At 53.6% G+C, this 57,671-nt stretch carries 55 protein-coding genes, 3 pseudogenes and 1 riboswitch (1 of these 59 running past the window's edge); of the genes and pseudogenes, 19 read left to right on the plus strand and 39 right to left on the minus strand.

The features are described from left to right. Window positions 1-346: 346 nt before the first annotated feature. Window positions 347-1,219, plus strand: coding sequence for a hypothetical protein (locus QMF38_RS01190; protein WP_058094611.1), 873 nt, complete (start codon window positions 347-349; stop codon window positions 1,217-1,219). A 1,384-nt stretch (window positions 1,220-2,603) separates the two neighbouring features. On the opposite strand, the gene QMF38_RS01195 is transcribed toward QMF38_RS01190, so the two are convergent. After that, a complete protein-coding gene (locus tag QMF38_RS01195; RefSeq protein ID WP_058094612.1) occupies window positions 2,604-3,659 on the minus strand; it encodes an LLM class flavin-dependent oxidoreductase in 1,056 nt (351 codons plus the stop codon). Continuing rightward, window positions 3,656-4,627, minus strand: coding sequence for an ATP-grasp domain-containing protein (locus QMF38_RS01200; protein WP_058094613.1), 972 nt, complete (start codon window positions 4,625-4,627; stop codon window positions 3,656-3,658). Before QMF38_RS01200 ends, QMF38_RS01195 begins: the two co-directional genes overlap by 4 nt. 412 nt (window positions 4,628-5,039) lie before the next feature. Between QMF38_RS01200 and pstB the strand changes: the two genes are divergently transcribed. The 3 genes from pstB (at window position 5,040) to QMF38_RS01215 (ending at window position 6,777) form a co-directional block, all read left to right on the plus strand. Then, a complete protein-coding gene (gene pstB / locus QMF38_RS01205) occupies window positions 5,040-5,792 on the plus strand; it encodes a phosphate ABC transporter ATP-binding protein PstB (RefSeq protein ID WP_058094614.1) in 753 nt (250 codons plus the stop codon). A 19-nt stretch (window positions 5,793-5,811) separates the two neighbouring features. Next, a complete protein-coding gene (gene phoU / locus QMF38_RS01210; RefSeq protein ID WP_058094615.1) occupies window positions 5,812-6,468 on the plus strand; it encodes a phosphate signaling complex protein PhoU in 657 nt (218 codons plus the stop codon). Window positions 6,469-6,636: 168 nt separating this feature from the next. Continuing rightward, window positions 6,637-6,777: a hypothetical protein gene (locus QMF38_RS01215; RefSeq protein ID WP_157057210.1), complete on the plus strand. Its 141-nt coding sequence runs from the start codon at window positions 6,637-6,639 to the stop codon at window positions 6,775-6,777. 109 nt (window positions 6,778-6,886) lie between these two features. Here the strand turns inward: QMF38_RS01215 and QMF38_RS01220 are convergent, their stop codons facing one another. Further along, window positions 6,887-7,747 carry a C40 family peptidase gene (locus QMF38_RS01220; protein ID WP_157057211.1) on the minus strand — a complete coding sequence of 287 codons (861 nt, stop codon included), beginning with the start codon at window positions 7,745-7,747 and terminating at the stop codon, window positions 6,887-6,889. Window positions 7,748-7,969: 222 nt separating this feature from the next. Here QMF38_RS01220 and QMF38_RS01225 point away from each other — a divergent pair, with 222 nt between their 5' ends. Beyond that, window positions 7,970-8,455, plus strand: coding sequence for a flavin reductase family protein (locus QMF38_RS01225; RefSeq protein WP_040290575.1), 486 nt, complete (start codon window positions 7,970-7,972; stop codon window positions 8,453-8,455). 22 nt (window positions 8,456-8,477) lie between these two features. Here the strand turns inward: QMF38_RS01225 and QMF38_RS01230 are convergent, their stop codons facing one another. The 13 genes from QMF38_RS01230 to menB all read right to left on the minus strand — a co-directional run bounded on the left by QMF38_RS01230 (window position 8,478) and on the right by menB (window position 22,983). Then, window positions 8,478-9,584: an MGDG synthase family glycosyltransferase gene (locus QMF38_RS01230; protein WP_058094616.1), complete on the minus strand. Its 1,107-nt coding sequence runs from the start codon at window positions 9,582-9,584 to the stop codon at window positions 8,478-8,480. Continuing rightward, window positions 9,581-10,210 (minus strand): YkoP family protein, encoded by a 630-nt coding sequence (locus tag QMF38_RS01235; RefSeq protein ID WP_058094617.1) that lies wholly within the window; start codon window positions 10,208-10,210, stop codon window positions 9,581-9,583. The genes QMF38_RS01230 and QMF38_RS01235 overlap by 4 nt, the downstream gene beginning before the upstream one ends. 12 nt (window positions 10,211-10,222) lie before the next feature. Beyond that, the gene (locus tag QMF38_RS01240) at window positions 10,223-10,924 is read right to left on the minus strand and encodes a polysaccharide deacetylase family protein (RefSeq protein WP_040290573.1); all 702 of its coding nucleotides are present in this window, start codon (window positions 10,922-10,924) and stop codon (window positions 10,223-10,225) included. Between the two features lie 13 nt (window positions 10,925-10,937). Further along, complete coding sequence (locus tag QMF38_RS01245; protein WP_058094618.1) at window positions 10,938-12,110, minus strand: MGDG synthase family glycosyltransferase; 1,173 nt, start codon at window positions 12,108-12,110, stop codon at window positions 10,938-10,940. A 186-nt stretch (window positions 12,111-12,296) separates the two neighbouring features. Further along, complete coding sequence (gene pstA / locus QMF38_RS01250) at window positions 12,297-13,151, minus strand: phosphate ABC transporter permease PstA (RefSeq protein ID WP_058094619.1); 855 nt, start codon at window positions 13,149-13,151, stop codon at window positions 12,297-12,299. Continuing rightward, window positions 13,148-14,152 carry a phosphate ABC transporter permease subunit PstC gene (pstC, locus tag QMF38_RS01255; protein ID WP_058094620.1) on the minus strand — a complete coding sequence of 335 codons (1,005 nt, stop codon included), beginning with the start codon at window positions 14,150-14,152 and terminating at the stop codon, window positions 13,148-13,150. The genes pstA and pstC overlap by 4 nt, the downstream gene beginning before the upstream one ends. 23 nt (window positions 14,153-14,175) lie before the next feature. Next, a complete protein-coding gene (gene pstS, locus QMF38_RS01260) occupies window positions 14,176-15,318 on the minus strand; it encodes a phosphate ABC transporter substrate-binding protein PstS (RefSeq protein ID WP_232302239.1) in 1,143 nt (380 codons plus the stop codon). Between the two features lie 133 nt (window positions 15,319-15,451). Next, a complete protein-coding gene (locus tag QMF38_RS01265) occupies window positions 15,452-16,705 on the minus strand; it encodes a cation:proton antiporter (RefSeq protein WP_281758399.1) in 1,254 nt (417 codons plus the stop codon). Window positions 16,706-16,727: 22 nt separating this feature from the next. Beyond that, the gene (gene menH, locus QMF38_RS01270; protein WP_281758401.1) at window positions 16,728-17,537 is read right to left on the minus strand and encodes a 2-succinyl-6-hydroxy-2,4-cyclohexadiene-1-carboxylate synthase; all 810 of its coding nucleotides are present in this window, start codon (window positions 17,535-17,537) and stop codon (window positions 16,728-16,730) included. Further along, the gene (gene menD / locus QMF38_RS01275; RefSeq protein WP_281758545.1) at window positions 17,534-19,231 is read right to left on the minus strand and encodes a 2-succinyl-5-enolpyruvyl-6-hydroxy-3-cyclohexene-1-carboxylic-acid synthase; all 1,698 of its coding nucleotides are present in this window, start codon (window positions 19,229-19,231) and stop codon (window positions 17,534-17,536) included. The genes menH and menD overlap by 4 nt, the downstream gene beginning before the upstream one ends. Window positions 19,232-19,233: 2 nt before the next feature. Continuing rightward, the gene (locus QMF38_RS01280) at window positions 19,234-20,622 is read right to left on the minus strand and encodes an isochorismate synthase (RefSeq protein WP_281758403.1); all 1,389 of its coding nucleotides are present in this window, start codon (window positions 20,620-20,622) and stop codon (window positions 19,234-19,236) included. Further along, complete coding sequence (gene menE, locus QMF38_RS01285; protein WP_281758405.1) at window positions 20,601-22,124, minus strand: o-succinylbenzoate--CoA ligase; 1,524 nt, start codon at window positions 22,122-22,124, stop codon at window positions 20,601-20,603. Before menE ends, QMF38_RS01280 begins: the two co-directional genes overlap by 22 nt. A gap of 40 nt (window positions 22,125-22,164) precedes the next feature. Next, on the minus strand, window positions 22,165-22,983 hold the full coding sequence (gene menB / locus QMF38_RS01290; RefSeq protein WP_281758407.1) for a 1,4-dihydroxy-2-naphthoyl-CoA synthase: 819 nt from the start codon (window positions 22,981-22,983) through the stop codon (window positions 22,165-22,167). A 232-nt stretch (window positions 22,984-23,215) separates the two neighbouring features. On the opposite strand from menB, the gene QMF38_RS01295 reads away from it, so the two are divergent. Continuing rightward, on the plus strand, window positions 23,216-24,121 hold the full coding sequence (locus QMF38_RS01295) for a 1,4-dihydroxy-2-naphthoate polyprenyltransferase (RefSeq protein WP_281758409.1): 906 nt from the start codon (window positions 23,216-23,218) through the stop codon (window positions 24,119-24,121). A 78-nt stretch (window positions 24,122-24,199) separates the two neighbouring features. On the opposite strand, the gene fdhD is transcribed toward QMF38_RS01295, so the two are convergent. From fdhD to QMF38_RS01340, 9 genes and pseudogenes are all read right to left on the minus strand, one after another. Then, window positions 24,200-25,015, minus strand: a complete 816-nt coding sequence (gene fdhD, locus QMF38_RS01300; RefSeq protein ID WP_281758546.1) for a formate dehydrogenase accessory sulfurtransferase FdhD — start codon at window positions 25,013-25,015, stop codon at window positions 24,200-24,202. Between the two features lie 20 nt (window positions 25,016-25,035). Then, the gene (locus QMF38_RS01305; protein WP_006447942.1) at window positions 25,036-25,551 is read right to left on the minus strand and encodes a DUF1641 domain-containing protein; all 516 of its coding nucleotides are present in this window, start codon (window positions 25,549-25,551) and stop codon (window positions 25,036-25,038) included. A 6-nt stretch (window positions 25,552-25,557) separates the two neighbouring features. Next, on the minus strand, window positions 25,558-28,563 hold the full coding sequence (fdhF, locus tag QMF38_RS01310; RefSeq protein WP_006447941.1) for a formate dehydrogenase subunit alpha: 3,006 nt from the start codon (window positions 28,561-28,563) through the stop codon (window positions 25,558-25,560). A gap of 32 nt (window positions 28,564-28,595) precedes the next feature. After that, the gene (locus tag QMF38_RS01315) at window positions 28,596-30,482 is read right to left on the minus strand and encodes a thioredoxin domain-containing protein (RefSeq protein ID WP_006447940.1); all 1,887 of its coding nucleotides are present in this window, start codon (window positions 30,480-30,482) and stop codon (window positions 28,596-28,598) included. A gap of 77 nt (window positions 30,483-30,559) precedes the next feature. After that, window positions 30,560-30,724 (minus strand): annotated as a pseudogene (locus tag QMF38_RS01320) (DUF255 domain-containing protein); the annotation flags it as partial. 119 nt (window positions 30,725-30,843) lie between these two features. Beyond that, window positions 30,844-32,079, minus strand: coding sequence for an N-acetylglucosamine-6-phosphate deacetylase (nagA, locus tag QMF38_RS01325; protein ID WP_157785432.1), 1,236 nt, complete (start codon window positions 32,077-32,079; stop codon window positions 30,844-30,846). Between the two features lie 436 nt (window positions 32,080-32,515). Continuing rightward, window positions 32,516-32,926, minus strand: coding sequence for a hypothetical protein (locus QMF38_RS01330; protein ID WP_157057238.1), 411 nt, complete (start codon window positions 32,924-32,926; stop codon window positions 32,516-32,518). A gap of 231 nt (window positions 32,927-33,157) precedes the next feature. Next, entirely contained in the window at window positions 33,158-33,457 is a 300-nt protein-coding gene (locus tag QMF38_RS01335; protein WP_040288355.1) for a hypothetical protein, read from the minus strand. A gap of 155 nt (window positions 33,458-33,612) precedes the next feature. Beyond that, window positions 33,613-33,813: pseudogene (locus QMF38_RS01340) on the minus strand (transposase); the annotation flags it as partial. A gap of 54 nt (window positions 33,814-33,867) precedes the next feature. Between QMF38_RS01340 and tnpA the strand changes: the two are divergent. Beyond that, the gene (gene tnpA / locus QMF38_RS14755) at window positions 33,868-34,179 is read left to right on the plus strand and encodes an IS66 family insertion sequence element accessory protein TnpA (RefSeq protein WP_390853767.1); all 312 of its coding nucleotides are present in this window, start codon (window positions 33,868-33,870) and stop codon (window positions 34,177-34,179) included. A 1-nt stretch (window position 34,180) separates the two neighbouring features. Here the strand turns inward: tnpA and QMF38_RS01345 are convergent. Both QMF38_RS01345 and QMF38_RS01350 read right to left on the minus strand, forming a co-directional pair. Further along, window positions 34,181-34,795, minus strand: a pseudogene (locus QMF38_RS01345) (IS3 family transposase); the annotation flags it as partial. 24 nt (window positions 34,796-34,819) lie between these two features. Then, complete coding sequence (locus QMF38_RS01350) at window positions 34,820-35,125, minus strand: transposase (RefSeq protein WP_006445622.1); 306 nt, start codon at window positions 35,123-35,125, stop codon at window positions 34,820-34,822. Between the two features lie 429 nt (window positions 35,126-35,554). Here QMF38_RS01350 and QMF38_RS01355 point away from each other — a divergent pair, with 429 nt between their 5' ends. Continuing rightward, the gene (locus QMF38_RS01355; protein WP_040288353.1) at window positions 35,555-35,869 is read left to right on the plus strand and encodes a hypothetical protein; all 315 of its coding nucleotides are present in this window, start codon (window positions 35,555-35,557) and stop codon (window positions 35,867-35,869) included. Window positions 35,870-37,591: 1,722 nt separating this feature from the next. On the opposite strand, the gene QMF38_RS01360 is transcribed toward QMF38_RS01355, so the two are convergent. Beyond that, complete coding sequence (locus QMF38_RS01360) at window positions 37,592-37,924, minus strand: hypothetical protein (protein WP_281758418.1); 333 nt, start codon at window positions 37,922-37,924, stop codon at window positions 37,592-37,594. Between the two features lie 1,153 nt (window positions 37,925-39,077). Between QMF38_RS01360 and QMF38_RS01365 the strand changes: the two genes are divergently transcribed. Genes QMF38_RS01365 through QMF38_RS01375 form a run of 3 tightly spaced genes read left to right on the plus strand, consistent with a single transcriptional unit; the run spans window position 39,078 to window position 40,550 of the window. Then, a complete protein-coding gene (locus tag QMF38_RS01365; RefSeq protein ID WP_052012166.1) occupies window positions 39,078-39,761 on the plus strand; it encodes an SGNH/GDSL hydrolase family protein in 684 nt (227 codons plus the stop codon). A gap of 48 nt (window positions 39,762-39,809) precedes the next feature. After that, window positions 39,810-40,160 carry an SGNH/GDSL hydrolase family protein gene (locus QMF38_RS01370; protein WP_281758421.1) on the plus strand — a complete coding sequence of 117 codons (351 nt, stop codon included), beginning with the start codon at window positions 39,810-39,812 and terminating at the stop codon, window positions 40,158-40,160. Window positions 40,161-40,196: 36 nt separating this feature from the next. Next, the gene (locus QMF38_RS01375) at window positions 40,197-40,550 is read left to right on the plus strand and encodes a hypothetical protein (RefSeq protein WP_281758423.1); all 354 of its coding nucleotides are present in this window, start codon (window positions 40,197-40,199) and stop codon (window positions 40,548-40,550) included. A gap of 455 nt (window positions 40,551-41,005) precedes the next feature. On the opposite strand, the gene QMF38_RS01380 is transcribed toward QMF38_RS01375, so the two are convergent. From QMF38_RS01380 to QMF38_RS01390, 3 genes are all read right to left on the minus strand, one after another. After that, window positions 41,006-41,344 (minus strand): hypothetical protein, encoded by a 339-nt coding sequence (locus tag QMF38_RS01380; protein WP_040288346.1) that lies wholly within the window; start codon window positions 41,342-41,344, stop codon window positions 41,006-41,008. Window positions 41,345-41,868: 524 nt separating this feature from the next. After that, window positions 41,869-43,362 (minus strand): malate dehydrogenase (quinone), encoded by a 1,494-nt coding sequence (mqo, locus tag QMF38_RS01385; RefSeq protein WP_390853768.1) that lies wholly within the window; start codon window positions 43,360-43,362, stop codon window positions 41,869-41,871. A 200-nt stretch (window positions 43,363-43,562) separates the two neighbouring features. Next, window positions 43,563-44,510: a DMT family transporter gene (locus tag QMF38_RS01390; RefSeq protein ID WP_232302275.1), complete on the minus strand. Its 948-nt coding sequence runs from the start codon at window positions 44,508-44,510 to the stop codon at window positions 43,563-43,565. Window positions 44,511-44,635: 125 nt separating this feature from the next. Here QMF38_RS01390 and QMF38_RS01395 point away from each other — a divergent pair, with 125 nt between their 5' ends. Beyond that, window positions 44,636-45,070 (plus strand): hemerythrin domain-containing protein, encoded by a 435-nt coding sequence (locus QMF38_RS01395; protein ID WP_040288343.1) that lies wholly within the window; start codon window positions 44,636-44,638, stop codon window positions 45,068-45,070. A 12-nt stretch (window positions 45,071-45,082) separates the two neighbouring features. Here the strand turns inward: QMF38_RS01395 and QMF38_RS01400 are convergent, their stop codons facing one another. Next, a complete protein-coding gene (locus QMF38_RS01400; protein ID WP_006445611.1) occupies window positions 45,083-45,892 on the minus strand; it encodes a Nif3-like dinuclear metal center hexameric protein in 810 nt (269 codons plus the stop codon). Between the two features lie 287 nt (window positions 45,893-46,179). Then, window positions 46,180-47,385: a type I methionyl aminopeptidase gene (gene map, locus QMF38_RS01405; RefSeq protein ID WP_052012165.1), complete on the minus strand. Its 1,206-nt coding sequence runs from the start codon at window positions 47,383-47,385 to the stop codon at window positions 46,180-46,182. Between the two features lie 142 nt (window positions 47,386-47,527). Between map and def the strand changes: the two genes are divergently transcribed. From def to thiE, 5 genes are all read left to right on the plus strand, one after another. Next, window positions 47,528-48,307 carry a peptide deformylase gene (gene def / locus QMF38_RS01410; RefSeq protein ID WP_052012164.1) on the plus strand — a complete coding sequence of 260 codons (780 nt, stop codon included), beginning with the start codon at window positions 47,528-47,530 and terminating at the stop codon, window positions 48,305-48,307. Between the two features lie 60 nt (window positions 48,308-48,367). After that, window positions 48,368-48,467: riboswitch (TPP riboswitch) on the plus strand. A 62-nt stretch (window positions 48,468-48,529) separates the two neighbouring features. Continuing rightward, window positions 48,530-49,243 (plus strand): thiaminase II, encoded by a 714-nt coding sequence (gene tenA / locus QMF38_RS01415; RefSeq protein WP_281758431.1) that lies wholly within the window; start codon window positions 48,530-48,532, stop codon window positions 49,241-49,243. Then, entirely contained in the window at window positions 49,236-50,141 is a 906-nt protein-coding gene (gene thiD / locus QMF38_RS01420) for a bifunctional hydroxymethylpyrimidine kinase/phosphomethylpyrimidine kinase (RefSeq protein ID WP_006445606.1), read from the plus strand. The genes tenA and thiD overlap by 8 nt, the downstream gene beginning before the upstream one ends. 36 nt (window positions 50,142-50,177) lie before the next feature. After that, a complete protein-coding gene (gene thiM / locus QMF38_RS01425) occupies window positions 50,178-50,984 on the plus strand; it encodes a hydroxyethylthiazole kinase (protein ID WP_281758433.1) in 807 nt (268 codons plus the stop codon). A gap of 11 nt (window positions 50,985-50,995) precedes the next feature. Further along, window positions 50,996-51,646 carry a thiamine phosphate synthase gene (gene thiE, locus QMF38_RS01430; RefSeq protein ID WP_281758434.1) on the plus strand — a complete coding sequence of 217 codons (651 nt, stop codon included), beginning with the start codon at window positions 50,996-50,998 and terminating at the stop codon, window positions 51,644-51,646. 155 nt (window positions 51,647-51,801) lie between these two features. Here the strand turns inward: thiE and QMF38_RS01435 are convergent, their stop codons facing one another. Next, window positions 51,802-53,424, minus strand: a complete 1,623-nt coding sequence (locus tag QMF38_RS01435; protein WP_006445603.1) for an MDR family MFS transporter — start codon at window positions 53,422-53,424, stop codon at window positions 51,802-51,804. Window positions 53,425-53,427: 3 nt separating this feature from the next. Continuing rightward, a complete protein-coding gene (locus QMF38_RS01440; protein ID WP_281758436.1) occupies window positions 53,428-53,904 on the minus strand; it encodes a MarR family winged helix-turn-helix transcriptional regulator in 477 nt (158 codons plus the stop codon). A gap of 209 nt (window positions 53,905-54,113) precedes the next feature. Between QMF38_RS01440 and QMF38_RS01445 the strand changes: the two genes are divergently transcribed. Next, entirely contained in the window at window positions 54,114-54,794 is a 681-nt protein-coding gene (locus QMF38_RS01445) for a TIGR00266 family protein (protein ID WP_281758437.1), read from the plus strand. Continuing rightward, window positions 54,794-55,438 carry a histidine phosphatase family protein gene (locus QMF38_RS01450; protein WP_281758439.1) on the plus strand — a complete coding sequence of 215 codons (645 nt, stop codon included), beginning with the start codon at window positions 54,794-54,796 and terminating at the stop codon, window positions 55,436-55,438. Before QMF38_RS01445 ends, QMF38_RS01450 begins: the two co-directional genes overlap by 1 nt. A gap of 11 nt (window positions 55,439-55,449) precedes the next feature. Here the strand turns inward: QMF38_RS01450 and cobS are convergent, their stop codons facing one another. The 4 genes in view from cobS to QMF38_RS01470 are tightly spaced (at most 14 nt apart) and all read right to left on the minus strand, a layout consistent with a single transcriptional unit that may run on beyond the window. Further along, window positions 55,450-56,235 (minus strand): adenosylcobinamide-GDP ribazoletransferase, encoded by a 786-nt coding sequence (cobS, locus tag QMF38_RS01455; RefSeq protein WP_281758440.1) that lies wholly within the window; start codon window positions 56,233-56,235, stop codon window positions 55,450-55,452. Between the two features lie 14 nt (window positions 56,236-56,249). Next, a complete protein-coding gene (gene cobU / locus QMF38_RS01460; protein WP_281758441.1) occupies window positions 56,250-56,795 on the minus strand; it encodes a bifunctional adenosylcobinamide kinase/adenosylcobinamide-phosphate guanylyltransferase in 546 nt (181 codons plus the stop codon). Then, a complete protein-coding gene (locus tag QMF38_RS01465) occupies window positions 56,792-57,589 on the minus strand; it encodes an ABC transporter ATP-binding protein (RefSeq protein WP_281758442.1) in 798 nt (265 codons plus the stop codon). Before QMF38_RS01465 ends, cobU begins: the two co-directional genes overlap by 4 nt. Before the next feature lie 5 nt (window positions 57,590-57,594). After that, on the minus strand, window positions 57,595-57,671 hold the end of the coding sequence (locus QMF38_RS01470) for a FecCD family ABC transporter permease (protein ID WP_281758444.1). It continues 937 nt past the right edge of the window; the window shows 77 of its 1,014 coding nt (coding positions 938-1,014); the start codon falls outside the window, past its right edge; it ends in the stop codon at window positions 57,595-57,597.

Consider the following 57,671-nt stretch of genomic DNA (forward strand, 5'->3'; position numbering starts at 1 on the left):
TACACCACGCATTTGTATTTACGTTTTCAGGAGACAGCTACCGAATGAAAGGAGGCACCGCGAGTCTCTAATCTCCCACGCCAAGTGATGATTTTAGTTGGCCATTTTAGACGAAAACAAATTGGCCATTGACAACTGTTTTAACCTAACACCGATTGACTACACAAAAGAGGCTGTTCCAAGCACTTGAGGGGGGGCAGCCTCTTTCATACGTTCAAAATCGGTTGCGGCACGAATGCAATGTACGATTGATTTGACGTTTACATAGACAGAAATTTGGTTTATGGTCATTTATATCTAACCGTGTTGATTTAACTGACAATCTTGTTGAAAGGAGAAACCATCTTTGTCCAACTTCGAAAGAGAGATGCTTCATCAGGCCGTTAGAAAACAAATTGAACTTCGCGACAAGTGGGGAGACGAAATTTTGGACAGAACTCCTCCCGTGCTCTGGTTTGGAAACACCCACTCATCCAAAAAGAAGATAGTCACAATCGGGGCGAATCCGTCTCGGGAAGAATTTCTTGCGATGAATAAAGAAGAGGCTCTGAAAGTGTTAGCAGACACCCATGACCAGACCCAGCTCAAATACCTAGAACCACCTAGGAATCGTTTCAGAGTACTAGATAAGACAGAATCCCTGCAAGACATTCTTCAGAACCAAAGGCTTTCGACAGAAATCTTGGACAGCTACAACAAGTACTTTCAGAAAAATCCTTACGAAGAGTGGTTTGGAAAAAAGGCCGATCCATACCGCGTGGAACGGTTAATACGGAGCCTAAACGGATCCTACTACGAGATCGCAGATGTGCAATATACAAGCATCCATCTAGATTTGTTCCCATTCGTCACGGTGAGTGACTATAACACGGTTAAAGATTTACCACAACGAGATCTGTTTCAAAATCAATGGGCACAGAACTTTCTTAGTGCTTTGATAGAGTACGTATCACCCGAACTCATCATCGTATTCGGCAGTGGTAACTTTACCGAATTTAAAAAGCTGTTTTTCGCACATCTTCGAAAACTATCCTCCGAACTTAAGTTCGAGTATCAAAAGGAGAACGGTCAATCCGTAAGCGCGAGGTACGAAATCATGTCCTATCAAGGGAAAACCAACTTGGTTGGGATTTCCACGAACCTGGGCAATCCGACGGGATTCACCAAGCAAGCGTTGGATGCGCTAGGTAACCAAATCCTTCGAGATTTGCACAGATGACGATGCGTAGACCAACCGAATTGGAAAAGTTCCATTAGACCAAATAAGCAATCGATAGACCCTATGACGGCATGTTCGGCTTTGTCCCTTGCAGGCGGAAAGGCATGTTCCGTACTTTCGAAACCCGACTACCCGTTCCATCCTGGCGTACATATTTATGAAACGTAGATGACAGAGAAAATGAGTTGTAAGGTCAGCTAGATTTTTCAAAAATCAGCAGATCCAATGAGAGCATGGCAAGGATGAAGCACAAAATGGTATTTGCTGTGGTGATCTTTCATCGCTACGTTAAAGGAGTGAGGCAGAATGTGTCTGGTACGAAAAATAGGGCTCGATTGCTTCTATCCAATCACATATTTCACAAGAAGACTGATGAACAGCACCCACTTTCACTAAATGAACTTAAGGATCGGCTATGATTTTTGGACTCCCATACAATCGACGAGATCGCAGGAACAGCTCATGAAAGCGACGAATCCGTCGCTTTCTGCGCTTGGAGCAAAGACTCTTTCCGGCCGTTCGCGCCACGCGTAATAGCCGCTCCGAGATACACAGAGGACTTTGCACATTTTCTAAACCGGAAATTCGGAGCGGTGCTCGTGGATCCAGGCATACACTACTTGCGGACGTTGGTGAAGATGCGCATGCCCTTTTTGGGATTTCATTCTCCTCTCGCAATTGGCGATTCTCTCGCTCCAGATCGCGCATCGCTTTCGCTTCCGGTCTCAGGTTCGCGCTTCCGACGAATGGGGTCTCAGGATTTTCGCGATGCTTCGCGATCCACCCATACTAACTCTTCACGAATATCTCGAGATCGCGTGCGATCTCACTTGGCTTCTGGCCTTCCAAAGCGAGTTGAACAGCAGTAGCTTAAAGTCGTTGTCGTACTTTTGTGTCACGTGGCTCACCTCAAATCGACTTATTCTTACATTCTCGATTCGCTGTGTCCGCTGTTTTAACCTAACACCACATTTCCTAATGCGTTCCGGCATCTCCATTGCCTTCGCCCATGCACACGGGGCTCGGCTCCCCCCTGTTCCCTCTTGCAAGGCGTTCTTGACGACACGGCAGGATTCACTTCAGGTTGCAGCCTGGTATCTTGCTCGCTCTTTCTCTGACAGGTACTTTCGTCGATCCCGCTTCCACGCACAGATTTCGCTGTACGCTGGCATCCTAGCTACTCAGATGTCTTGATACTTTCCGACGTCAGACTTTCACCGCCTAGCTAGCGCCCATGCCGGGTGCGCCAAAAAAATTGCCGTCGCAATCCGCAACGGCAACGATTTGGGGTGATCTTGCATGAAACGCCGGGATTGGCTCCCTGCTCAACCATACGATACAGAGTCTGTGTAAAAAAGCCGTGATTGTATTGTAAATCTATTGTTTACGCTGTGATATCAGCAGTCCTCCTCAATTCGGCAACCCGAGGCATGACTTGCTCCGCAAACCGTCTCATTTCTTCCAACTGTGGTGAACATTGAAGCAGTAACAGATCCAATCCAACCCGTTCATACTCGACAATGCGGTGGGCGATCATGTCTGGCGTACCAATGAGCTGTGGCCGCAAACCACGGTTGGACACCGAATAATCGTAGAGACGAATCTGTTGCTCAAGTTGCGACATTTGAACAAAGTCTTCCATGCTGGCATACGCATCACCTGGACGCAGAGTGGTGATCCTCTCCAACTCGGCTTGTGCTTCTTCGAGTGTATCTCGACAAATGACATAGGCAGCCATACCAAACGACGCAAGCGGTGGCAACCCTTTGCGCTCACGACGTTCCCGCATGTCTGAAATTTTTTGCGCAACTTCCTCAACCGTACCACCATGCATGACATAGGCGTCACATAAAGAGGCAATCATATCCTTGCCTGCTTCACTTTCGCCTCCCGCATAGAGACGAGGATAGGGTTGTTGCAAGGGCTTCGGCTGCAAACGCGCATTTTGGATTCGATAGCGCTCACCTTCATACGTAAACGAATCCTGCGTCCACATGCCTTTCATGACCTCGAGAAATTCCCGCGTGCGGGCGTAGCGATCGTCATGTTCGGTGAAAATGCCACCGTATTGGCGAGCCTCCTCCGCCCACCACGCCGACACGACGTTTAAAGTAAAGCGTCCCTTGCTGAGTTGATCGATATTTGCAGCCATCTTCGCAGCTACCGCAGGATTGTGATACGCGGGGCGAATCGCCGTCATGATCTCAAGTTTCTCTGTGACGGCCGCGATCGCGCTGGCTGTCGTCCACGCCTCTAGACTTGGCTCCTGCGGGCCTTTGATGTCATTGAGATAAAGTTCCGCAATCAAGGTCACGTCATAACCCATGCGCTCAGCCTGGACTGCAACATGCTTGGCATATTCAAAGGTCGGCGGCATCGACTCGTCGTCGACATTACGTAGCCACCCCCCAAAAATCGGCAACCAAAATCCATATCTCACCTCATTGGAACCTCCTCGTGTGGCATCGGCATGCCTTTTAAGTTGTCTAGCTCCGACTTTAAGAATGTGGCGACTTCAAGCATACCGAAGATACCTGCCCGCGCTTCTGCGTCGCTGTTGTAATTGGTATTGGTGTTAATGTCATAGGTGTAAACACGCCCATTGCGGTCGCGGATCGACTCAATGCCGGCGACAAGAATCCCGTTTTCCGCCAGCATGCGCTCGTACGATTCGATCCACTCGTGTGGATGCCCCTCAACAATCTCAAATTTCGGGCGCGTACCGCCTTCCCCAACAGGGCAGAACATGTCCCCAATTTGACATGCGTCAGCAGGGCACAGTTCAAAGCCTTCCGATGTGTCCACGCGCACGGCATATAAAAATTTGCCACCGACAAATTCGCACCGCGTGATGGTTGCATCAGGAGATTCAATGTACTCCTGAACAATCCAAACGCCGTCGACTGGCGCGTCATACTCTCCCTTCGCGAGCATGGATGCAAGGCTTGCGGTATCGCGAAACAGTTGCACCCCTAGCCCCTTGCCGGCGCGATTGTGCTTTACAATGAACGGAATCCCAGCAAACGCCTGTGCTGCCGCCATTAATTGCTCTTCTCCCACGGCAATGCTGGTCCGAGGTGAGGGTATGCCGGCGCGCCAGAGCGCCATTGCCTGGTGGGCTTTGCTCACCTCAATTTGAAGTGCCTGACTGCCATTAATTACGCGTCGGCCATGACTCTCTAACCAAGCTAGAACACTCGACGTATACTCAACCGCATAACGGTGATCACGCGTATGTGAAGACGCACTCATGCGACTATAGAACACGCCTTCCGGCGGAACACTCGACAAGTCCAAGTGTCCCTGTGCCAAATCCCATGTTTCATACGGAACCGATAGTTCGTCGAGGCGCCGCGTCAAATGAATGGTCCACTCTGGGTTCTCATGTAAAATATATACTTTTCTCAAATAAGCGCACCTCCACAAAGACCAATGAAACTAGTATAGCAAAATCGTTTTTGACAAACATGCGATTTGCTTATATGAGTGGATTCGGAAGTGCCCCCCATGTCTTCCAACGACGCCCCGACATCGTCACACTTTCGACAAAAAGCGAGGCACGATGTCCGTGCCATAATGCCCGTCCATACGCTACTCTATAGTCAACGGTATGATCTTTTCAGATATGCCCCACGCAAGAGCCACGCTGCATAAGCCGTGGCTCTTGTGTTTTTTCATCCCCTTCACAAAGGCTCCTTGTTCATTTCAGCAAAATTCAATGAAAACCTCACACACCTTTAACAATCCCCATGTATCGTAGGGACGACAGATAGAACCAATATGGAAACACAATGGATTGCGCGATTGGGGAGGATTTTGCATGGGAAAATCCATGTCTGTTCGCAACTTGAACGCATGGTATGGGACACAACACGCATTAAAGAACATCAATATAGAGTTGGCAGCTAAAATGGCGACGGCGATTATTGGTCCATCCGGTTGTGGCAAATCGACCTTCATCCGATGCCTAAACCGGATGCATGAAACATCTCCGTACGCTAAGGTCGAGGGAGATATCCTGCTTGGTGGAGACGACTTGTGTGATCTCGATCCTGTAGATGTCCGACGCGTGGTTGGTATGGTATTTCAAAAACCCAACCCCTTTCCGACCATGTCCATCTTCGACAACATCGCAATCGGCTTGCGCCTGGGCGGAATCCGTAAGCCAACGGAACTGCGCGAACGCGTGGAACGCTCTTTGCGTATGGCCGCGCTCTGGGATGAGGTCAAGGATCGGCTTAACAAACCGGCAACAGCTCTTTCCGGAGGTCAGCAGCAGCGCCTGTGCATTGCACGTGCGCTCGCTGTCGAACCGGATGTACTCCTTATGGACGAACCGGCATCTGCGCTCGATCCGATCTCTACCATGCGCATTGAAGAGTTGGTCGAACAACTAAAGGCCGACTATACCGTCGTGATCGTCACCCATAACATGCAACAGGCTGCGCGCATTGCCGATCGGACCGCTTTCTTTCTGAATGGCGAACTGATCGAGTTCGGCGAAACGTCGACCCTTTTTACAAAACCGCACGACAAGCGAACCGAAGATTACATCACTGGTCGTTTTGGATGATGGACAAAGGAGAATGATGATGCAGCAGAGACAAGCGTTCGATATCGCGTTAAAAGAATTGAAATGGAAGCTTCTGCGCATGGGTGGCGACATCCAGGAAGCCATTCGGCGAGCGATTGCCGCCTTGGAAACACAGGATGTAGCCATGGCACAAGCGGTGGTCAATGGCGATCGCAACATCAATGCGCAGGACCACGAAATCGAGGATCTGTGTATTCGCCTGATCGCGACACAACAGCCTGTCGCGGGTGACCTCAGGCGGATTGTCGCCGGCATGCGCCTCGCGATGGATCTCGAGCGTATGGGCGATCTCGCTGTTGATATCGCCAAATCGGTACTGCGCATGGGTATCGCACCCTCTGCCCAAGCGTGGAAAGACATTGGAGCGATGGCAAAGATGGTGGATGCGATGATCGCCGAAGCCTTGAACGCCTATGTAAACAGTGACGTCGAGGCTGCCAAGCGGTTAGCTCAGATGGACGACGAGATCGACCACCACTACCGTCGTTTGGTGGAACAGCTGTTTAACCGTCCTGATGGCGAAAGCACAACAGCTCCACAGGCTATGGCTACTGCGTTCTGTGGTCGTTATCTAGAGCGAATTGGGGATCATATAACCAACATCGGAGAGAGCGTGATTTACATCATTTCTGGGGAGCGCTCGGATTTAAACTGACCTTCACGATGCAGGGTGACGCTTGTTCGACACCGAGTATGCTCGTTCGTCAGGATTCGCGAATATTGTGACATAAGCTTCACAAAACTTTTTCGAAAGCAACGGTTGAACAGTCCTGTTCGGTGTTACACTGATGCTATCGGATGCCTGACAGGAGGAGCGTGTGCTGTGAAGCCAGACAAGATGAGCAAAGATCCGATTCAAACGCTGTACCGTGTGGTTCATTACGTAGAGCGGACCGCTTTAGCGCTCTCTGTTCTACTGTTGACGGGTACAGCCGGTTACTTAACCATTCACGCTTGGGCATAGTCCTAAACTTCGAATCATTTTATACGACAAGCCGCAGGGATTCCCCAGCGGCTTGTCTTGTCATGGCACTCTTTCCATAACTGCCGTCATCCGTAATAGCTTCACAGTATCACATCCGACGGGCTCCAATATAATGTCCACCCCAATATGGGTCTGCCAAGCTATCGATTTGAACCGCGGAACCTGCTGCATTCACGAACTGATTGTTTCCGATGTATACGCCATCGTGCGAAGCACCGCTTCCGTATGTATCGAAAAATACGACATCACCTGGTTGTAAGTTACTTTGCGTAACCGGTGTACCTGCGTCGAATTGTCCATAACTGGTCCGAGGAAGCGAGATACCGAAGTGGGCAAATACGTACTGAACGAGCCCCGAGCAGTCAAACCCGGCTGGCGACGTACCACCCCACGCATACGGCGCACCCAGAAGCGTTTTCGCATAGTCTGCGATGGTAAAACCGAGGGCACTTTCCGCAAGCGATAAATCTGAGCCATCCGGATTGCTCGAACGGCTGCTTAAAACGGAAATCTTAGCGGTCGATTTCGAAACCGTCAAATGCTCGCCAGGATGGATGACGCTTGTACTCCGCAGGCCATTCCATGCTTCCAGGCTTTGCACCGTAACGTGAAACTTTTGACTGATACTCCAGAGCGAATCGCCCGATTGCACCGTATAGGTGCTAGCGGATGAAGGCTTCGCGGCAGCAACTGAATCCGCTTTCACCTCGCTACCCCTGCCAACGCTTTGAGAACTCCCAATCCATAGTACTTGACCAGGATGAATAAGGTCGGAACTCAAATGGTTTGCAGATTTCAGAGCACTGACAGTCGTGTGATACTTCTGCGCGATACTGTAGAGGCTATCGCCATTGTGCACGGTGTATCGAGTGGTTTCGGCAAACACTGTTGTCAGGGTAATCCCCATCGTCGCAGCGGTCGAAAGACCCATCAGGAACGAAAAACGCACCAGGCAAAGCCCCTTTTCAATATTTTTTGTTGTTCACTAGCTTCATTATAAACTGGAATTCTTGTCGAGTTCAATCATAAGCTCGTAGATTTGGACTGACTGTGGCGAATTAGGCAATTTTCAAGCAAAGTTTTTCCTGTTCCCCAGCGATTTTACGCAGCGAGAACCATCATATACAATGATAGCGAGGACAGTATTGGAGCCAATGAAAGGGGCTTTGGCATGACCATCGATGCTGCAGATTTTCGCAAAGCTTTAGCACGTTTCGCCAGCGGCGTCACCGTCATTACCATGGCGGTTGATGGCGAGATGTCAGGCATTACCGTTTCCGCGTTTTCGTCACTTTCTTTGCATCCCCCGCTAATCTTAGCGTGCATTGATAAAACGGCCAATGCCCTTCCCTTTGCTCGCAAAAGTAAAGCGTTTGCGGTCAATATTCTCGCAAGTGATCAGAGTCATCTTTCCAATCAATTTGCCAGTAAAATGTCGGATAAGTTTCAAGGAGTGGACTATTTCATTGGTGAGCTCGGGCAGCCGATTCTTGAAGGGGTTCAGGCATATTTGGTATGCCAATTGCGCGAGGAATTGGATGGGGGAGATCACGTTATTTTAATTGGTGAGGTCGAGGCTGCATCGGTTGACTCGAGCCGTCAGCCGCTGCTCTATTACAGCAGCCATTACGGCTCTTTTCATCCATTTGAATCGTGATAAGCCCGTGCACGCCCGGCCTTCACTTCACTACAGTTCCGGTTTCATCTCCACAGAAAGACTTCCACGCATCAACAATGCGATATGCCGCCGTCCAGGCGGCGGCTGGTCGCCCGTTTTCCCGAGCTCGTCGGGCCAATTGAGCAATCACCTCATCGGACAGGATGGCCAACGTTGCTTCAAGCTCTCGCAAGCTGTGCACAATCAAACCTGCCCCCATGCGAGCCACACAATTCGCATTTTCGCGCTCTTGACCAGGAAGTGGCCTGAAGAAGACCATTGGCACTCCGCATGCCAAGCATTCGGCAACGGTCACACCACCGGCCTTCGTCATGACAAAATCCGCTTGCTGCAGATAGGCAGCCAATTGTTCCGTGAAGCCAACTGGCACAATCCGCTCAGCTACACACCGGGCCTCTGCAAACGATCTGACCTGTGCAAACATCCTTTGGTTGCGGCCGCACAAGACATAGATAGTGTGGCTCGGAAAGCGCCCTACAAGTCGATCCAAAACATCCTGAAACTGCGGGAAAACGCCACGACCGCCCGTCAATACTACGATACTTCGCCCACTTTGCTTCATCAACGCACATGCCGAAAACTGCCGTCTGATGGGTATCCCCGCGACCACCACAGCCTTGTCCTGGGTAAAACGAGCACTTTCGTCAACTGCGCGCTCCGCGGGCAAGATATACAGATCGACACCCTTGTGAAACCAACGGCTGTGCACGGAAAAATCAGTCAGCACCACGGCAACAAAAGGTCGAATCCCTTTTGGCATGCGAGCCAACGCGTGATCGGGAAACAACTGTACGACAATATCAGGACGATGTTCTTGGAGGGCCCGCCAAGCTGCCTTTCGCGAGAAACGCGCAAGTAGCGACCACAATGGATTGGTGGTCGCCAAATTGCGCGTCCAGTCATAGCTCACACCATACAACCCAGGAAAATACCTGGTACTCCATTCGAACACCCGTTCATTGAACCATGCCACAAAACGATTCGTTGTCCGAAACGTATCGATCATCTCGACGTCTGCTCCGAATTCTTGGGCAAGTACCTCGCTGATCGCCTTCCCAACCTGAACGTGTCCGTCTCCAAATGAGCCATACAATAATATACACTTCATGATTCCAGCGGTACGGCCTGCTCGTTATCCACGGACAGTTCGGCGGTCTTGGCGTGCGACACTGCGTTCCCTTCGCCAAACATCTCGATAATCTTTGCCTTGGATGCGACGACTAATTTCGGTTGCAAGACATCGTGATGCGTTTCGATGATATGGTTTGCATCGGGATTCAACATCTTCAAGACATTCGTCAAATGCCATGTGGTCAACGACTTGGCAATGCCGTTCGGCAGCGGATAGGTGTGAAAGCCGAATCGCTCGATCCCGCGATGAATCATGGTCACCCCGTAGAGTACCTGGGCGTCGGCAAACCGCTCGCGTTGCACGGCACGGGCAAGAGCCGGCATGGAAATACGCGCCTGGCGAAGCAGTTGTACCATGGCACGAACGACATTCCCATCTTCGCGCAACGCGCGTTCTACCATGTCGTTGTTGACATGGAGTTCTACGACGCGGTCCCCCGGATTCACGCGAATGCCATCGACTTCAAAGCCACGTCCAAGATATCGGCGTTTGGCAACGAAGAACAGATGCTCCGTTCCTGGCTCCAAATCTTCCAGGCGAAACGCACGATGAAATAGCGACTCCCACACATCAAACACCGCTCGCAGCGCCCGACTCGGCATAGCTCTCCCTCCCTACACACATTCCGAGGCCAGTGCAAAATCGCACCCGCGCTCGCGGACCGCTTGAACGATCTCGGGAATCGCCGCAATCACTTGCAACGGAGCCCCTCGCTCTGCACCGTACGACCAATCGCTGTCGTGCAGCACGATGACCGCTCGGTCCGATAACTTGTCACTCACCCTTCGCACCAACTCCCCTGGTTCTGTGCGGCGCCAATCGCCAACCATCACGGACCATAGCAACATATGCATGTCGTGGCGCGGCAAAAAGAACAATGTCGCCAAATTGCAAGCACCCCACGTCGGCCGGTAGACGTTTGCCAGTACGCCAAAACGCTGTTGCAAGATACGACTGGCGCCAATGGACTGGCGATACGTCAAAACCGGGTGCAAAAACGGAACGAACAGATGCCGCTCGCCGTGTACCTGCACTTCGTGTCCTTCCGCCTTCATCCGTTCGACGATTTCAGGATATTTCAGCGCGTGATCGACAATCACAAAAAACGTTGCCCGCACACCACACGACTTCAATACGTCGAGCAGTTGCGGCGTGTACTCGGGATGCGGCCCATCGTCAAACGTCAAGGCCACTTTACCCGGTTTGTTCGTGTACCGCCTGCTGCTTAAATGAAACACGCGCGTCCAAAGTACAGGCACCCCACAGTACGCGACGAGGATGCAAAATACAATGAGACCAATCAGCCAGCCAATCACACGCGGTCTCCTCTCACGTCGGCAGCAATTCCGGCGGGTACGCTGCCCTCATGGCTGGCGACGTTTGCCGTCCCGTTGCAAACAGCATAATCTTCTCAGCGATCCGCGCGGCCGCGCCGCAGGTCGGCATGTGTTCCGACGCCATACGCATCCGTTCCAGGATTTCAGGGTGCTGCTTTACTTCCAGTAAGAATTGCTGAGCTTCACGCGCCGTGCGAACACAAACTGCAACTCCCGCCTTTTCAGCGAAGCGAGCGTTCGCCTCTTCCTGTCCCGGTATCGGCCTGAATAGCAACATCGGCAACCGCATGGTGATGGCCTCTGTCAACGTTAAGCCACCGGGCTTTGAGACAATCAAATCGGCCGCCGCCATGAAGCGGTCGATCTCGCTCGTGAAACCGTAGACATGCACCCGATCGCTCGCCAGTGCCGAGAAGCGTTTCTCCATACGACGGTTCTGACCGCAGATAATAATGTACTGCATGCCCGATTCTGGGATAAACGATTCCCAGAGCGGCGGATCGGCCAAGATACCGCTACCGCCTCCCATTAAGAGCACAATCGGCAGGTCTTCGCGAAATCCCATTTCGCGGACCAACTGGGATCGGTGTGACAACAGCCGCATCACGTTCTCAGCTTGAAACTTGCGACGCAACGGGATCCCCACAACGTCGATCGCGCTGTCTGGCACGCCATACGATACAAGATCCCGCTTGACCTCGTCCGTAGCGACGAAGAAGTGATCTGCGTGATCGTGATACCACTGGCGATGGGCTGTGTAGTCCGTGACAATCGCGATATTAGGTATGCCAATTTGCCCGGTGCGGCGCAATTCACCGACGACTCCCATCGGCGTTGGAAACGTGCTGGCTATCGCGTCCGGTTGGTAGTACTGGATATACTCCTGCATCCGCTCAATGCCTAAATGATTCACGTAGCGCTGGAGGGCCGAGTCCGGATCAATCCGAGACATCGACTTGTAGAACAAGCCGTACAAACTTGGCGCCTTTTGCACTCCTTGAATCAAACTAAACTTGGCGAACGAACGCAACGCCGGATTCAGCAGGCTGACGTAGTCAACCACTTCGACCTGTGCGTCTCTTTCTTTCAACGCCTCCTGCACGGCGTACGCAGCCTGGTTATGCCCGGAACCAAAGGACGCGGTCATCAGCAAAACGCGACGCATTGGTCTCGCCCCCTCAAGTCTTCCACGTCTCTTATTCTAAACTTGATATTTCTTGCGGACAACTCAAATTCCCGGCGCCAGCGAAATCGCAAGGCGCAGATAAAGGAAAAAGCGGAGAGCATTCGTTCCACTTCTCTCCGCTTATCCTATTCAGTTGACAACCCCTCTAGCCAACCCATTTCTTGTTTAATGACGCCCTTGCAACCGATTCGTGGTGCGCCAGACCAAACCACGGACGACCAACTGGATGATGAGGATGACGACGAGCAAGACGAAAGCCGCTGCATAGGCGAGATCGCGCGCAGCCGGATATGGCTGGTCCAAGTAGGTGTAGGCTACGTATGTCAAGTAGCCGACCTGGGCATGGGTGAGCTGCAAACTGGGGTTGTTGGCGTTCCATCCAGCTGTGTATAACAGCGGTGCGGTTTCCCCAAGGCCGATGGCGATGGCAAGCAATAGCCCCGTGGCGATGCCACCTGCGGCCGGCCGCCAGATGGCTTGCAGAATCGCCTGCGACCGCGTCATGCCCAAGGCCCATGCAGCCTCGCGTTGCATATGTGGGACCTGCTGCAAGCTGGTATCCGTGGTGCGCAAAATATAGGGCAACATGATAAGCGTCAAGGCAATACCGCCAGCAAGCGCGGAAAACCCCCAGTGAAACTGCAACACAAGAAGCAAATACCCAAAATAGCCGATCACGATGGACGGCACGCCGGAGAGGACCTCAGCCAAGAAACGAATGGCTGCGGCGGTGCGTCGCCCAGCAAATTCTGATGTATACACCCCGCCAAGAATACCGAGGGGCGCCGCAAAGAGCACGGCGATGAGAACCAATTCAAATGTTCCCAAGAGTGCGTTCTCCAATCCGCCCGCCACCCCTTGCGTCGGAGTGAACAGCATAGCGAAGTGAAACGAACGAACACCACGCCAAACAATAGAAACCAGCAAATCAAAGAGGCCAAATAGAACGAGCGCTGCAGCCAGCCAGGCAATCGACCAGCCAAGATACGAGAACGCATTACGCCGACGCCTTCGCTTCATTTTGCCACACCTTCCTTCCTCCGGCCGTGACGTGGGCGAACCAACCAGCGTGCAAGCAAATTGGTCGCCAAAGTGATAACGAGCAGAACTAGAGCAAGTTCCGACAACGCATGCACGGCCATGCCGGATGCATCTGTCTGTGCACTATCCAGCTGATCCGCAATAAAAGCCGCCATGGTTGAGATTGGACTGTACAAGTTGCTCGGGAGAATATTCATCGCATTCCCGCTCACCATGAGAACAGCCATCGTCTCTCCCATTGCCCTTCCCCAGCCCAGCGCGATCGCGCCGACCAATCCATCTCGTACATAAGGCAACGAAATATATCGCACGACCTCCCAGGTCGTCATGCCGACACCGAGGCCGCCTTCCCGCGCAAGCAACGGCACTTGCAACAACAGATCGCGCGCGGTTGCGGTGATGATGGGCACAATCATCATGGCAAGGACGATCCCGCTTGCGAGAAGCCCATAGCCACTTCCCACTTGCCCTCCAAAAAACGGAATACAGCCAAGTACATGTCGCAGAAATGGTGCCAGATGAGCACTGATCCAGGGCACCAAGACCAAAATACCCCACAGCCCAATCACGACGCTTGGAATACCTGCCAGCAGTTCGACGAGAATGCTCAATATCCAAGCGATTGCGCCACGGACGCGGTAGGCTAGAATCACAGCCGTGAGAATTGCAATTGGCACCGCGATGACGAGCGCGATTGCCGAAGATAAAAGCGTCCCAACGATGAATACTAGTCCCCCGTAGGAAGCTCCTACAGGCGCCGTGACACCGTTCTTCTTGACCATCGCGCCATACAAATTGCCAAGATCCCACCGTGTATGTGTAAGGAAACTCCAACCCATGAAGTGCATAACGGGGATTGATTGGTACACGACGATACCCGCGATAAGCAACAAAAAGATAGCGGGGCTGCTGGCACAAAAACCAGCAACCACGCGAAAGACATAGTCGGCCACCTTGGCCGTACGCGATACGTTACGCATGTATTGGGCCCCCACAACTTCCATCAGCCTGTGATCTGTGCAATCTGCGCCTGGCTTTTGGTATAGATATCGGCCGGCAGCGGCAAGAAGTGGACGGGTGTCAGGTAAGATGCTGCATTGCCTTTTCCGGGATCGATAGCCCATTTGAGAAACGCTTGTAACGCGTGGGCCGTCGTTGTTGATGGCTGTGTCTTTTTGACAATCAAGTATTCAAAATTGATGATGGGATACGAGCTCGCTCCTGGTTCGTCAATCAGCGAGACTCGCTCGTCGCTTGGCACCTGCTTCACGGCTGCAGCGGCGGCTTGGATATTTTGCGTCGTCGGTAGCACAAACTGTCCAGCGCGGTTTTGCAGTGCTGCATAATGAAGCCCCGCTTGCACGGCCTTGTCCAACCAGCTGATGCCGACGTAGCCAATGGCATACTTGGTTTTACTCAGAGCAGCGACGACACCGTCATTGCCCTTTGCGCCAATGGCCGAAGATAGCCCTGGCCACGAAATGGACGTGCCATAGCCATATTGCTGGCTCCAGCTTGCACTACCATGGCTGAGGTACTGCGTGAACAAGAAGGTATCGCCAGATCCGTCTGAGCGATAGACCGGCTTAATCAACTGATGTGGCAGGGATATGCCTGGATTTAAAGCTCGAATCGCCTTGTCGTCCCAATAGGTGACTTTCCCTTCATAAATCTGGGCAAGCACTGCACCGTTGAGATGGAGATGACCTTTGAGGCCTGGCAGGTTATACATCACCTGCTGTGCTGAAATGGCCACTGGAATGTTCAACATGCCGGGCGTTTGCGCCATTTGTGCGTCCGCCATGTATGCGTCCGAAGCACCAATGTCTACCGTCCCGGCCGTAGCATCGGAAATCCCAGTCCCACTGCCGGTAGAAGCCGCGGTCATCTGCACGTTCGGCTGCACCTTGTGATACGCTGGAATCCACTCGGTATTAAACAGGGGATACAGTAACGAGGAACCTGTTTCCGTAAGTGAGATACTGCCTGCAGTCTTCGCGGCACCTGAGGCTGTCGCATTCTGTCCCGGCTGCGCACTGGCGTTGGTGGCGTTATTTGTCGAGTTCCCCGTGCCGCACCCAGAAACCGCAAGCAATGCGGTGAGTACGGCGGCACCTGCGAACCATTTCGTATGATGTAAGATCACAAAGATCGTCCTCCCTTAGGTCAATTGTGTGCGTAAGCATGGCCAACGACTCAAAGGATAGCAACGCTCTGTGAACTTGCGGTGGAAGGTTCGTTAAAGGATCGTGAAATTCGACAACTTTCGTCTTTACAATCTACAACAACTCTTCGCCAGGGTCCGATTGACGTTCCAATTTCAGAAGCTTGGCCACCCACCCTGTCGACGTCGCCTGCAACAAAATCGTCGACAAAATCGCTAGAAAGGTGACTGCCATGAGGTCGCGCGCATGCGGTACACCAGCGGCAGCGGCTGATGTGGCCAACGCGGCCGGGATCACGCCAGTCTCACGTACCCACATCATCAAGACGATCTCCCGCGCGGACCATTTCGCAAAGCGGTCGCCCGGTACACATGCGAGCACCGTAAGCGGGCGTGCGATGAACATCAGAGTGGCCGCGATCGCAAGACCAACTCCCAGATCGCGCCCCAACGCCGAAAATTGCACTTGTGCGCCAAGTAGCGTAAAGATCAGCATGCGCAGCAATGCCGTCGGCAATGCAACATGTGCCAACTCAGCGAATTGAACCTGCGATCGCGCCATGCCGAACACACCTGGGCTGCCAAATATTGCTCCACTCGCGAACGCGCTCATGAGACCACTGCCGCCAAGATCAACTGCGAGAGCATAACTCCCAAGCGCGATGGCGATGGCCACGACGCTTGTGTGCAGCCGCAGCCAGGGGGGGCCGTTCTCCGATGTCAGCCATGCTCCAAAGAAGCCAAAAACAGTCCCCATGGCAAGACCAATGCCGGCTTCTCTGCCAAACATGGCAAACGCAGACGCCAGGTGCAGGGGCTGTTGCGCCTTGACCGATGTGAGCACGACGGCAAACAAGACCGAGGCCGTCGCGTCGTTGACCGCGCTCTCCGCTTCGAGTGCCTGCTGTAAGCGTTGGCGAATCGGTGTCCGTGCAAAGACAGGAATCAATGTCGCTGGATCTGTCGAGGCGATAATCGAACCAAGTAGTAGACACCAGAGAAATGAAAAGTGAAACAGCCACATTGCGATCAAGGCGACGGCAAGTGCCGTTATGAGCACACCGAGGGTAGCCAACAGACTGATGGTCAACGCCGCCCGGCGCAGAAGCCTCAGATTCATCTGGCATCCGCCCTCGAATAACAACAGCGCTGCCCCGGTATACACCGCAAACTGACTCGCCCCGGAGCCACCTGCCACGTGCAGCACGCGCAAACCTGCCGGTCCAAGGGCTATGCCAAGAACGACAAATGCCGCCACATCGGGAATGCGCGGCCGTTCCGTAAGCCTGCTGATGACGGCGCCAAGTAAGCCGACGAGGGCGATAATCAGCATGGCGTCCTGCCAATTGGCGAGATTGAGCACACCCATCCTCCTTTAACGCTTCGGCGTGCTAAAAGCAAGTCTCGACAGCCGCGGCAAAAGCATCGGGTTGCTCCAAGTGCGGCGTATGTCCCGCTTCTTCGATCACGACATGACGTGCAGCTTTCATTTGCCGAGCCATCTGAGAATTGATAGCAGTGAACTTGGCATCCAGTTCCCCGGTGACAAGCAGCGTCGGCATTGTCAGCGTACCAAGCAGGTCCCAATTCGATGGCTGTGCTCCAGTGCCAATTCCACGCAGACTTTGCGCATAGCCAAACGCCGTTCCCTGTTCACGGATCTCCCGTTGCCGCATGCGTACACCTTCCGGCAAGGCGCTGTGTGTCGCAAAGAGAGGTATCTTCTCCCAACGCTCAATAAAAGCAGAAAGGCCAATATCCTCAATTTCAGCAGCCAGTCTTTCGTCTGCTTCTCTGCGCGCGGCCCGCTCCGACGGGGTCGCGAGCCCTGGAGACGCGCTCTCGAGGATGAGCTGCAAAACATATTCAGGATACTGAACGGCAAAGGAAAGGGCAATTCTTCCACCCATCGAGTAACCCAGCACGTGTGCTCGCGAAAAACCGAAAGTGTCAAGAAGAGCCGCGAGATCGGCCACTTGTTCAGCCATCCGATAGCGTTCAACGCTGGCAGGCGCCGCAGTCCGCCCGTGCCCCAACAAATCGGGGGCTAGCACGGTCCAGCGTCGCGCCCAATTCGCGAAAAACGGTGCAAAGACGTCGCCACTGCCCGTGAAACCGTGTAACAGCAACAAACACTCCTCACCATCGCCGGCCTGCAGTACGGAATACGAAATGCCGCGCACGTGCACAGTTCGTCTCATCGCGCCATCCCTCGCTCTAGTTCGTGCCGCAATTCGGCAAAGAGGCGTTTGTATACGTGTGTACTCGCTTCGTTGGCAAACGTGGCTTGCACGACGGTCAACCCGGCATCGTTTATGCCTTTGCGCACCGCCTGCATCAAAGCCTGCACACCCTCCACCTCGACATATCGCCCGCCAAACGCCTCAATAATGTGTTGGAACTCCAGGCCATGCGGCGTCGTGAAGTGGTGCAATGTGTCTGGTCGCGACGCTTGCGACAAATGCTGAAAAATGCCGCCACCATCGTTGTGAATGAGGACGATGACAAGTGGTACCCCGAATCGCTTGGCCGCGAGAAGTCCGTTCGTGTCGTGATAAAACGACACATCACCAATGCACAGTACTGTAGACTGGCCTGACGCCAAGGCCTCGCCAAACGCCGTCGACGTCAGACCATCGATCCCGCTGGCACCGCGATTGCCATCGACGATGACGCCCGATTGTGGCCTGACCAAGGCGTCGGCGTCGCGAATCGGCCGACTGTTGCCGATGAATAACCTCTCCCCACTGTGCAACGCCGCGACCGTTGCCCGTACCGCCGTACCCTCAAACCAGTGATCGGCGCAAAAGCGCTCGATGAACCGCCTCGCTACATCGTCCGCATGCCGCCAAGCCGCCGTGTAAGCTTGTGCGGAAGTCGTCAACGTGGCTATGAGATGGTTTAGCCCAAATTCGACGCCGCCAGCGATGACGTCGCTGGCAACGCCTAACGCATCGCGATAAAGTGGCGTTTCATCGCAGACAAATACGCGCGCACGGCTCTTCACCAGCCACGATGCCAACGCCTTAGAGGTCGGCTCGGCGCCAAAGCGCAGCACCAAGTCTGGAGGCGCAATCACATCGGGTGCAGCCTGCAAAATGGCATCGTAGTGCTGGACAGCCTGTGACGATCCCGCAACCGGAGAAATGATATCCGCCAAAATCGGAAGGCCGGTTCGTTCTGCGAATGCAACGACCGCCTTGGCAAGGTTTGCATCGCGCTCAGGACCGAACACGACGAGTGGGCGTTGTGCACTTGCCAAGGCTTCCCGCAAACGTTTGAACCGCGAGCCAGCAAACGATCCCGATGGCTCCATCTGCATCGCAGGTGGGGTGAGGTTTACAAGCTCTGGCACCTCATCCCGGCGCGGTGGCACGAGTGGTTCGACAAACGGGTAATTCAAATGGACGGGGCCCGCCGGACTTGAAGCAGCCAACGTGGCAGCACGCACAGCCATCGCCTGTGCATGCCGGGCGCATTGCGCGGTGCCATCGGGGATCGGCAGTTCATAAAACCACTTGACGTGATCGGCAAACATACCCATTTGGCGAATGGCCTGATTGGCTCCTACTTCGCGCAATTGCGGCGGGCGATCGGCCGTAATCGCGATGAGCGGAACGCGCGACATGTAAGCCTCCACAATGGCTGGATAGTAATTGGCAGCGGCGGTCCCCGACGTGCAGACAATCGCCACCGGGCGCCCTCCGCCTTTTGCGAGGCCAAGTGCGAAATAGGCGGCAGACCGCTCGTCGAGATGGGAAAGCAACTCAATTTGCGGGTGTTCCGCAAAGGCCATGAGCAGCGGCGTGTTCCGAGAACCGGGCGAAGCAACCACCTGGCGTACGCCTGTGGCTGCGAGCCCATCGACAAACGCGTGCACCGGCCACAAGGTCATGTTCACATTGCGTCCCCCTCACGAATATCCCCCAGCGCCGTTCGCATCGGTACGAGCTTCCACTCGCTTTCTTCCCACTCCGTTGCGGCGTCTGATCCGGCAACAATACCACATCCCGCAAACATGCACGCATGTGGGTAATAAATGAATGCCGATCGCAGCGAAACATTGATTTGTCCATTGCCATCGCCGTCCATCCAGCCGAATCCTCCAGTGTAGTACCCCCGTGGCCAACCTTCGTGGGCCTTGATGAACGAAATCGCGGCCGCATCCGGCACTCCCGCCACCGCGGGTGTCGGGTGCAAGCAAATAGCTGCATCGAGTAGGCTACACCCTTCGCGCAACCGCCCTTCCACCTTGGTGTACAGGTGTTGCACATTTGTCAACTGGCGAATGCCAGGTTCCTTTGGCCAAGTGAGTTGCTCAGCAACACTGGCCAAGCGATGGGTGACCGCGTGCACGACCGCCTCGTGTTCCGCGCGGTTCTTTGCACTCGTCTGTAACTGCAAGCAAAGGTTCTGGTCTTCCTCTTTGTCGCGTCCGCGGCGCGCCGAGCCAGCCAAGCAGTCAACCGACAAAGTCCCCTCTTCTACGCGAACCAGTTCCTCTGGACTGGCCGCAAGCAACCACCTGTCCTGCCACTGCATGGCAAAGATGTGACTGTCGCGATAAGTACTCAAAAGCTGTTGCAACGCTTCTGGCAGCGGCCGGTTGACCGACGCAAATGCCCGGCGCGCTAGGACGACTTTGCTCAGCTTCCCCGCCGCGATTTCGCGCAACGCCCGCTCAACTTTATCCGCCCAAGCACTGTTTTCTAAAGCCGCCGTAAATACTGGATGCGCTCCTGGCTCATGCTCACCGGCTGCAAAAGCATCAAGAAGATCCGCAACCTCTGTGCGAACGTCATGCTCGTCGAGGGCGGGCGAGACGATGTAGAACACATCCACCGCATCTGTGCCCAGTTGTTTGCGCAAGGTCAGCTTTGGCACAAACCAAATCGCCTTCGGCCAGGCGGACCACATCCCAAACGCGGGCTCTGTGAAGTCAAACGCAAATGCGCCGTAACAGCGAACGCCCTTGGGAAGTGCGAGTTCAGACAACCGCGTCCTGGAACGTTCGAGCGCATCCTCCTCAGACTCCAAAATTTGCTTGTAGACGCCAATGCCAAGCGTCTCAGCATCAGCATTGTGCGGCAGCGAGTACACGGCGGGCTCGAGTGTATGCCAATTTGCGAGCGACGCAAGCGGATCATGGAACTTGATCGTCGTGCGAATGCAATGAACGCCCTGTTCGTTTGCGGGAGGCATCGTTGTATAAGCCTGCGCGATGGCGTCCACCAGGTGTTCCCATACCGTCTCTTTCGCCGAAGTCAGCATCGCGTTTTTACCCACTCCCTCAATTCCCGTCTCAACAGTTTGCCCGAGGCGTTGCGCGGCAACGATGACACAGCATAAAACGCCTGCGGAATCTTGTAGTGCGCCAATAGCTCGCGCAAACGGGTTCGCCACTGCGCCAGTGTCTCATCGGTCAACACGACACCGTCTTTGAGCACGACAAAGGCCACAGGAACCTGACCCCATGTTGCATTCTCTTGCGCAACTACGCCCGCGTCCTGTACGCCTGCCAACCTCATTAAGGCGGACTCGACCTCCGCCGGATACACGTTCTCGCCACCCGAGACAATGAGATCTGTACGCCTGTCCAACACATATAAGAAGCCGTCGTCGTCGAACACGCCAATATCGCCAGTGTGCAACCAACCGTCTCGGAACGCATGCTCTGTGGCCATTGGTTGATTGAAATAACCGGCAATGACCGTGGGACTTTGCACTAGAATTTCGCCCTCGACACGCGGCAAAGTTGTTGGACCGTCAGGACTGTCAATGGCAAGTCGCACATTGGCTAGAGGCTTTCCCGAACTCCCTACCTTTGCCAGCGCATCGTCCGCCATCAAAGTGGCGACCTGTGTGTTCGATTCTGTCAGTCCATAGCTTTGATTGATGGGAATGCGCAGGGCCAACGCTCGCTCCAACAGCGGCTTTGGTGCCGGACCGCCGCCAAGCAGAACCGCACGCAACGTATCTGGATACGGATCGCTTCGCTTGTCTAGGAGCCTTGCCAACATCGCAGGCACGAGGGAGACCAACGTTATTCCTTCGTACGCCAAGGCCTTGTCCACGCGCTCGACGTCAAAACCATTATGGGCCACGACCGTCGTGCCATAAATGAGGCTACGCAATAATACGCCCATGCCACCTACGTGAAACAGTGGCATCGGCACCAACCAACGCTCATCGAGCCGCAACCCGAGTTGCAACACAGAGCCCATAGCGCTCCACCAGTGATTTTGATATGTAATGACAGCGCCCTTCGGCCTGCCCGTCGTTCCACTCGTATAGACAATGCAATGCGGCGCAGTCAAGTCGATATCCGCTTTGAACACATCGCGTGCACGACCGCCTTTCGTCTGCAGTTCGGAGAACTCGATCACGCCTGCAGGAAAGCGGTAGCTTTGATTCACCTCTTGTGCCAACGACCTGGTCTGTGCATCATAAATCAGCAACTGCGCATCACAGTCCTCTACCTGATAGGCAAGCTCAGGTGCGGACAAGCGCCAGTTGAGCGGCACCAAGATGGCCCCTAGCTGTATCAACGCGTGTAGCACTATCGTGTGCGCATAGCTGTCCTTGAGCAGGACTGCGGCGCGTTGACCCTCGCAGAGCCCCTGATCATAAAGCGATGCCGCGCAGGATAACGCGGCATACAATAATTCTTCGTAGGTTAGAACGCCATTTGCCGTTTCGATGGCCGGGTGCAAAGGACGTCGCAAGGCCTGCGCCTGCAACCAATCGGGCAAACGGCGAACCGGCTCCTGTGACCATGCATTTGTCATGCAGCATTCCACCCCCGTGTCTAAATTGGTTGTGGAACAATCAGGGCAATCTCCCGAACTTTCCAAAGTCCGGTTTGCGCTTCTCAAGGAACGCATTCTTTCCTTCTTTGGCTTCATCGGTCATGTAGAACAACATGGTCGCGTCTCCAGCAAGTTGCTGCAATCCAGCCGCGCCGTCGGTATCTGCGTTAAATGCCGCCTTGAGGAAGCGAATGGCAATCGGGCTCTTTTCGAGAATTTCCTTTGCCCATTGAATGCTTTCTTCTTCGAGTCGATCAAGCGGCACCACCGCGTTGATAAGTCCCATTTGCAAGGCTTCCTGGGCGTTGTACTGACGGCAGAGGAACCAAATTTCCTTTGCTTTCTTTTGCCCAACCAACCGTGAGAGCAAAGCGATGCCATAACCCGCGTCAAAGCTACCGACCTTCGGCCCAGTTTGTCCAAATACGGCATTCTCGGCCGCGATCGTCAAGTCACAGCAAACGTGCAGGACGTGTCCACCGCCAATCGCATAACCGGCAACAGCGGCAATCACTGGCTTGGGCAATTGACGAATGAGCCGCTGTAAATCGAGCACATTGAGACGAGGGATTTGATCGCCGCCGACGTAGCCGCCGTGCCCACGCACGCGTTGGTCGCCCCCGGAGCAAAAAGCGAGATCGCCCTGGCCGCGCATAATGACGACACCGGTCGATGCATCGTCGCGGATGTGCTGAAAAGCATCAATCATCTCTGCAACCGTTTCGGGGCGAAACGCATTATGCACCTCAGGTCGGTTGATGGTCACACGGGCAATGCCCTCCGCTCGTTCGTAAATGATGTCGGTATATTCCTTCACTCGCTCCCACTGCATGGTCATTTCGGAAGGCCTCCTGATTCCGAGTCAGATGTCGAATGTTCGCGAGAACATTATAGAACTTGTCCAATAGAGAAGCAAAAACGCAACCCCTCGGAACCCGCGGCAAGAAACGGATTTGCCGGTCTCGCATGCACATGCTAGGATTACGAATGGATTCCTAGAACGTATAGAGTTCTGTTTGAAATTTCGCCGTGTGCGATCTACGCGGCTTGGGAAACGAGGTGCTTAGCAGATGATACATTCGAGCCGGATCGGCGTCTGGTGGCGAGTCTTACGCCCGTTCACCTTGACGGCGAGCATCGTGCCAGTACTTGTCGGGGCAGGGATTGCGATTCCTTTTTATCATTTCCACGTTTGGAGATTCCTTGCCATGTTTTTCGCATCCATTTTAATCCAGTCAGCAACCAATATGTTTAACGAGTACTACGATTTTAAACGAGGGCTTGACGACGAGCGCATGGTTGGTATCGCGGGCACCATCGTACGCGATGGTGTGAAGCCGACGACCGTATTGCGGTTAGGCTTTATTTTTATGACTGTTGCCCTGTTACTGGGCATTTATCTCTGCGCGACAACGAGTTGGTGGCTTGCTCTGGTTGGCATTGTATCCATGGGCATTGGTTACTTATACTCGGGTGGGCCGTGGCCGCTCGCATACACGCCGTTTGGCGAGTTAGCGGCCGCAACAGCCATGGGACCGGTCATTGTCCTTATCTCCTTTTACCTGCAAAGTGGTACCGTAACCTGGCGAGCGGCACTTTTGTCGATTCCGATTGGCCTTTTAATCGGCGCCATTTTGTTTGCCAACAACATGCGGGACATGGTACAAGACGCGGAAGGTGGCCGCCGCACGGTTGTTATTTTGCTTGGCCGCGAGCGGGGGAGAATTTTATTTGCGAGCGTCTTTGCCGCCGCATACCTTGTCATTGTCATGCTGGTGGTCTTTCACCTGCTTACGCCATGGGCACTCTTTGTCTTCGCGACGATTCCAACTGCTGTGTACGTGGTACGCCTGTATTACCAACATACAGAACCCGCGAAGCTGCACGCGGCTGTCAAAGGCACGTCAAACCTGTTGTTTCGCTTCGGCGTACTTATGTTTTGCGCAATGTTGGTCTCGTTAGTACACGTCGCGTAACCAGAGGTACCGCGTATACATCCAAAAGCGCCGTCGCTGGGAAATCCCCCGTGTGACGGCGCTTTGATTTTATTTCACCTAGGTATCGGCTTGGGCATCAGCTTGCAAAGCCCCCGCGATTCGCCACGGGTGCGAATATACGTTAAAAGCCCTGCCGCGCACAAAACCGATGGCGGTAATGCCCAGTTCGTCCGCCATGTCGATGGCAAGCGCCGTTGGCGCCGATCTGGCGATCACGATGCCGACGCCAATCTTGGACACCTTCAACAACACCTCGGACGAGATGCGCCCACTGAATGCAATCACCGTACCTTGCAACGAGATTCCGTTTTGCAGGCAGTATCCATAGATTTTATCGAGGGCATTATGCCTGCCAATGTCAGTACGTGCCAACAAAAGTTTGTCTGGCGTGCACAAGGCCGCCATATGAACGCCGCCGGTCTCCTGAAACAGCGTCGCCGCCCCATCGAGTTCGTCGATCACGGCAAATACCTCTTCCGGGCTCAAAGTCACGGCATCGTCTACACGCTTCGCTGTGACGGCATCGTTTTGGAAATAGAAACTTTGGCGTCCCTTCCCACAACATGAAGCGATATATCGTTTATTGTAAAAAGCTTGGTTGAAGGTGATGGCGCTTTTCGTACGCACCCGAGCCGTTCCGAGAAAACGGCTCAGTTGCAGCGACTCAACTTGATCAACAGATTGGATAATCCCCTCGGACGCCAGAAAACCGTACACTAAATCTTCCATATAAGAAGGCGTACAGACGATGGTCGCAAGTTCGTTGTCATTCACATAAATGGTCAACGCATACTCCGTTGCAATCTCGTCGTCTGTTCTCACCCACTCCCCATCGCGATACCGGACAACCGGGCGGATCATCTTTTCGGACATCGCGATGCGCGGTTGTTCGCTCACACTTCAGGCCCCCTGTCCTCGCCACGCGCAGCCGTCGCCTCCGGCGAATCGGCAAGTCCGCGACCCATGCCCTTTAAAAATGCCAAGGCGACCGCCAAGGCCCTGCCAACATCGGGATCGCGCAGAGCCTTTAAGGCGTCATACACGCCCATCCGCGCGTTTACTGGCACCCCTGTTGCCTCTTTGAATCCTGTTGAGGCAGCCTCGAAAAGTCGGGACATCGACTCCGGTGGAATCGCCCCCAAGAATTGCAATGCCCCGATTCCGTTTTTCAATCCACCCGTGATCTCCGGCCGCGACACCAAATTGAGCACAATCCGTAAAACATCGTCCCCCTGCTCCAGCAACGCGCGCAACAAGGGAAGAAGCCCACGTTCCTCGCACGCCTGCAATAAAGCCAAGCCGTCGATCACGCCGTCCGCGTGATCGACCAACGCTTGCTCAATTTTCTGTTTCGCCAGCGCAGCATCGTCGACAGGCTGGCGCACGATAGATGTTATTGCGTTCGCCACTTGGCATTACCCCCTCTCCGGCCGATGTCGTGCTTGTTCGACCGGAACATACCCCGCTCTGGCCCACTTTTTCTCGACTTGTACACCCGGCTGTGGATTGGGGTGGCCAAGCCGATAATTATATGGCGTGAGCGGACTTTTTCCGCTTTCACGGAGAACTTCCATACGCACGCGCAACTCTTTATATGCCGGCGTATGTGTCGTCACATCCGATTCGCTACTTGTCAAGATGTTGATGGCCTCTTCGTCGTTCGACGTATTCATCGGAAGATACAGCTGACGGCCCTGCACGCGATCCGTGACCACTACAGGAAGCTTCAACTGTCCAAACGGCGAAGTCAACCGCACCAGAGCACCCGTTTCGATTCCGCGCTCCTTCGCCAACTCAGGAGAAACCTCCAAGTACGTGGTGGGTATCTTCTCTTTAATACCCGCGACGCGGTAGGTCAGGTTTCCCTCGTGGAAATGCTCCAACATCCGCCCATTGTTCAGGTGCAGGTCATATTCTGGAGCAAATTCGGTCGGTTCGATCCACTTGGCTGGCACCAGTCTCGCACGTCCGTTCGGAAATGGAAAGCCGTCCGTGTACAGTAGCGGGGAATCTGTACCATCTTCGGCGACCGGCCATTGCAGGCTTCGGTAACCTTCGAGTCGCTCGTAGGTGACGCCTTTCATCAACTCAGCCAAAGATGCCATTTCCTCAAGGATTTCACGTGGGTGTTGATAATTCCAGTCGGCACCAAGCCGACGAGCCAACTCCTGCAGGATGATCCAGTCCGGCTTGGATTCGCCAAGAGGCTCCAACACTTGATATAGGCGCTGAATTCTGCGTTCGGTGTTGGTAAACGTGCCTTCCTTCTCTAGGCTCGGTGAAGCGGGCAACACGACATCCGCAAATTCCGCCGTTTTGCTGAAGAACACGTCCATGACCACGAAGAAGTCCAGCTTGGTGAAAGCGTCGCGCACGTAGTGCGAGTTGGAATCGACAAGCGCCATCTCCTCGCCTTGCAACAGCATCGCGCGCAGTTTGCCATCGTGAATCGCTTCGACCATCTCATGGTTGTCGAGTCCCTTCGTTGTCGGCAGTTCAACGCCCCAGGCCTGTTCATACTTTGCGCGTACCCCAGGGTCGTCCACGCGCTCGTATCCAGGCAGGTACACCGGATTGCACCCCATGTCCCCCGCCCCCTGGACGTTGTTGTGGCCACGCAGGGGATAAGCACCTGTGCCCGGCCGTGCCATATTGCCTGTGACAAGCAGCAGGTTGCAAATCGCCGTACTCGTTTCACTGCCCCCCAAATGTTGGGTAACACCCATCGCCCAACAGATACAAACCGACTTTGCCTCGTGAATCATGGTCGCCAATTGTTTGATTGTAGCCTGCGGCACACCGGTCGTCCGCTCTGCATACGCGAGCGTATACGTGGCAAGCGAGTTGACAAATTCCGCGTAACCATCCACGTGTCCGTCGATGAACGATTGATCCTGCCAGCCCTGATCAATGATGTACTTTGTCACCGCCGACAACAGCACGAGGTCGGTGCCCGGTTCGGGCCGGACAAACATATCTGCCTTTTCGGCCATACCGTTACGCCGTAGATCGATCACGATGTGCTTCTGGCCATATTTCTTTTTTGCACGCCGCAAGCGCGTCGACAAAACCGGATGGGACTCTGCTGGATTGGCGCCAACGATGATGACGAGATCGGCCATCGCCAAGTCGTGTACCGAACCTGTGTCGCCGCCGTAGCCAACAGTTCTGCGCAACCCCTCGGTCGCCGGCGATTGACAGTAGCGCGAACAGTTATCGACATTGTTGGTATGCATCACGGCACGTGCGAGCTTTTGAATTAAGTAATTCTCCTCGTTCGTGCACTTCGACGAGGAGATGAACGCAACTGCATCGTCTCCGTGTTTGAGACGTATCTCCGTCAAGCGCTTGGCAACCAAATCGAGCGCTTCGTCCCAGGTCGCTTCATAGAATGCATCGCCTCGACGGATGAGTGGCTTTGTCAGGCGATCTGGACTATTGACGAAGTCCCAGCCAAACTTGCCTTTGATGCATGTCGAAATCTGATTCGTCGGCGCCTCCATCTGCGGCTCAACCTTGAGGATTTCGCGGTCTTTCGTCCATACGTCAAACGAACAGCCGACGCCGCAGTATGTACAAACCGTTTTGGTGCGTTGAATGCGCGACTTGCGCATGGCACTCTCCATTTCAGAAATCGAAAATATAGCCCGATAGCCTGGCTCTACGGCCTTGGTCAAATCGATCATCGTTTGTAAAGGCTCTGGCTCAATGCCAGTCAGAAAACCAGCCTTGCCGATCATGTTCTTTTCCATGAGCGCGTTGCACGGGCAAACCGTTACGCAATGGCCACAAGAAACACACGAGGATTCGTTGATGGGTACATCGTTGTCCCAAATGACACGGGGAATCTCGCGATCCCACGCGATCGACAAAACCTCGCTGACCTGTAAGTTCTGGCACGCCTCGACGCAACGGCCACAGAGAATACATTGATTCGGATCGTATCGGTAAAATGGATTGGATAAATCCTCTTCGTACGGCTTTTTCCGGAATGGATACGATTGATGATCTATATCCATGGCCATCGTCGTGTTGTGCACGGTACAGTTGCCATTGTTGTTATCGCAGACCGTGCAATATAGGTCGTGGTTTTTTAAGATGCGATCCATCGCCTCTTTGCGCGCAAATCGCGCGGCCACCGACTTGGTCCGCACTTCCATGCCGTCTTCTACAGGCGTCGCACAAGCTCGTACGATGTTGCCTCCGACATCGACCATACAAGTATCGCAGGTTTGAATCGGCCCTAAGGCAGGGTGATAACAAATGTGCGGGACATCGACGTCGTTCTCGAGAAGAGCTTGCAGTATGGTTTCGTGATCGCTCGCAGATATCTGCCTGCCATCGACCACGAATGTCTTCTTTACATTGGTGCTCAAAAGCCCCACCTCCAACGTGCCGTTGATTCGGCCATATTTGCGCATCTCGATTCAGTATGGCCTAAAGATCCCCCGCTTCATGTCAGGCGCGGAGGATTCGCGACAAGATTAGCAATGGTTGCGGCAACGTCCGCCTCTGGACGTTCACAATGGAAGTGGCGACACACGTAGACAAGCGCTTCGTCCGCTGCCGGTGGGTACGCATTTTCGCCGTTCGGTCGAGCTGATGGCGTCAACAGCACCGCTTCTGGCAGAAAGGCAAGATGAAAGGCTGTCGCCATCGCGCGTACGTCCCCCCTGCCTGGTACTGATGACCACACGACCTCAGTCGTGCCGAGATCGCGCAACATGGCTGCGGTGACAAGCCATAAATGGTCAACTGGGGCTTCCATCAACCATGTGCCAAACGCATGCAAAAGGCGATCCAATCGATCCGCATACGCTTCGTCGCCGACAAGCGCGTACAGGCGCTGGAGATTGTGTGCCGCCACGCTGTTGGCCGACGGCGTCGCGCCGTCGTAAACGGTCTTTGGTTGCGCAATGAGGCGCTCTGCATCGCGGCCGTACAGAAAGTAACCACTGCCTTCGCTATCCCAAAAGAGCGTGTCGAGCACAGACTGCCAATGTTGGGCACGACGTAGGTAGAACGGATCGAGCGTGGCCTCATACAGATCGAGATACGCCGCGATGAGATAGGCGTGATCGTCCGCATAGGCGAATACGGCTGCATCTTGGTCGCGATAGCGCGCGAGCAGACGGCCGTCCGGCTTGCGCACAAGCAGGGTTTCAAGCGCCTGAACAGCCCGCACCGCCAGGCCGAGCCAGTGCTCGTCTGCAAAGACAGCCCCGGCTTTAGCGAGTCCGGAAATGGCCAAGGCGTTCCATGCAGTCAAGATTTTATCGTCAAGCCCTGGGTGCTCGCGATGCTCTCGCCATTCGTAGAGCTTCCGATTAGCTTCGTCGAGCCACTGCCACAACTCGCCTTCCGACATGTTGCGCGCGGATGCAAAGGCAGGAATATCGCGATCGACATAGTTAGGCACGCTGTAGCCCTCGAAGTTACCTTCGTCTGTGATATCGTAAAAAGCGCAGTACCATTCGCCGTCCTCATCGCCAAGCGCTGCCGTCACATCCTCTGGCCGCCACACGTAAAAACGCCCTTCTTGACCTTCCGAATCGGCGTCGAGTGCGCTGTAAAACGCCCCTTCCCGCGAGGTCAGCTCGCGCTCAAGAAAAGTGACAATCTGCTCGACAAAACGACGGTATCGCGGATTCCGCGTCACCTGATAGGCCTCGGTGTACGCCGTGATAGCCAACGCGTTGTCGTAGAGCATTTTCTCGAAGTGTGGAACACGCCAGAAGGCATCGGTACTATAGCGGGCGATCCCGCCGCCAACGTGATCGGCAATTCCGCCTCTCATGATGGCATCCAGTGTATCCAAAGCCATTTGCCGCGCCCCTTGGTCGGAAGCGAATCGGCTGTATCGCAGCAAAAACATGACCTGGTGAAACGCCGGAAACTTGGGCGCATCTCCAAAGCCACCATACGCGTGGTCAAAGCGCTCGCGCAGAGTGGATGCTGCTTGGCGGGCGGCATGTTTGCCGTCGACCTCACCGGGCATCGCGGCAAATATGGGCTGCATACGGGTGACCAGCTCGGCACTCGCCGAAACGAGTTTTTCCCGCTCCTCGTCCCATTTTTGACGCATCACGCGGAGAATCTCTAGCAGTCCCGGGCGCCCGTAGCGCGCGTTTTTCGGAAAATACGTTCCGGCAAAGAACGGATGCCCGTCCGGCGTCAGAATGACCGTCAGTGGCCAACCACCTTCGCCGGTGACCGCTTGGCAATATGTCATGTAGATGTGGTCGATGTCCGGTCGCTCCTCGCGATCGACCTTAATCGAGATATAGTGTTGATTCAGGTACTGGGCAACCTGTTCATCTTCAAACGACTCATGCGCCATGACATGGCACCAGTGACAAGTCGAAATTGTATACTCCATTTGCACGCAGGTGTACTATTCATAGCCCCGCAGGGCTACGAATAGCCAATGGATAAAAAAACAGGTTTGGACTCACGGGCAGCCTTTTGGAAAGCTTCCGGTGCCCAGGGGAACCAATCGACAGGGTTATATGCGTGTTGCAAGAGATATGGCGATTTTTCATGAATCAAGCGGTTTGGCTTGCGCTCATTTTGTGCAGTCATCGTTGCTCCCCTTCCGAGGAAAATGCATCCTCTTTATGATTGTACCCCTGACAAAGGGTCCTACACAAAGAAGCGTTTGCACGCCATGGTTTTGAAAGCTGATTTTCGATGACAGCAGCTTATCTGGCAAACACTTGACGCCCTGCGATCCACGTCGCGACAACATGCAATCCTTCGTCCAGTACAACGAGATCTGCACGTTTCCCGACGGCGATGGAGCCCCGTGTATGCGCGAGACCGAGCTCTCTGGCCGGTACCGTCGCCGCCATATAGGCGGCATCCCGCAGATCGATACCTACCTTGCGGACCATGTTGCGGATCGCTTCGTCCATGGTCAACGTGCTTCCCGCAAGGTGGTTACCTTCTTTCAGTACAGCCACCCCATCTTGGACGATCACGTCCAGCGCACCAAGCTTATAGTCGCCATCGGCTTTGCCTGCTGCCGCCATGGCATCGGTAATGAGCACCATATTGTCCCGGCCTTTAAGACGATACGCCAGTCTCATCATTTCCGGGGAGACGTGATGTCCGTCAGCGATAATCTCACACACGACATCATCAGTTAGCAACGCCGCGGCTACGGCTCCACCCCCGCGATGATGAAGCCCTCGCATCGCATTAAATAGGTGAGTGGCCTGCAAGGCACCCGCTGCAATCGCATCAAGCGTTTGTTGGAATGTTGCGTCCGTGTGGCCGAGCGATGCGATAATCCCCTGCTGGGTTAGCCAGGAAATAGCATTCAGAGCACCTTCTAGCTCCGGGGCAATCGTGACCTTCTTCACAAAACCTTCTGCGATACTCGTCAAATGCTTGAGGATATCCATCGATGGGGGAATGACAAACTGCGGATTCTGTGCACCACAGCGCTTAGGAGATATAAACGGCCCCTCTAGGTGAATGCCAAGGATCTGTGCACCACCATGAAAGCGGCCTGCGCTACGCTTTGCCACATGGATCACCCGGTCAAGGTCAGCTATTTGTGATGTCAGCGTTGTGGGAAGCCAACCTGTCGTTCCGTGCCTGGCATGGAATCGGCTAATGGCCTCGATGGCGTGAATGGTGCCATCCATCACCTCGTAGCCGTCCCCTCCGTGAATATGTATGTCAATAAAACCAGGTAAAATCCATTGATTGTTTGCATCGAACACCGTGATGGAACGGTCAGCAAACGTGCGCGAAAAGCTTTCTTCTTGTCCAATTTCGCGAATCACGCCTTGCTCAACATAAATGTATCCGCCGTCACAAATGGAATCTTCAAGAACCAGCCTTCCATTGCGAATGACAAATGTGGCTGTTGTCCGATCCACGTGTATCGCCCGCTTTGCATTCAATTCATCCAACTTATATTGTCGCATACAGACTGTATCTTGCAATCCAATGGGATCTTCCACCCGAAGAAGAAAGGAACACCTTTGGAGCACATAGCGAGGAGAGAAGGGGCGCGATGACCCCATTATCATTTTACCCCTCGATAAGCGTCCGTACAAAGCACCTTGTCTTGACTGAGGATGGGAAGCATCTGCCGTGGAATTTCTTCGGTTTTCATGCTCGGCATACCCAAGAAACCGTACGCGCCGTGCGATCACGGAGTATCAGCACGGGTACTTGTTCTTAGCTACGCCCACGCTTATGACTTCCTTGCCGTGTTTGAGTGGGGTATCGACCAACCGCTTTACAAAGCTCTTCACGGCGGAAGGGCAGGGTATTTCTTGTTCCTAAAGTGACTCCCTTTGACGAGCCAGGCGAAGCTGCTCCAGCAACAGGTTGACCTGCTTTTTCAACTCCGCATTCTCACGCTCCAGCGCCTCGTAACAAGGAAGGGGAAATAAGTTCGAAAGAGAGTATGACCAAAGGATTTTCATCAGTGAATATGCTTGTTAGTTCCTCGGCAATTCCTTGATCGTTAACTCTCGAACATAATACAGATCTCATAGTAATCAGATCACTGACATCTTCCAAAACAGACAAAGTTCCATATATACCATTCTTGAGCAGGGATGTTTCATCTGTCCGCACACCACAAACTCTAAATTTTCCATTCAGTCCAATGGAATAATATTGGAAGGTTTTCGATGGTTTAACTTGGTAGATATTTATCCGATCAGTTGGTATACCATCACGAACTTCCTTAATTGGGAAATTAGTAGAAAATGAAACGGACAGATCTATTTCCGTTTTAAGATTTGGAATATAGATTTCCATCGTTGTTTCACCAAATCCCTAGAAGATGTGTTTCAAATACAATCCAAGCTATTGAGACTCCGTACCACAATGATTTGGATACTTCTGATTTGTCTGTACCAACAAATTTAACTAAAAACCATGTAGCGACCTTAATACCGAGATACCCAATGATTATGGAGATTAGTGAAACAACTAATAAACGAAGCAACTTGTTCCCTCCTTCAGAGGCACGTAAGGTAAGGCAAAAAGCTAATTACCCCACCAACCCATATTTTGACCGAAATGATCTACAAAATCACCTGCATATGCTACGGCTGCCCCTGCAGCAGCAGGAGCGGCCGCGGATACAACACCTACACCAACTTCTCCAACTGCAACGGCGCCACCGTCAATTGCGACAGCATCAAAGACGCCTGCGTTTCTTGCTGCATTAATGGAACTCGCCATTTTCCCGCCACCCGTAACAGCAGCGGCAATACCACTTGCAACACTTACAGCATCATGATTCGTTTGATGAAATGCCTTTACTGCGGAACTCCACCAACTCACGTTTTTTCAACTCCATTCATAAAGATTGTTTTGTTGATATTTACGTTCTAATACATAATATACCATTGTGTAAACATAATGTAAATAGGGCTGCTGAAAGATGATCAAGTCCTAAATGTGGTGTAAATTCGCCCCCAAGTAGATATGGAATTATGTCAACTTATCTCGCTGATCTTTGAGCCCTGATTTGCCCGTTTCTGTTGTTCTTCACGCCACACCAAGTAGTCCTTCATGTCGAGATATTTGTGCCCCGTTGTCCATGCTTCGTCTATCTCCATGAGTAGAGCGCCGATCAGGCGAATCGCTGATTCGCGGTTCGGGAAGATGGTGTGCGTAAAATAGCGCACACCTCGCTTAAAACGTAGATTTCTGAGATGATTCCCCCATGATCAACCAGGGAGGGAATCATTGTGTCAAGCGCAGAACGGGCCAGTTTGAGAGAATCATGGCAGGCACGGGTGGCAGCATTTCGTGCCAGTGGGCTCATCGCCGCGAAATGGTGCGCCGAGAATCAGGTCACCGAAAGTCGGCTTTGGTACTGGGTTGCAAGTTTCGGGCCGAACAACAAGAGAAATCGTCATCATGAACGAGTTTGGTGTAACTTTGAAAGGAATGCAAGATGGGTACGATGTGACGCCTACGGCGAACTGAAGTCTTGTTCCGTACGGCAAATCAAGGTGGAATGCTCAATTGCCATTCATCGAAATAAAATTTGGTATTAAGTCAAGAAAGTGGACACCCCAAACAGAGAATTTCTGAAGATTCCACATACGAAACTCTCACCGTAGCTATGCGGTGTTTCTCGACAGCATCTGGTAATACGCCGGCTGCAGGCTTCTCCCGTTGATAAGCTTGCTCCAACGCATCCATGACGAGATCCTTGGTCATCCTCGCTCCAGCTTTCCATCCAACGATTTTGCGGGTATACAAATCCATGACACTGGCCACGTATAACCATCCCTCCTCGGTCCAGACATACGTAATGTCCGACATCCAAACCTGATTGGGACGCTGTGCTCGAAACGTCTGATTGAGTACATTCTCGTGCACTGGATGATTGTGTTTCGAGTTCGTCGTCGCCTTGTATTTGCGCACTGTACGGCTCTTCAATCCGCATTCGCACATGATCTGGGCGACCGTTTTCTGGCTCACCCGTATGCCTTCATGACGCAGTATTTGAGTAATCTTTGGACTCCCGTACAAGCGCCGAGAGGATAGAAAGATTGCATGAATGCGCTGTGTGACTTTGCGTCGCCATTGCTTACGCGCGCTATCCGGACGCTTCAGCCATGCATAGTAGCCGCTTCGATAAACCTGAAGCACTTTGCACATCCTCTGAACCGAAAACTCGAAGCGCGGTGTTCATAGATGAACTGGTACCTTACTTCCGGTCCTTGCTGAAGATGCGCAGCGCTTTTTTAAGATCTCATTCTCCTCCCTCAACTCACGGTTCTCGCGCTCCAAATCGCGCGCCGCCTTGGCTTCCGGTTTTAAGTTTCCACTGCCCACAAATGGGTTATTCGGATCGTCCTTGTATCTAGCAATCCACCCGTACAGCGTCTTCTCGGAAATACCGAGATCACGCGCTACCTGGGACGCTACTCGCCCCTCCTCCAGAACCAGCTTGACTGTGTTCAGCTTAAAATCGTTGTCATACTTATTCGCCATATGTAGACACCTCGAATCGATTTACTTATTTTCACATTCTCAGTTCGTTGTGTCCACCATTTAAGCCTAACACCATATCTCGATATAGAGGCGTATTGGGTATGGAGAGAACAGCAAGCATCATCCGCGCAAACCGCAAAGGCGCACACGCTACGGGGATAACGGGAGGAGCTGTGGTGCGGTGAACACCGCAGGTGAAAGCTTTGCCCCTTCGTTCCTTATCAACGACCGGCGAAGCCCCTCTTGATGGTGATGACGACGGACATATTTGATTTTCCGAAGCAAAGCCGTCAAAGGCGGCACGTCGAAACACAGCAAATTCTACATGTAGACGCAATTTACACACAAATTTGAACTTGACCATATATTGGTTTAATTTATACTATTTTTAGGGGGCACTTAAGATGATTTCCGGGGTGGCGTGAGATTATGAGCCTATGGAACAGTCTTGTAAACGCATTTCATCAAACTAATCACGATACCGTTAATGTTGCTAGTCGAATAGGCGCAGGAATCGCATCTGTTTCTAAGGCAACTAGTGTCGTTAGAGGTGCCTCTGAGGAAGGCGTATTTGCTTCTGCCGTAATTGAGGGTGGAGCCGGAGCTGCTGTTAGAATTGGAGCAGGGGTGATTGGTGCCGCTGCGCCAGAGATAGCAGGAGCTGCAATTGGTGGTGCCGCGGTTGGATACGTAGCGGATTTCGTTGATCATTTTGGTCAGAATATGGGCTGGTGGAAAAATTAATAATCAGCCAAGTGCCCCCATTCATAAACAAAAAGATAGGTGAGCAGCAAAGACATGAATAAGATACCTCATTTTTTAATTCTTACTTTAGTAATACTTTTTATGTGCATGCTGATGACTCAATTAATGACTTGGATACTAGTCAAGGTTTTTCGTCGTTCTCGTGAAGACGCATTCAGATCTATGAAATATTCTATGCTGGCTGTTGGAATCTTTCTCGAAATCCACACCATTATAGAGGTGTTTTTTTAGGCATGTATATCACTATCCCTCATCTACGCCGTGTGAATTCACTTCACGTTGCTTTTGATGTGTTTGACAGAATGGATACACGTGATACTACTTACAACACTGATAATGATTGCTATTGGGTTGATGAACCAAATGAGTATAAATTCTATTTACTAATTGTCAACCAAAGATTTTTGTTGAGTGATCCATTGACATCTGTTTATGTTGCCTTGCGGAATGACGTATTCGCAACCGTTGAGCGTACTATCGATACAAACCATGGAGTCTCAATTTACTCCACGATTTGTTCAAGGGTTGATCAATTAGGTTACGCAGCAGGGGAAACGAGATTATTTAGTGACGAGAATCCAATAGTCATTTTGTCGTTTGAAATCCATAGTTGGGATAAGAAGACACATAATGCCGTTGTCTTTGTGGAATGGAGTTACAATAACGAGCCTTACTGGATAACTTCTAAGCCAGTACGCTTCTCAGGAAGCGCTGTCTCTCATTGCGCTTTACGTCTGACTAAAGATGTACCTGCTGGGGAATGGACGTGCTCTGTATATCTGGGTCATGACTTGCATGCGGTCCACAATTTCTCGTTTGTAAGAAATAATATGACTGCGTTGCCGACGTTGTTCGACTCACGTGTTTAGACGAAATTCGTGGTGTTGAGCGAATTGCGGAATCTCGGTTCGGGAAGATGACAACCACGTCGCCTACGAATTCCCCGATTCAGCCGTTCCAACAAATTCGTTGTAAGCGTCAACTCGACCACGACTTGCTCGTGGCATCGCAATCATGAAAAAGCCACGCCATCAATCTGACATGTCAATGGCCAATTGGCTTTCGTCTCTATTCTCCATTGACACCTTGTGGAGACGACTAGAGAACAGGTTGGACCCGTATTTGTACCTGAAGTACTGTTCGAGCGGCTGCCCAACATCCAGACTGATGACGGACGGCGATGGATGACTTACTACCGTGGTCCAACTACCTGCCGGACGGAACCCGCCGGCTCTCTGGCGAGGTTGCGAGTCATGCGCGAATTTGGTGCAACTTTGACAGGAATGCAAGATGGGTACGATTTGACGCTTACGGCGAACTGAAGTCTTGTTCCGTACGGCAAATCAAGGGCGGAATGCTCAAGTGCCATTCATCGAACGAAATTTATATTCACGCTCACAAGGCAATACTTTTCACCGCCGAGACCCTTGTCCAGTAGATAGCCTGGGAACAAAAAACAGCGGGCGAAGGAGATTGCACACACGGCCAAGTGATTCGCAATCTGCTCTGCATCCGCTGTCGTACCAGCCGCTCGATTAAATGAACAAGGCTCGTTCGTGATCGATCTTGACACACCAGCAAATACGTTTTGCAAGAGTCCTGCGGAAGTTTTGGCCAACAAAGCTGGAATTAATGTGGTTAGAACTCACTAATACCCAGTTACTGAGAGTAACTCATTTTACCCTTAGGTAGAGACACACGTTACCACCACAGGCCCCACAGAACATAGATGATCAAAAACGATGCGGCCCAACGGCCCCATCCCCAGCCGTAACCGGCTCCATACCCGCCACGGCCATAACCGGGGTAGCCACCAGCCCCATATCCCCCCCACGCCAATGCTATATCCAAACGCTTAACTTCATCTGGATCAAGCGTTTCACTGGCGAGTTGCGGAGGAATGTACCTTCTTGGCGATAAGATAATGGCCTGCTCCTCTGTCACGCGCTCAATGATCCCCTCGTGATATCCGTAGGGTGTCATAAAGCGCACATATTGTCCAACGTGGCGCAAACACTCTGCTCTCGAACACATGCTGATGCCCTCCCCTTCACGCAACACACGACGCGACTTTCGTGTCATCCACCATTAGTAAACCGGCGTTGTCGTGCAGGTTGTGGTGTAGTAAGGCACTAGCAAAATAAAGAGTACAAAGATAATGAGAAATACAACCGCCCAACGAGTGTAGCCACCGAGCGCACCGCCATCATACATGTTGCTTCCCTCCTGCCATGCAAAATATAAAATCCGAATGTAACCACGAGCCTGACGCATCATCTTGCCCGCAACGCATTTCCAGGTACACGCATCACCACGCCAGCAAATAGGCATGCCCGCGCCTTACGAATGGGCGCCTGCAAAGTCAAAGCTTCTTTTTGCCTCCTCGTTTCACGACGTGATGTACAAGTATGTGTGCGATGAACCTTTTGCATCGGTATTTGCCGCACAGGCATTCGCACAGCCGCTAGGTCTTGGTAACGCGCATATTGATTTTTCTATTGCACATTTACCCGATGCTCGTTAGAAAAGGGGATCATACACTACTCTGAGGTTCTGGAGGTGATGATGTTGAACATTGGCATGCTATTTCGATGGGGCTCTGTTCTGATGAACATGGTTCAGGATCCAAACATCCATCTACTAGCCCGAGGAGCGTGGACAGGTATACGAAAACTGCGGGGGGCCATGGAGCCGGGTGTTCCGTCGCATCCCATGGCTGGAACCCCAAACACATCTGGTACACAAGGGTTTTCGTATGGTTTGGGAAGTCCGCTTAGCCCCAATCGCTTATCCGACCAGGATGCTTTGAAAGGCTCCGGATCCGTCCCAAGTCTGAAAGGCCCCTTTAAGACTGGACCCAGCGAAGCCGAAATCAAACAGTTACTGCGAGATCCAAGGGTGCAGCAATTCCTAAGCGAAAATCCCCAGATGCGTCGCATGATTGAAGAAGCCTCCAAGCGATCGCATAAGGGACAGCGCGGGGGCAAGCTGGTGCCGAAACTGTTCGGTAAACCGCGGCAAGTGGAGTCGCCTGCCAAAGGGTTTAACGAACCATTCCCGTTTCCGTGGATGCAACAAAGACCAACAGTCCCTGCAAACCCGTCACGATATCCCAATTCACAAATACGAAAGCGAAGGCCTTGAACCCATTCGCATGACACGCTTCAGGCTTGAAGGGAGAAGCGATATGAAGCGAAACCTATACGTTGCGCTCGGGGACTCCATCACCGCCGGGTACGGTGCGCCCCATCCACATGCGACATTTGTCTATCAGGTCTCGCAATTTGCACACGAACAGGGACTTGCAGACCATACCATGATCGTTGCCCAAAACGGATGGACGAGCGGAGATCTGTGGAAAGCCGTTAACGTTATCGGTGAGGCGGTTTGGAAACAGACAAATATGATCACGTTGATGACAGGTGGCAATGACTTGCGACGCCTGTTACGGCGTTTCTATCTCCCAATATCGGGGCCAGCCATTACCCCAGCCGTCATCGATCGCGTGAGCGCGGAATTCACCTACAACATGAACTTATTATGTAATTTCATCTACAAACGTAACATTCCGTACGTGATTGTCACCACCGTATACAACCCCATACCACATTTTCCGATTGCGGTTGCCGCTTTTGATAGGCTAAACACCGTGATACGCAAGCTTGCCGAAGCGTACCGGTTTACGGTCAGCGACGTGTTCGCAGGATTTCAAAACCGCGAACATCAATTGATTGAAGGTTACCGCAATGGAAAGTTCGAGGATCTGGCCTTACCTTTTCGTCGCCCAATTCACCCAAATCATGCCGGACATGCGCGAATCGCCGAAGTCATCAAAAAGTCGTTGCGCAGCATGGCTCCGCCTCTGCCGTAACACGTTATGGGTCACTGGCATCTATACATATACAAGGGGTTGAGCGCGATGGCAAGAGACATCTACGTGGCGATTGGCGATACTGTTACAGCGGGACAGGGAGCGAGCCATCCGGGACTCGGGTTCGTACAGCATGTCAGCAAATATTTACGTGATCAATCGTTCGCGCAGCGCACAGTCATCATGGCCCTTCCAGGTCTTACGGCTAAACGACTGTTTCAACTCGTAGCGACGACCAGAGTCAATCTGTGGGACGACGTCAATCTTATTACTGTTTGTTTTGGTAGCGCCGACCTACTTCGACTGTTGCGACCGGCCGTTCGCAGCTCCCATACACATGCCCGCCCACCGCGGAGTGTGTTAAAACACGCGGACGAGTTTGGCTATCATACGGATTAATTGTTTCGTCTCATTCGCGAGAAACAGGTACCACATGTGCTCGTTACAACATTGTATAACCCGCTGCCTGGGTTTGCGCCCGCCCGTGAGTTTGTCGAAGGAATGAACAGTATCATTTACGACTGTGCTAGTTACTATAAATTCCCTGTCGTTGATTTGGAAAAGGGGTTTGCCCATAACGAGGCGTATCTAATTGACGGGTACCGCACTGGAAGTGTCCTAGACTTGATGAATCCTTTGCGCAAGCCGATTCTGCCTAACAACGCAGGGCATAAGCTGATTGCACATCTGATCACCCAACGTCTCAGCCAATTGTTGACCAAAAAGAAGCAAAGCCAAAAGTCGGGAACCAATCGGCCGGGAAAACTTCGCAGGCGCTTAACAACGTGAACTGAGAGGAAGGCTTGGTGCACGCCGAAGCCGAAACAGACCACACACCATATCACAATGTCCGATGCAACGATGACCTCGCATCGACGGTATACCCTCGACTATATCGCATCCTATTGCTCCAGTTGCACGTATGAACGCCCCGAAAGTATATCCTGCCATATGTATAATCTTGACTCCATACACAATTTCACAATAAGACTACCACAAGCCTTGCGTTGCGTGTCATTCTCAGAGATGTATGCAGTCCACAGCAGGCTTGCAAAAGGAATGGGCGGCTACACAGCGTCTTACATAGCCATGTAGCCATCCAACGCAAATCTTTCAAGATAGTACTGACACTCCTTCGCCAATGCCGTGATCGACAAACAAGCGAAGAGAGGTGTGACGAGTCCCTGCCCAAACGAAAGTTGGCCAGTGATTCGTGAACATAAGAAGCAATGCCTACTGTATGGTTACCACCACCAGCCGGCCAGCCCCCACAAGACGTAGATGATGAGGAAGGAAACCGCCCAGCGGCCCCAACCCCACCCCCAGCCACCATATCCTCCGCCAAAGCCGCCGTATCCGGCTCCTGGAGCACCTCCCCATTGTGCTAGGGCCAGGTCCAACCTCTGCAACTCGTCATCACTGACATTGGCACTGGCGAACTCAGTAGGGATATATTTGCGTGGCGAAAGGATGATGGCTGAGTCTTGGGTAACCCGTTCGACAAATCCCACGTGATACCCATATTTGGTTCGAAAGCCAACCATCTTTCCGATATACCGCTCACAATCCGCTTTTGTACACACGTCCGCAACCTCCTTTGTTCCACAACTTGCATTACATATGGAGTTATGGACGACCATCAGCCCGTCATCAGTACACCGGTGTTGTTGTGCAAGTTGTAACGTAATTAGGAACGAGGAGGAAGAACAACACGAAGATAATCAGAAACACAACCGCCCACCTTGTGTAGCCACCAAATGCACCGTACATGTGTCACACCCCTTTCCCTTGCGGCATGCTTTACGTTACGTGACTTTGACTGCTCATCGCTATCGGCAACCGCCTGAACAAGCGTGCCTATTTTCGTAGAAGCTTTGATAGCTCAAACAAGAGGACGTATGTTCACGCATGCCGCTCTTGCCGATGTGACGTCAACCCGCGATGGTTGATTTCCGTTTGGTGTGTCGCTTGTAAAGACAAAAACAGCTCTGCTAGGTCATTTCCCAGCAGAGCTGCAATTCAAAACCAGCGTTCTTTATGAACACCTGCCTGAAGGCTTATCTCGTGCAATGCAGGCGGTGAAACATACGGACGTACTCTAAAGACATTACGCTTGCACGCTGCCATGCGCTGAAGCGAGCCCCAAAGCCTCGGCAGTCATAGCCTGAATGGAGCGCATCAAATCCGGATTTTCATTTAACGCTTCGCCATAAGACGGAATCATTTCGCGAATTTTTGGCTCCCAGTCGGGTAGCTTATCCGGGAAGCACTTTCTGATGACATCCATCATGATGGAAACGACGACCGAAGCTCCGGGCGATGCCCCAAGCAATGCCGCCACTGAACCATCCGACGCACTGACAACTTCCGTACCAAATTGAAGCGTGCCTCGTGGATTGCTCTTAATGACCTGCACGCGTTGCCCCGCCACAATTAAGCTCCAATCCTCATTGCGGGCTGTGGGTACAAACTCACGCAACTCATTCATACGTTGGTTTTTTGTCAACATCAATTGCTTGATCAAATACCATGTAAGACCGGCATTTTTCAGTCCGGCGGCAAGGAGCGTGGTGAAGTTGTGTGGCTTTACGGACTTCAGCAAGTCCAACATTGAGCCGGTCTTCAAGAACTTTGGTGAGAATCCGGCAAACGGCCCGAACAACAGGTACTCGCGGTTGTTAATCACCCGCGTATCCAGATGCGGAACCGACATCGGCGGCGCGCCAACAGGCGCCTTGCCATACACCTTCGCGCGGTGTTCTTTGACGACATCTGGATTTTCACAGACCATGAAGAGCCCGCTGACCGGAAATCCACCAATCCCCTTCCCCTCGAGAATGCCGGACTTTTGCAACAAATGCAGGCTCCATCCACCTGCGCCAATGAATACAAAGCGAGCACTATGCTGTTCGATCGCGCCTGTCTTGGTATCACGCACATCTAGATTCCAATAGCCATCGCTCGTTCGCCGCAAATTCTGAACCTGTTTGTTACACTGAATGTTTACCCCGTTCTTCTCTAAATAGGAGAACAACAGACGCGTCAGAGCACCAAAATTCACATCTGTGCCAGAACCGATCCAGGTAGCTGCAATGGGTTTGTCCGCCGATCGATCCTTCATCATCAAGGGAATCCACTCGGACAATTGCTGCGGATCATCCGAATACTCCATTCCTTGAAACAGTGGATGCTCTGACAACAAGGAAAATCGCTTTCGTAAAAAAGCGACATTGGCATCCCCTTGAACAAAGCTCATGTGGGGAACAGGCACGATGAAGTCGCGCGGATTCTCGATGATGCCTTGGTTCACCAAATACGACCAAAACTGCCTTGAGACCAGAAACTGTTCATTGACGTGTATCGCTTTACTGATATCGATCGATCCGTCGGGACGCTCCACGGTATAATTGAGCTCACACAAAGCTGAGTGACCCGTGCCTGCGTTATTCCACTCATTTGAGCTCTCGACAGCAATTTGATCCAGACGCTCAAAGACACTGATAGTCCAGTCGGGAGCCAACTGTTGAAGCAACGTGCCTAACGTGGCACTCATGATGCCGGCACCGATCAACACAACATCTGATCTGTTTTGTACTTCCATCCGGGTCCCCATCCTTATAGCCATTAACCTTTATTTCGGAGATTGACGCAATAAAGTTACATTCAAACATGGATATTAGATTGAAAGCATAAAAACGGGCTGTCGAAGATTCAGCAACGTTCGACAACCCCTATAGTATAAATCATAACAATCCAATTGGCTAACCGACTTACATATTTCACATATCCAAAGTAAGAAGATCATTTGCGCGATCGCGACAGGATGGACACGGTCAGAAGGACACAAAGGCCACCACAGATAGACAACGGGCCCATTTGAACATGAAGTACGGTCAGAGCCAAGATGGCCGCCGAAAGCGGCTCTCCGCAAGCGAGCAAACTCGCCTCAGCAGGCTCAATGTATTGCAGGCTTACCATGTATAGGTAAAAGGCAAGTAATGTGCCAAAGAGTACAACAAATGCGACTAATCCCCATGCCCCAATCGGCAAGGTCGGCATCGTTTGGGGGCGCACAGTAGCGACGCTCATCATCACCCCGCCAACAAGCATTCCCCATCCTGTCGTTGCCGCGGCACCAAATTGCGCGAGAAGACGTTGCGGATAAATAGAGTAAAACGCGACCGCGAATGCGGAAGCTAGTCCCCAAACCACCGCAAGAGGTGCTATCGACAAGCTCGTGACGCGCCCGTCCGTAACGAGGAGGGCCGACCCAACAAGCGCCAGTGCCAGGCAAATAAATTGAGTGCCTGAAGGTAGTCGTCGACTCCGAAAGGCACTATAGGCGACGATGACGAGCGGGCTTAGATACTGCAGGATGGTCGCTGTCGCCGCATTGCCATAGCCGATGGCCGCAAAGTATGTGTATTGCACACCCAGCAAACCAACAAGGCCGAACACCAACATTCCGGCGGCGGATCGCAGATTGCGCCACGGGGCAAACACGCTCGCCCATCCTTCGCGCAAGCCAACGATGACGACTAGCAAAAAACCGGCGATGGTCATGCGTACGGCGACGAGCCAGCCTGGGGCAACGCCGTGACGCTGAAAGAGAACTTGCGCCGCGGTGCCAGAAACGCCCCACAAAACCGCGCCGAGCAAGGCAAGAAACAGGCCTTTTAAGCGTTTGAACCTGTTTGCGTCGGATACGACGTCCGGCTGTAAGGACGTCTGCGTCGTTAATTCTGACAACAAAATCCCCCCTGTTTTTCTCATTCCAGAACGCACTTCACCGAATGATGAAGCGATGATATATCTTTGTGGTACACTCGTTGCCAAAGACAATGTACGCACTTTCCAAGAAAGGGGCACACGTTATGGCAACCAAGCGCCATCCATCCCTGCAGCCGCTCTCCCGCCACCACCACCATGCACTCGTCGTGGCTTTGCATCTGATTAAACAGGAACTGCCCAGCGACGAACTGCGCGCAGAACTTGAGCGCTTTTGGCACAATGGAGGCCAAGAGCATTTCCGCGAAGAGGAAGAAGTGCTTTTACCGGCCTACGCGAAACACGCGCCACTCAACAGACCCGAAATTGTGCAGTTACTCCTGGAACACGTTCAGGTGCGCAGCATGGTCAGCCAAATCTGTGACGAGCACCGCGATGACGTGATGCAAGAACTGGGTAAGTTGTTGCAAAGTCATGTTCGCAATGAGGAACAAGTCGTATTTCCCATGATTGAAGCCGCCCTCAGCGAACCGGAACTGGAGCGACTGGCGCCGTATTTCGCGGAACACTACCCAGGATAATGTACTTTATCGTTACAGAACCCGGAATACGGGATGCAGTGGAAAAAAACGCACTGGGATTGGGGCAACAAGGTCTCGCAGACTGTCCGCTATCATTTCCATGCCAGCTTCTTCGCTCTGCTGATGGCCGATGATCACCATCGCTTTGGCGTGCCCCATCGCCACAGCGTCGCGCACATACTCTGCCGTCTCCCATTCCGGTCCTTCGCCTACAATAATCACGTCGAGATCGGCTTGCCGCAAATAGGGAATGGCGGCCGCCCCGCCGCCGCGGTATCCCGGCAACAAGCCTGCGCGGCGACATATTAGCGTCGGGTGACCCACGACGCGTACTTGTGAAAGACAAAAGGCCTTTTTGATTTGGTTTATAAGCTGTCCCAATGAAATGGGCGATAATTGCACAATGGGAGCGTCGAAGGAAGTACGATAACCATCGCCCATCATGTCACGCCAACCGAGCCTTTTGGCCATCCCCTGAACAATCCAGTCGGGACGAGTTCGGTGAGGACGGTCGTGCAATCTATACACCGCCAAATTATTCTTCACAATATATTCCAGCTTTTCAGCATACACCGGATCTTGGCTTAGTTCCCCCGAACCGCCCATATGCTGATAGAACAACCCTTCGTGCGAAATGATGAGATTAGCCTCCTGCTGTACTGCATCTTGAAGCACCTCGTACGATGCGATAAACGTGACAGCCACGCCGTGTACCAAATCGTCCATATCGCCAAACACGAGTTGATCCACCGTCTCGCATTCGCCATTGGACCACGGCATTATGAATTCCAGGTGATGCACAATATCGCGTACAGTCGTCATGATGACTCCCCCAGACTTTAGCTTACATCAACTCCTGCTTGGGGAGGAATACCTTGTTGCGAAGAAAACGGCATGTTTACTATCCTCGGCGAGTCTTTCGCAGACCTTTGCAATCCCCAAGAACAAAAAAACCACCCGACCGCTTGGTCGAGTGCAATAAAGGCGGCGTTATATCCGCCCTCTGGAGACACCTTGATTGTCGCAGACCACAACGTTTGCTTCATCGCCCATCTGTACGATTTTCCGATAGTCCTTCCAGACTAACTTCATGAGTGTCCATTTGCGCATCACAAGCGTTTAGTCATCAACCAAGTGTTGCTTTGCGGCCTTCCTACTTCCACGAATCCGAGTCGCTGATAAAAGCGCAACGCTCGTTCGTTGTTCGTTTGGACACACAGTTGCAAGGTGTTGCAGCCGAGCCGTCTCCCCTCCCCTTCCAGCCATGCCAGGATCGCTCGGCCTCGCTGTCTGCCCTGCTGCTCCCGCCGTAGGACGATTGTGTGCAGGTGCAAGCGCCTTCCCTGCCGCGCGTAGGATACAAAGCCCAAAAGGCGACCGCCTTCATCCTGTATCGCCAGCGGGATCGCTCCGCCAGTAAACAAATCTTGAGGCGTTACGCGGCGGCCCCAAGCCTCGAGAAGGATGGGATCCATCTCCTTTGCGACCAATTGTACAAGCTCGGTCTGATCCACCTTTGCAGCCGGAACGAGGAGCATTTCCGCGACCCGAATCGGCTGTTGCTCATCTGCGGATCGCGTGATCACTTCTGCCACGCCATCCCTCACGATCACGGTATCTTCGACGTGCACGCTCAAGTCGCCATGCATCGTGACATCCGCCCACCCGTTGTCGGCACGACGTGCGTAGCGGCTGACCTGCGCAATCACCGGTTCAATGGCCAAGACCATCCCTTCGCGCAAGCGGGGTCCTAAACCAGGCGGCCCAAAGTTAGGAAGCCACGGATCCTCATGCAAACTTATTCCAGTACCGTGTCCGACGGCCTTGTGGATGATGCGCATGCCAGAGTGTTTGACCATCTCGCCGATGGCATGCGAAATGTCCGAACATCTACCCCCGGCCTTTGCATGCTGGATTCCCGCCGCTAAAGCTGCCTCCGCGACTTCCAGCATCCTACGCGCTTCGCGTGTGCCATCCCCTACCACGTACGATCGCGCGGCATCGGTGATCCAGCCGTCGACTGCGACGGCGATGTCAACTTTGACGAGATCCCCAGACTGTAATCTGTACGCCCCCGGCACGCTATGCCCTATCTCGCTGTTCACCGACACGCAAATTTCGCCCGGAAAGCCGTGCACACCCTTGATGGCCGACTTCGCCCCAGCAAGCCGCATCGCAGCGACGGCAACTTCCTCTAAATCGCCCGTCGTGATCCCGGATTGTATGGCCTTGGCGACTGCGCGATGGACCTCGGCATTGGCCCGCCCGCAAGTGCGCAACGCATCCAGCTCACCATCTGTACGCACCTCAATCATCTTTGCACTCTCCTCTCCCAGCATCGATACGCTAGCCCGCACATGTGTGCAACAGCCGTTGGCATAGGTGGACGCTTGGTCAAACGTCATACCTGCTGCATTGTATAGAGATCGATAGAGATGACAGGATGGAGGAACCGATGTGGCCATAAAATCGATTTTGCAAGGGGATATCCCTGAACTGCGCCAGGCCTCACAGCCCGTCACGCAATTTGACGACCAACTTGCCGAGCTTGTCAGGGACCTTATCGATACGCTCGAAGCGCACCGCGGGCTTGGGTTGTCCGCACCGCAAATCGGTTGTTTACAGAACGTCTTCGTGACAGACGCCGGCGATGGCGTGAAGATATTCGTCAACCCCACGCTACACGAACCCAGCGGGTACGCAAAAGCATACGAATCGTGCCTCAGTTTTCCCGATCACGCCTTATGCATTGAACGCCCCACGCGGGTGATCGTGCGTGCTCAGGACATCCATGGCACGCCCTTCGAACTGGAAGCTTCCGGTCTTTTGGCACGCATCGTCTGTCACGAGTACGATCATCTGCAAGGTGTGCTGTTCATCGATTATTTAAGCGAGGAAGAGTTGTTCGAACAACTTCTGGCAAACGCTTACGTCGTCGACGATGAAGAAGATGAAGAGATGGCGATGTCAACCGCGGCGCAGGCAGCAGCGGGCACAGGCGACGCAACCAGCCCGAGCGCCGAAGAAGAGCTGCGTCAAGAGCGGCAAATGATTGTCGACATGCTCGCGGAAGTGTCTTGGAAATTGGCGCTTGCCATCGATATGCTGCGAGAGGACGCGAGTGGTTGGACGGACGGCGTCAACTGGCACGGGTTGCAGAAGGCAAGTGAAACGCTGGAAGACACATTCGCTGGCTTATCGGAACGCCTGGCCACGGACGCAACGCCGCACAGATAGGTCCTCTGATGCGCGGGACACGCGCGTCTCGTTATGCTATCATTACAGTCGATCACACATGGATGCCACTAGGGGAGCGCTTGCTGAGACGGAGTGCGGCTCCGGACCCTTAGCACCTGATCTGGGTAATACCAGCGTAGGAAAGTGGCTCGCTGCGCGGATCGATCCGCCGACTGCGCCGTTTTTCCCCTTGTTGGCCTCCACCCTGAAGGAGGCTGGATGATGCATTTTTCCACAGAACTCTACGAGGCATCGCGGCCGATTTTTGCGGCCACGCTCGCACATCCTTTCTTGCAAGGCATTGCGCAAGGCGAATTGCCGCGCGACGCCATTGTGCGCTACGTACAACAGGATGAACTTTACTTAAACACATACTGCCGCGTCTACGCCAAAGCGCTTGCCTGCGCAGACACAGACGAACATATGCGCGATTTTTACGATCGCGTTGGACTACTGCTGGAAGGTGAACACGAGGCGCACGACAATCTCCTGCAGGTTGCGGCGGTACGCCCGGATGAACGCGGCACAAGTGCCGAAAAACTTCCCACCCTGCACCACTACGAAAGCCATTTGCTCGCCGTCGCAGCGACGTCCGATTTCGGTGCGATCATCGCCGCCATCCTGCCTTGCCACTGGCTGTACGTCGATCTCGCGCGCAACATTGTGAACAAGGTGCAACCCGGCCCCGACCATCCGTTTTCAACGTGGCTCTCCTTTTACGCGAGCGACGACATGAAAGCCAGTCTAGACCGCTTGCTGAACATGCTGGATCGGCGGGCCGCCATCGCCAATGAAGAAGCCAAGGCGTTCATGCGCACGGCTTACATGACAAGCTGTTATTTGGAATACCGCTTCTTCGATATGGCTTACCGCGGCGAGTCATGGTTGCCCGCAAATAGCACACTGGACAGTGGCAGGCGTGATTGCGATGTTTAAAACGAACGCTGGGCACATTGCGCGCATGCTGACCATCGCTGGTTCGGATTCCGGCGGTGGCGCAGGCATTCAGGCCGACTTGAAGACGGCCCATCAGTTTGCCGTGTATGGGATGTCCGCCATCACAGCCATCACGGCTCAGAACACGCTCGGCGTACAAGGCGTCTTCCCGCTTTCTCCAGATGCCATCTTGCAACAGCTGACATCCATCGCCGACGATCTCGGGTTCGACGCCGTAAAGACCGGCATGTTGGGCGACGCCGCTGCGATTTACACCATCGCATCGTTCCTGACAGAGCGGGCGACTTGTCCAATTGTCGTCGATCCGGTGATGGTGGCGAAAGGTGGCACTCCATTGCTCGATCCGGCCGATGTCAAGGCCGTGATCGAGCACTTGTTGCCTGTAGCAACCATCATCACGCCCAACGCCCCAGAAGCGTCAGCCTTGACTGGCATTGACGTACAATCGCTCGCGGACTGCAAGGCTGCAGCCGTGCGCATTGCCGAGCACGGGCCGCAGATGGTGGTGGTCAAGGGTGGACACATCGCGACAGACATCGCTGAACGCGAGCTCTCCGTCGACGTGGTGTATGCGAACGGTACGTTTACGTATTTTGCCGCGCCGCGCTTGCAAACCGCCAAGACACACGGCACAGGATGTACGTTTTCATCCGCGATCGCGTCCTGTTTAGCGCGCGGCATGGAACCTTTGGCGGCCATCGCCGCGGCCAAGGCGTTTATTCACCGAGCCATTCTGGAAGCCCGCAATTGGGATGTAGGCCACGGACACGGGCCAACGGATCATTCCGTACAACCGGTCTTCACAGCCAATATCGCGCCGGGCATGTTTTATCTGTTCGACGGCGAGCAGTGGCTGGAACGTAACGATATCGCGTGACCGCAGGGTGGTCCGCTAGAGAGGATGGTATATAGCATGAGTATCGGATCGTGGTTGACACGCGTGCGCGATCAGCGCCCGCTGGTGCACAACATCACCAACTTGGTCGTCACCAACGTGGCGGCCAACACATTGCTGGCCCTCGGTGCGTCGCCTGTCATGGCGTATGCACATGAAGAGGTCGCCGATATGGCTAGCATCGCCAAGTCGCTCGCGCTCAACCTTGGCACGCTCGATCCCGAGATTGTCGTCGCCATGCGGTTGGCCAGCACGGCCGCCAATCGCACCGGCGTCCCCATTGTGCTCGATCCGGTGGGTGCCGGAGCGACTCCCTACCGTACACGAGCGGCCAAGGAGATCATCGATGGCCATCAACTTGCCATCTTGCGAGGCAACGCATCAGAAATTGGTATTTTAACAGGTGCAGGCGGCTCGGTCGTCGGTGTCGACGCGGGTCAGGCAAGCGAGCATCTGATCGATGCAATGCGCGCGTTTGCCTCTGCGCACCGAACCGTCGTCGTCGCCACCGGCCCGCGCGATCTTGTCACAGATGGACAAACGGTTTGGGAATTGGCCAACGGGCACCCGCTGCTCGCCGCCATTACCGGCTCGGGCTGTTCTTTGACGGCAGTCATCGGCGCATTCGTCGGCACCGTTGACACGTGTGACCTGCACCTGTACGCCGAAGCCGCAATCGCCGCCGTGACATGCTTCAACGTCGCTGCCGAACGCGCGGCCACTCGCGCAGACGGGCCAGGCAGCTTTCAAGTTGCACTACTCGACGCCCTATACCACATCACGCCCGATGAGATCGACAAAGCTGCGCAGGTGCGCACCTTATAAGGAGGACCGCGATGATAGACATACGGGATGACTGGAAGAGCAAGCTGGCCGTTTACGCGATCACGGACGATCGCGAAGATACAAAGAGCCTTCTTGCCGCCGTCGAGGCTGCACTGGCGGGCGGTGCAACCGCGATTCAACTGCGCCGTAAACGCGACGATGGCGGTCCGCTGTTGCGGCTCGGCCTCGAAATTCGGCGTCTGACGCGAGAAGCGGGAGCGCTCTATATCGTGAACGATCGCGTGGACATTGCATTACTCACGGAAGCAGATGGCATTCATGTCGGGCAGACCGATATTCCCTGCACGCGGGTGCGCGAACTGGCGCCGGAACAGCTCATCGGCGTATCGGCGCGCACGACCGCCGAGGCCTTAGAGGCGGAACGTGACGGCGCAGATTATGTCGGAGTCGGCGCCGTCTTTCCCACGACGACCAAGGCGGACGCAATCCACAGCGGGATCGACACACTGCGCGCTATTGCGGGCACAAGTTCCATTCCCGTCGTCGCCATCGGCGGCATCGACATTGCACGGGCTCCGCAAGTCTTGGCGGCTGGAGCAGACGGGCTCGCCGTCGTTTCGGCAATCATGTCGGCTCCGTCGCCACGCGATGCCGCTCGGGCATTTGCCTCTCTCTACCGAGAATCAGATCGATCGCGATGACCATGCCAAATATTCGAACGCCGTTTGCCTGAGAAGTGAAACAAACGTAAAAGGCGGCTGTTTTAGATGATGATCCTGGTACCCATCATCTGAACAGCCGCCTGTTCGTTCACGTTGTGAACATGCTGCATTCTCACGCGTGCGTGCGCGACGCCTCAGGAAACACTTTCTTCATCTTGAGCCGAGTGAGATTCGAAATATTCTTTGCCCTTTAACTTCACTTCCGGCAGGAAGAAGGTGCCGATGAAGCTTAGAATGGCAAACACCAACCCCACCTCAAATAGGTGCTGAATGCCAAATGTCAACGACGTCTTGATAGCATCCATCAACTGCAAATACATATGGTGCCCTGCCGCACCGAATTTGTTAAATTCCCGCGCAATGGACGTTTGTGCCTGCGACGTGAGCAGGGACTGCGGATTAAGGCCAGCAAGTTTACTTTTGAACGCCGTCAGCGACGCCGGCAACGATTCGCTCAGTTTATGACTGAACGCCTTGTTGAGGATCGAGCCAAAGATGGGCGATGCGATTACGCCCGCGAGCGAACTGACAAACTGTTGCGTCGAGTTGACCGTGCCCATCATCTTGTAGGGGAAAGCGTTTTGTACGGCCATGTTCATTAACGGCATCAACGAGCCAATACCAAGGCCAATCACGACCATGTTGACCATGACCGTGCCCCACGTCGTGTGCAGGTTCATTTGATTCAGCAGAATCGAGCCTACGACAATGACCGCTCCACTCAACCAGGCGAGATAGCGGTAGCGCCCGGTCTTCGACATCACCTGGCCAGACACCATGCTTCCCACGATAAAGCCACCCATCATCGGCGTCATGACCCAACCGCTGTTCTGCGCGTTTAAACCGATGACACCTTGAACATAAATCGGCAGGAACATCAAGCTGCCAAACATCGTCATGCCGACAAACATGCCGAGAATCAGAGACGTGCTAAAAATCCTGTTTTTAAAGAGAGAAGGTGCGAGCAGCGGATCGGCGGCTTTGCGTTCCCACAACACAAACAACACGAGCACCGCCGCGCCACCAAGTAGCAGGGCCAAGGTCGGCGCCGACCCCCACGCGTATTTCGTACCTGCCCAGGTGAAGCCGAGCAGCATGGGAATCAACCCAATGGTGAGTACCATCGCCCCCAGCCAATCGACCTGCACGCGCGCTTCGGAACGGACCCTTGGCAGCGCGGCGATCACGCCGACGATAGCAAGTACAGCAAACGGCAAGTTAATATAAAACACCCAGCGCCACGACAAACTGTCGGTGATCCAGCCACCGAGCGCAGGACCCACGATGCTCGAAATACCAAACACCGCCATCATTACGCCCATCCATTTCGCGCGCTCCTGCGGCGAAAAGATGTCGCCAACGGTGGCCCGCGGCATGCTCATCATCGCGCCTGCGCCAATACCTTGAAATGCACGAGCAAAAACCAGTTCCGTCATCGTGTGCGCCATGCCCGAAACCGCGGAACCAACGCCAAACATGATGAGACCAAACAGGTAGAATGGCTTGCGCCCGAACACGTCCGACAACTTTCCGTAAATCGGAACCGTGATTGAAGACGTGATCATATACGCGGTGAACACCCATGAGTACAGGCTAAATCCCTTTAAGTCGCCGATAATGGTCGGCATGGCGGTCGAGACAACGGTCTGGTCCATAGATGAAAAAAACATCGTCAACAAAACCGTGGCAAACGCCCACCATTTTCGTTGACCCGTAATTTGATTCGTCGTTTGCACAGCGGCGGCTGTCTGCGACATCCATTAGGCCCCCTCTGCCGATTCTTGAATAATGCGGTCGACATCGACCTTCGCCGCAATTTGCGCGAGCGATTCCAACGTGCCAATACATGCGGACAACTCGCCCACATCCAATTGACCCAAACAGTGGCGAAACAAGTTTCGCCATACGCGCTCAACCTGCTTTAGCTTCGCCTCGCCCGCCGCCGTCAGTTCGATCACGACGACGCGCCGATCTTCTTGATCGCGCAGGCGAGTCACAAGCCCATGGCTCTCCAAACGGTCCAGCATGACGGTAATGGCACTCGGTGTGACCTCCATCTTCTCGGCCAACTGTGAAACCTTGCAACGGCCTTCCTCCTGGATGACGTGCAAAGTGAAAAATTGGCCGGCAGTCAATCCGACATGCATGCGGTTGACCAGATGCGGCCCGAGATGGTGTGCCAAGACCGATAATGACCGGTCAAATCGCTCCGTCAATGTGTCAATATCCTCTGCCATCGATGAAGTCCTCCACATCCTTTACGAGATACATGTTCAACCCTTAAAATGTTTATATCAATTAACATTTATACTATATAAACAGGTACTACGCGCGTCAAGCCGGAATATTAAATTCATTAAACATTCACGATGAAAATTGACGTTCAGACATCTCTAGACCATGGTAAGATACGGATACCGAAGGCGAATGGAGTGGAGGCGAAGGCATGGAGTATCAGATTCATGGCACGACAATGCAAACACTCGAAGTTCACTTGCGGCCTGGAGAATCGGTGTTCTCAGAGGCTGGCTGTCTGCTGAGCATGAGCCCAAACACGCGCATGGAAACGAAATCGCCCGGCGGTCTCGGTGGCATGTTTCGGCGAGCATTTAGTGGCAACAGCTTATTTCTCAACTATTTTCGGGCGACGCGTGAGGACTCTATCGTCCAGTTTACAACTCGTATGCCAGGGCATATCCTGCCGCTTCACCTGCGCAATTACGGCCGCGTGATCGCACAGCGCCATGCGTTTTTATGTGCGGAAGAGCACATCGACTTTGGCATCGAAGCGACCCTGAACATCGGGCGTCTGCTCGGCGGCAACGGGCTCGTGTTCACGTATCTCGATGGCGATGGCACCGGCTTTTTATCCATCGATGGCGAAGTCATTGAGCGCGATCTCGCCCGCGGCGAAAGCCTGCTCGTCCACCCGGGTCACATCGCCGCGTTCACGTCGTCCATCGACTACCGCGTGCAGGTGATGCAGGGCGTCAGCAACATGTTGTTCGGTGGCGACGGAGTCTTCCTGGTGCAGTTGACCGGGCCCGGGCGCGTCTGGATGCACTCGCTCACGGTCCACAATCTCGTGCATATCATTCAGGAATATTGGGATTCAGGACAAAATTGATGCAAACAAAATCCGGTTTCTCGCGCATGATCCTGATCAGGCATGCGCCGACGGCAGAAAACGCCCGCCACATCCTCATCGGCCGCACGGATCCGCCTTTATCGACCGCAGGCGAGCAACTGGCAGAGCGAGTGGCGACGGCGCTGGCGGATTTGTCGATAACGGCAATTTGGTCGAGCCCGCGATTGCGCGCGCGACAGACGGCAAACGCAATCGCTAAGCGACTTGCGCTCGACGAAGTGCAAATCGACGAACGCCTTGCCGAGATCGACCTTGGGGTTGTCGACGGCATGTCTGTCTGGGATGCATACGAACGGTATCGGCCTTGGTTTGAAGCATCGTTCGTCGAGGATGACAAGGACTTTGCGTTTCCGGGTGGGGAATGTTGGAGCCATGCGGCGGATCGGTTTCATAAAGGGTTGTTGGATGCCGCAGAGCATGCTTCTGCGCAAACGATATGCGTCGTGACGCATGGGGCCGTGCTGGGATTGTTTCGCGCCCGCCTCGCCGGCGTGCCATTCGCTCGTTTTCGCACGTATCAACCGCAGCACGCCAGCATTTCTGAACTTGTCCTTCATCCGGGCGACTGCACATGGGACATCGTGCGCTGGAATGACACACGTCACATCGCCGACCCTACCTAAAACGGGGCGTTTTACCCCCAGACGAACCTTGCAAAGAAGACGCCGTGATGGTGCATCGCTAACGCCACAAGTCCGATGCACCATTCGCCGCTCTCGACGAGTGCACCGTAGACGTCGCCTGTGGCGCCGCCAAACCGACGCTTTGCAAAGCGGATGGACCAGGCCGTGAGGACCGCTTGCGCACCCATGCAAACAACAGCAGGAAACCATCGGCAAACGAACAACGTCGCCGCAATGCTACCTAGCGTGATGAGCGTCACAGCACGAACGCGAAGCCGCTGTGCAAACAGTGCGCCAAGCCCGCTCGGCCTCGCGGCGGGGATTGCGACAATACCCCAAAGAAGTGCGACCCGGCTCCAGACCGGCGCGAGCCACAGGATCAACCAGTTCGATCCGCCAAGCCCATACGCCCAAAGCCACTTGCCCAGGAATAACAGCACCGCGGCAATCGCCCCCATCGCGCCGACACGGCTGTCCTTCATCACCGCGAGTGCCGCATCGCCGCGGGATCGGCTCCCCAACGCATCTGCGACGTCCAGCAAACCGTCCACGTGCAAAAACCCGGTGAGCATGCCCTGGGCAACAACCGCCAACAGGCTCGCAAGCAAAGACCCGCCTAGCCAGAAGCCGGCGCGATTGGCCAACCACGCCAGGCCGCCGATTACACATCCCACAAATGGCAACCAATATGCGGACTTGGCCAACTCGTCCGGAGTCGGTGAGCGCTTAAGTTCAGGCGCAGGCAAAATCGTAAAAAACGACCAAGCTAACGCAAAAGTCCTCCCTAGCAGTTGCAAGCTGACGTCCCCTTTCAAAGGACCCTCGCACCTGGGAGCGCCTTGAGATCGACTGCAATCCCACTTGTGACGAGAAACACTTGCTCTGCGGCACGCGCAAACGCTTGATTCATCCAACCGAGCCAATCGCGGTACAACCGCGTCTCTGGATCCGCAGGCACAATGCCGAGACCAATTTCATTCGTTACGGCGATACAGGTGGCACTAGATGCGGCCAAGGTGTCAACTAAATCTGTGAGCTTGTCCCAAAAACCCGCTTCGTCTACCTTCGCCTGAAACATCCAATTCGCGAGCAACAGGGTCAAACAGTCGATCAGATAGACATCGGCTTGTGCTGCACGCACGACGGCCGCTGGATTACATGGCTCTTCCACAGTGCGCCAGCGCCGATCGCGCGCGGCTCGATGGCGGTTGATCCGCTCCGCCATTTCGTCGTCAAACGCCTCAGCTGTTGCGACAAAGATGACCTTCGCGCCGGAGTTGGCATGATGGTCAGCCAGCATCTCGGCAAATCGGCTCTTCCCGCTACGCGCGCCGCCGGTGACCAGAATTAAGCTCATGACTCTTCCCTTTCCTCTCCATCCTTGGCAGGCAGACAGCCCATAACACTCAGACGCGGATCACCTGTGAATGGATCGGCAAAACGTCGCACACCAATGTGAAAGACTCGCTGCACAAGCTCTGTCTGAAACACTTCGTCGCGTGGGCCAAATGCTACGACAGCACCGTGATCAAGCACGATGCAAGCATCGCAAAAACGCATGGCAAACTCTAAATGATGAATAGCGAGGACGATGAGTCGCCCATCCGCTGCGAGACCACGTAGACGCGAGAGGATGTCCAGTTGGTAAAACACATCGAGATTGGCAATTGGCTCATCGAGTAAAAACACGGGCGAAGCCTGTGCCAAACAGCGGGCAATCCCTGCCCGTTGCCGCTCTCCCCCCGATATCTGAGCAAGTGGCACATCGAGCAGGCGCTCGAGGCCCATTTGAGCGACAGCAGCCATTACGGCTTCCTGCCGGGAGGAGCCCTGTGCAAAAGCGGATTCCCTGCTGTACCTTCCCATTTCCACAAACTCGCGCACGGTAAATGGGATGTCATCGCCAATAAACTGTGGCAAATAGGCGATTTGCTGAGCGCGCCAGCGCGGTGGCTGACTTGTGATAGGCAGATCTGCCACAACCACTTGCCCGGAGGTCGGCGCAATAAGTCCAGCCATAAGGCGAAGCAGCGTCGACTTCCCGGCTCCGTTTGGCCCGATCACGCCAACCACTTGGCCCAACTCAAGCGCAATGGACATCGGTTTTAAGACCGGCAAGTACGCAGCGGACTCCAGTCGCACACCAGCCATCGCGCTCATCTCCTTCGCCAACTGCGACCATGTTGAAATAATAAGAACAGAAAGAAGGGCGCGCCTAAACACGATGTGACGA

The organism is Alicyclobacillus hesperidum subsp. aegles (assembly GCF_027923525.1).
Classification (GTDB): Bacteria; Bacillota; Bacilli; order Alicyclobacillales; family Alicyclobacillaceae; genus Alicyclobacillus; species Alicyclobacillus aegles.

Excerpts from the sequence above, each read along its gene's own strand:
- thiM (WP_281758433.1), top strand. The coding sequence starts at position 50,178 with ATGAGTATCGGATCGTGGTTGACACGCGTGCGCGATCAGCGCCCGCTG.
- nagA (WP_157785432.1), bottom strand. The coding sequence starts at position 32,079 with ATGCGACAATATAAGTTGGATGAATTGAATGCAAAGCGGGCGATACAC.
- fdhD (WP_281758546.1), bottom strand. The coding sequence starts at position 25,015 with ATGTCCGAAAAGATGATCCGCCCGGTTGTCCGGTATCGCGATGGGGAG.
- thiD (WP_006445606.1), top strand. The coding sequence starts at position 49,236 with ATGTTTAAAACGAACGCTGGGCACATTGCGCGCATGCTGACCATCGCT.
- cobU (WP_281758441.1), bottom strand. The coding sequence starts at position 56,795 with ATGAGCTTAATTCTGGTCACCGGCGGCGCGCGTAGCGGGAAGAGCCGA.
- QMF38_RS01355 (WP_040288353.1), top strand. The coding sequence starts at position 35,555 with ATGAGCCTATGGAACAGTCTTGTAAACGCATTTCATCAAACTAATCAC.
- phoU (WP_058094615.1), top strand. The coding sequence starts at position 5,812 with ATGCAGCAGAGACAAGCGTTCGATATCGCGTTAAAAGAATTGAAATGG.
- QMF38_RS01315 (WP_006447940.1), bottom strand. The coding sequence starts at position 30,482 with ATGGCGCATGAGTCGTTTGAAGATGAACAGGTTGCCCAGTACCTGAAT.
- QMF38_RS01400 (WP_006445611.1), bottom strand. The coding sequence starts at position 45,892 with ATGACGACTGTACGCGATATTGTGCATCACCTGGAATTCATAATGCCG.
- pstB (WP_058094614.1), top strand. The coding sequence starts at position 5,040 with ATGGGAAAATCCATGTCTGTTCGCAACTTGAACGCATGGTATGGGACA.
- QMF38_RS01395 (WP_040288343.1), top strand. The coding sequence starts at position 44,636 with ATGGCAACCAAGCGCCATCCATCCCTGCAGCCGCTCTCCCGCCACCAC.
- QMF38_RS01330 (WP_157057238.1), bottom strand. The coding sequence starts at position 32,926 with ATGGAAATCTATATTCCAAATCTTAAAACGGAAATAGATCTGTCCGTT.
- QMF38_RS01450 (WP_281758439.1), top strand. The coding sequence starts at position 54,794 with ATGCAAACAAAATCCGGTTTCTCGCGCATGATCCTGATCAGGCATGCG.
- QMF38_RS01230 (WP_058094616.1), bottom strand. The coding sequence starts at position 9,584 with ATGAAGTGTATATTATTGTATGGCTCATTTGGAGACGGACACGTTCAG.
- QMF38_RS01265 (WP_281758399.1), bottom strand. The coding sequence starts at position 16,705 with ATGGGTGTGCTCAATCTCGCCAATTGGCAGGACGCCATGCTGATTATC.
- QMF38_RS01465 (WP_281758442.1), bottom strand. The coding sequence starts at position 57,589 with ATGGCTGGTGTGCGACTGGAGTCCGCTGCGTACTTGCCGGTCTTAAAA.
- QMF38_RS01365 (WP_052012166.1), top strand. The coding sequence starts at position 39,078 with ATGAAGCGAAACCTATACGTTGCGCTCGGGGACTCCATCACCGCCGGG.
- fdhF (WP_006447941.1), bottom strand. The coding sequence starts at position 28,563 with ATGCGCAAATATGGCCGAATCAACGGCACGTTGGAGGTGGGGCTTTTG.
- QMF38_RS01295 (WP_281758409.1), top strand. The coding sequence starts at position 23,216 with ATGATACATTCGAGCCGGATCGGCGTCTGGTGGCGAGTCTTACGCCCG.
- QMF38_RS01435 (WP_006445603.1), bottom strand. The coding sequence starts at position 53,424 with ATGTCGCAGACAGCCGCCGCTGTGCAAACGACGAATCAAATTACGGGT.
- menD (WP_281758545.1), bottom strand. The coding sequence starts at position 19,231 with ATGACCTTGTGGCCGGTGCACGCGTTTGTCGATGGGCTCGCAGCCACA.
- map (WP_052012165.1), bottom strand. The coding sequence starts at position 47,385 with ATGATTGAGGTGCGTACAGATGGTGAGCTGGATGCGTTGCGCACTTGC.
- pstC (WP_058094620.1), bottom strand. The coding sequence starts at position 14,152 with ATGCGTAACGTATCGCGTACGGCCAAGGTGGCCGACTATGTCTTTCGC.
- QMF38_RS01360 (WP_281758418.1), bottom strand. The coding sequence starts at position 37,924 with ATGTGTTCGAGAGCAGAGTGTTTGCGCCACGTTGGACAATATGTGCGC.
- pstA (WP_058094619.1), bottom strand. The coding sequence starts at position 13,151 with ATGAAGCGAAGGCGTCGGCGTAATGCGTTCTCGTATCTTGGCTGGTCG.
- QMF38_RS01245 (WP_058094618.1), bottom strand. The coding sequence starts at position 12,110 with ATGCGTCGCGTTTTGCTGATGACCGCGTCCTTTGGTTCCGGGCATAAC.
- QMF38_RS01370 (WP_281758421.1), top strand. The coding sequence starts at position 39,810 with ATGGCAAGAGACATCTACGTGGCGATTGGCGATACTGTTACAGCGGGA.
- menE (WP_281758405.1), bottom strand. The coding sequence starts at position 22,124 with ATGACAAATGCATGGTCACAGGAGCCGGTTCGCCGTTTGCCCGATTGG.
- menB (WP_281758407.1), bottom strand. The coding sequence starts at position 22,983 with ATGACCATGCAGTGGGAGCGAGTGAAGGAATATACCGACATCATTTAC.
- QMF38_RS01440 (WP_281758436.1), bottom strand. The coding sequence starts at position 53,904 with ATGGCAGAGGATATTGACACATTGACGGAGCGATTTGACCGGTCATTA.
- QMF38_RS01445 (WP_281758437.1), top strand. The coding sequence starts at position 54,114 with ATGGAGTATCAGATTCATGGCACGACAATGCAAACACTCGAAGTTCAC.
- tenA (WP_281758431.1), top strand. The coding sequence starts at position 48,530 with ATGCATTTTTCCACAGAACTCTACGAGGCATCGCGGCCGATTTTTGCG.
- QMF38_RS01225 (WP_040290575.1), top strand. The coding sequence starts at position 7,970 with ATGACCATCGATGCTGCAGATTTTCGCAAAGCTTTAGCACGTTTCGCC.
- QMF38_RS01350 (WP_006445622.1), bottom strand. The coding sequence starts at position 35,125 with ATGGCGAATAAGTATGACAACGATTTTAAGCTGAACACAGTCAAGCTG.
- thiE (WP_281758434.1), top strand. The coding sequence starts at position 50,996 with ATGATAGACATACGGGATGACTGGAAGAGCAAGCTGGCCGTTTACGCG.
- menH (WP_281758401.1), bottom strand. The coding sequence starts at position 17,537 with ATGAGACGAACTGTGCACGTGCGCGGCATTTCGTATTCCGTACTGCAG.
- mqo (WP_390853768.1), bottom strand. The coding sequence starts at position 43,362 with ATGGAAGTACAAAACAGATCAGATGTTGTGTTGATCGGTGCCGGCATC.
- QMF38_RS01235 (WP_058094617.1), bottom strand. The coding sequence starts at position 10,210 with ATGCCGAGTCGGGCGCTGCGAGCGGTGTTTGATGTGTGGGAGTCGCTA.